The organism is Streptomyces huiliensis (genome assembly GCF_020037025.1).
Lineage (GTDB): Bacteria > Actinomycetota > Actinomycetes > Streptomycetales > Streptomycetaceae > Streptomyces > Streptomyces huiliensis.
The window spans coordinates 1-40,716 of sequence record NZ_JAIQLH010000114.1; the positions used below are offsets into that span (position 1 = coordinate 1).

44 protein-coding genes are annotated in these 40,716 nt (G+C 73.1%); 27 read left to right on the forward strand and 17 right to left on the reverse strand.

Annotated features, from left to right (window positions below):
- A partial coding sequence (locus JNW98_RS20480; RefSeq protein ID WP_223769719.1) for a hypothetical protein occupies nucleotides 1-711 on the reverse strand: 711 nt, incomplete at its 3' end.
- A gap of 268 nt (nucleotides 712-979) precedes the next feature.
- On the opposite strand from JNW98_RS20480, the gene JNW98_RS20485 reads away from it, so the two are divergent.
- Genes JNW98_RS20485 through amaP form a run of 5 tightly spaced genes read left to right on the forward strand, consistent with a single transcriptional unit; the run spans nucleotide 980 to nucleotide 3,338 of the window.
- The gene (locus JNW98_RS20485) at nucleotides 980-1,450 is read left to right on the forward strand and encodes an Asp23/Gls24 family envelope stress response protein (protein ID WP_223769720.1); all 471 of its coding nucleotides are present in this window, start codon (nucleotides 980-982) and stop codon (nucleotides 1,448-1,450) included.
- Between the two features lie 58 nt (nucleotides 1,451-1,508).
- Entirely contained in the window at nucleotides 1,509-1,718 is a 210-nt protein-coding gene (locus JNW98_RS20490; protein WP_223769721.1) for a hypothetical protein, read from the forward strand.
- Nucleotides 1,719-1,739: 21 nt separating this feature from the next.
- Entirely contained in the window at nucleotides 1,740-2,114 is a 375-nt protein-coding gene (locus JNW98_RS20495; RefSeq protein WP_223769722.1) for an Asp23/Gls24 family envelope stress response protein, read from the forward strand.
- Entirely contained in the window at nucleotides 2,111-2,734 is a 624-nt protein-coding gene (locus tag JNW98_RS20500) for a DUF6286 domain-containing protein (protein WP_223769723.1), read from the forward strand. The genes JNW98_RS20495 and JNW98_RS20500 overlap by 4 nt, the downstream gene beginning before the upstream one ends.
- Nucleotides 2,735-2,741: 7 nt before the next feature.
- Entirely contained in the window at nucleotides 2,742-3,338 is a 597-nt protein-coding gene (gene amaP, locus JNW98_RS20505; protein ID WP_223769724.1) for an alkaline shock response membrane anchor protein AmaP, read from the forward strand.
- A gap of 509 nt (nucleotides 3,339-3,847) precedes the next feature.
- Here amaP and JNW98_RS20510 read toward each other — a convergent pair.
- From JNW98_RS20510 to JNW98_RS20520, 3 genes are read right to left on the reverse strand one after another with little or no spacing between them, the layout of a single operon-like run.
- Entirely contained in the window at nucleotides 3,848-4,603 is a 756-nt protein-coding gene (locus JNW98_RS20510; protein WP_223769725.1) for an SDR family oxidoreductase, read from the reverse strand.
- Nucleotides 4,604-4,642: 39 nt separating this feature from the next.
- On the reverse strand, nucleotides 4,643-5,473 hold the full coding sequence (locus JNW98_RS20515) for an SURF1 family cytochrome oxidase biogenesis protein (protein WP_223769726.1): 831 nt from the start codon (nucleotides 5,471-5,473) through the stop codon (nucleotides 4,643-4,645).
- A gap of 35 nt (nucleotides 5,474-5,508) precedes the next feature.
- Nucleotides 5,509-6,546 carry a DEDDh family exonuclease gene (locus JNW98_RS20520; RefSeq protein WP_223769727.1) on the reverse strand — a complete coding sequence of 346 codons (1,038 nt, stop codon included), beginning with the start codon at nucleotides 6,544-6,546 and terminating at the stop codon, nucleotides 5,509-5,511.
- A 185-nt stretch (nucleotides 6,547-6,731) separates the two neighbouring features.
- Between JNW98_RS20520 and JNW98_RS20525 the strand changes: the two genes are divergently transcribed.
- Complete coding sequence (locus JNW98_RS20525) at nucleotides 6,732-7,625, forward strand: sterol desaturase family protein (RefSeq protein WP_223769728.1); 894 nt, start codon at nucleotides 6,732-6,734, stop codon at nucleotides 7,623-7,625.
- Nucleotides 7,622-8,353: a lysoplasmalogenase gene (locus JNW98_RS20530; RefSeq protein ID WP_223769729.1), complete on the forward strand. Its 732-nt coding sequence runs from the start codon at nucleotides 7,622-7,624 to the stop codon at nucleotides 8,351-8,353. Before JNW98_RS20525 ends, JNW98_RS20530 begins: the two co-directional genes overlap by 4 nt.
- On the opposite strand, the gene JNW98_RS20535 is transcribed toward JNW98_RS20530, so the two are convergent.
- Complete coding sequence (locus JNW98_RS20535; RefSeq protein WP_223769730.1) at nucleotides 8,314-9,840, reverse strand: S8 family serine peptidase; 1,527 nt, start codon at nucleotides 9,838-9,840, stop codon at nucleotides 8,314-8,316. The two genes, JNW98_RS20530 and JNW98_RS20535, sit on opposite strands and share 40 nt — an antisense overlap.
- Nucleotides 9,841-10,072: 232 nt before the next feature.
- Nucleotides 10,073-10,201, reverse strand: coding sequence for a hypothetical protein (locus JNW98_RS36225; RefSeq protein ID WP_263421014.1), 129 nt, complete (start codon nucleotides 10,199-10,201; stop codon nucleotides 10,073-10,075).
- A gap of 238 nt (nucleotides 10,202-10,439) precedes the next feature.
- On the opposite strand from JNW98_RS36225, the gene JNW98_RS20540 reads away from it, so the two are divergent.
- The 3 genes from JNW98_RS20540 to moaA all read left to right on the forward strand — a co-directional run bounded on the left by JNW98_RS20540 (nucleotide 10,440) and on the right by moaA (nucleotide 13,626).
- The gene (locus tag JNW98_RS20540) at nucleotides 10,440-10,829 is read left to right on the forward strand and encodes a DUF485 domain-containing protein (protein ID WP_372459288.1); all 390 of its coding nucleotides are present in this window, start codon (nucleotides 10,440-10,442) and stop codon (nucleotides 10,827-10,829) included.
- Nucleotides 10,826-12,463, forward strand: coding sequence for a monocarboxylic acid transporter (locus JNW98_RS20545; RefSeq protein WP_223769731.1), 1,638 nt, complete (start codon nucleotides 10,826-10,828; stop codon nucleotides 12,461-12,463). The genes JNW98_RS20540 and JNW98_RS20545 overlap by 4 nt, the downstream gene beginning before the upstream one ends.
- Nucleotides 12,464-12,618: 155 nt before the next feature.
- On the forward strand, nucleotides 12,619-13,626 hold the full coding sequence (moaA, locus tag JNW98_RS20550; RefSeq protein WP_223769732.1) for a GTP 3',8-cyclase MoaA: 1,008 nt from the start codon (nucleotides 12,619-12,621) through the stop codon (nucleotides 13,624-13,626).
- Between the two features lie 36 nt (nucleotides 13,627-13,662).
- Here moaA and JNW98_RS20555 read toward each other — a convergent pair whose 3' ends face one another.
- On the reverse strand, nucleotides 13,663-13,884 hold the full coding sequence (locus JNW98_RS20555; RefSeq protein WP_223769733.1) for a hypothetical protein: 222 nt from the start codon (nucleotides 13,882-13,884) through the stop codon (nucleotides 13,663-13,665).
- A 243-nt stretch (nucleotides 13,885-14,127) separates the two neighbouring features.
- The gene (locus JNW98_RS20560; protein WP_223769734.1) at nucleotides 14,128-14,490 is read right to left on the reverse strand and encodes a DUF3099 domain-containing protein; all 363 of its coding nucleotides are present in this window, start codon (nucleotides 14,488-14,490) and stop codon (nucleotides 14,128-14,130) included.
- A 237-nt stretch (nucleotides 14,491-14,727) separates the two neighbouring features.
- Here JNW98_RS20560 and JNW98_RS20565 point away from each other — a divergent pair, with 237 nt between their 5' ends.
- A complete protein-coding gene (locus JNW98_RS20565) occupies nucleotides 14,728-15,006 on the forward strand; it encodes a GlsB/YeaQ/YmgE family stress response membrane protein (RefSeq protein WP_223769735.1) in 279 nt (92 codons plus the stop codon).
- A 245-nt stretch (nucleotides 15,007-15,251) separates the two neighbouring features.
- Here JNW98_RS20565 and tyrS read toward each other — a convergent pair whose 3' ends face one another.
- From tyrS to JNW98_RS20580, 3 genes are all read right to left on the reverse strand, one after another.
- On the reverse strand, nucleotides 15,252-16,667 hold the full coding sequence (gene tyrS, locus JNW98_RS20570) for a tyrosine--tRNA ligase (protein WP_223769736.1): 1,416 nt from the start codon (nucleotides 16,665-16,667) through the stop codon (nucleotides 15,252-15,254).
- A 180-nt stretch (nucleotides 16,668-16,847) separates the two neighbouring features.
- On the reverse strand, nucleotides 16,848-18,320 hold the full coding sequence (locus JNW98_RS20575; protein ID WP_223769737.1) for a metallopeptidase TldD-related protein: 1,473 nt from the start codon (nucleotides 18,318-18,320) through the stop codon (nucleotides 16,848-16,850).
- A 52-nt stretch (nucleotides 18,321-18,372) separates the two neighbouring features.
- Entirely contained in the window at nucleotides 18,373-19,893 is a 1,521-nt protein-coding gene (locus JNW98_RS20580; RefSeq protein ID WP_223769738.1) for a TldD/PmbA family protein, read from the reverse strand.
- Nucleotides 19,894-20,095: 202 nt separating this feature from the next.
- Here JNW98_RS20580 and fabG point away from each other — a divergent pair, with 202 nt between their 5' ends.
- The 3 genes from fabG (at nucleotide 20,096) to JNW98_RS20595 (ending at nucleotide 22,175) form a co-directional block, all read left to right on the forward strand.
- Nucleotides 20,096-20,800, forward strand: a complete 705-nt coding sequence (gene fabG, locus JNW98_RS20585) for a 3-oxoacyl-[acyl-carrier-protein] reductase (protein ID WP_223769739.1) — start codon at nucleotides 20,096-20,098, stop codon at nucleotides 20,798-20,800.
- Between the two features lie 5 nt (nucleotides 20,801-20,805).
- Nucleotides 20,806-21,576 carry an enoyl-ACP reductase FabI gene (gene fabI, locus JNW98_RS20590; protein WP_223769740.1) on the forward strand — a complete coding sequence of 257 codons (771 nt, stop codon included), beginning with the start codon at nucleotides 20,806-20,808 and terminating at the stop codon, nucleotides 21,574-21,576.
- Between the two features lie 269 nt (nucleotides 21,577-21,845).
- The gene (locus tag JNW98_RS20595; protein ID WP_223769741.1) at nucleotides 21,846-22,175 is read left to right on the forward strand and encodes a hypothetical protein; all 330 of its coding nucleotides are present in this window, start codon (nucleotides 21,846-21,848) and stop codon (nucleotides 22,173-22,175) included.
- On the opposite strand, the gene JNW98_RS20600 is transcribed toward JNW98_RS20595, so the two are convergent.
- Nucleotides 22,160-22,849, reverse strand: a complete 690-nt coding sequence (locus JNW98_RS20600) for a FadR/GntR family transcriptional regulator (protein WP_223769742.1) — start codon at nucleotides 22,847-22,849, stop codon at nucleotides 22,160-22,162. The genes JNW98_RS20595 and JNW98_RS20600 overlap by 16 nt on opposite strands.
- Nucleotides 22,850-22,886: 37 nt before the next feature.
- Between JNW98_RS20600 and JNW98_RS20605 the strand changes: the two genes are divergently transcribed.
- From JNW98_RS20605 to JNW98_RS20615, 4 genes are all read left to right on the forward strand, one after another.
- Entirely contained in the window at nucleotides 22,887-24,245 is a 1,359-nt protein-coding gene (locus JNW98_RS20605) for a CynX/NimT family MFS transporter (protein ID WP_223769743.1), read from the forward strand.
- A gap of 54 nt (nucleotides 24,246-24,299) precedes the next feature.
- Nucleotides 24,300-24,416, forward strand: coding sequence for an SGM_5486 family transporter-associated protein (locus JNW98_RS36230; RefSeq protein WP_263421015.1), 117 nt, complete (start codon nucleotides 24,300-24,302; stop codon nucleotides 24,414-24,416).
- A 208-nt stretch (nucleotides 24,417-24,624) separates the two neighbouring features.
- Entirely contained in the window at nucleotides 24,625-24,855 is a 231-nt protein-coding gene (locus JNW98_RS20610) for a hypothetical protein (protein ID WP_223769744.1), read from the forward strand.
- 73 nt (nucleotides 24,856-24,928) lie between these two features.
- Nucleotides 24,929-25,447, forward strand: a complete 519-nt coding sequence (locus JNW98_RS20615; RefSeq protein WP_223769745.1) for a SixA phosphatase family protein — start codon at nucleotides 24,929-24,931, stop codon at nucleotides 25,445-25,447.
- Between the two features lie 93 nt (nucleotides 25,448-25,540).
- On the opposite strand, the gene serB is transcribed toward JNW98_RS20615, so the two are convergent.
- Both serB and JNW98_RS20625 read right to left on the reverse strand, forming a co-directional pair.
- Entirely contained in the window at nucleotides 25,541-26,773 is a 1,233-nt protein-coding gene (gene serB / locus JNW98_RS20620) for a phosphoserine phosphatase SerB (RefSeq protein ID WP_223769746.1), read from the reverse strand.
- A gap of 77 nt (nucleotides 26,774-26,850) precedes the next feature.
- Nucleotides 26,851-28,731, reverse strand: coding sequence for a streptophobe family protein (locus tag JNW98_RS20625; RefSeq protein ID WP_223769747.1), 1,881 nt, complete (start codon nucleotides 28,729-28,731; stop codon nucleotides 26,851-26,853).
- Nucleotides 28,732-28,974: 243 nt separating this feature from the next.
- On the opposite strand from JNW98_RS20625, the gene JNW98_RS20630 reads away from it, so the two are divergent.
- A complete protein-coding gene (locus JNW98_RS20630; RefSeq protein WP_443732501.1) occupies nucleotides 28,975-31,656 on the forward strand; it encodes an ABC transporter ATP-binding protein/permease in 2,682 nt (893 codons plus the stop codon).
- A 175-nt stretch (nucleotides 31,657-31,831) separates the two neighbouring features.
- Here JNW98_RS20630 and JNW98_RS20635 read toward each other — a convergent pair whose 3' ends face one another.
- Together JNW98_RS20635 and JNW98_RS20640 are read right to left on the reverse strand one after the other, a co-directional pair.
- A complete protein-coding gene (locus JNW98_RS20635; RefSeq protein ID WP_223769749.1) occupies nucleotides 31,832-32,554 on the reverse strand; it encodes a transglycosylase SLT domain-containing protein in 723 nt (240 codons plus the stop codon).
- A 397-nt stretch (nucleotides 32,555-32,951) separates the two neighbouring features.
- Nucleotides 32,952-33,650, reverse strand: a complete 699-nt coding sequence (locus JNW98_RS20640; RefSeq protein ID WP_223769750.1) for a nitroreductase family protein — start codon at nucleotides 33,648-33,650, stop codon at nucleotides 32,952-32,954.
- Between the two features lie 109 nt (nucleotides 33,651-33,759).
- Here JNW98_RS20640 and JNW98_RS20645 point away from each other — a divergent pair, with 109 nt between their 5' ends.
- The 4 genes from JNW98_RS20645 (at nucleotide 33,760) to JNW98_RS20660 (ending at nucleotide 36,488) form a co-directional block, all read left to right on the forward strand.
- On the forward strand, nucleotides 33,760-34,920 hold the full coding sequence (locus tag JNW98_RS20645) for a GAF domain-containing sensor histidine kinase (protein WP_223769751.1): 1,161 nt from the start codon (nucleotides 33,760-33,762) through the stop codon (nucleotides 34,918-34,920).
- Nucleotides 34,913-35,593 carry a response regulator gene (locus JNW98_RS20650; protein WP_223769752.1) on the forward strand — a complete coding sequence of 227 codons (681 nt, stop codon included), beginning with the start codon at nucleotides 34,913-34,915 and terminating at the stop codon, nucleotides 35,591-35,593. The genes JNW98_RS20645 and JNW98_RS20650 overlap by 8 nt, the downstream gene beginning before the upstream one ends.
- 200 nt (nucleotides 35,594-35,793) lie before the next feature.
- Complete coding sequence (locus tag JNW98_RS20655) at nucleotides 35,794-36,042, forward strand: chaplin (protein WP_223769753.1); 249 nt, start codon at nucleotides 35,794-35,796, stop codon at nucleotides 36,040-36,042.
- 197 nt (nucleotides 36,043-36,239) lie between these two features.
- On the forward strand, nucleotides 36,240-36,488 hold the full coding sequence (locus tag JNW98_RS20660) for a chaplin (protein WP_223769754.1): 249 nt from the start codon (nucleotides 36,240-36,242) through the stop codon (nucleotides 36,486-36,488).
- A gap of 69 nt (nucleotides 36,489-36,557) precedes the next feature.
- Here JNW98_RS20660 and JNW98_RS20665 read toward each other — a convergent pair whose 3' ends face one another.
- Complete coding sequence (locus JNW98_RS20665; protein ID WP_223769755.1) at nucleotides 36,558-37,373, reverse strand: Rv1486c family protein; 816 nt, start codon at nucleotides 37,371-37,373, stop codon at nucleotides 36,558-36,560.
- Nucleotides 37,374-37,463: 90 nt separating this feature from the next.
- On the opposite strand from JNW98_RS20665, the gene JNW98_RS20670 reads away from it, so the two are divergent.
- From JNW98_RS20670 to JNW98_RS20685, 4 genes are all read left to right on the forward strand, one after another.
- A complete protein-coding gene (locus tag JNW98_RS20670) occupies nucleotides 37,464-38,273 on the forward strand; it encodes an ABC transporter ATP-binding protein (RefSeq protein ID WP_223769756.1) in 810 nt (269 codons plus the stop codon).
- A gap of 94 nt (nucleotides 38,274-38,367) precedes the next feature.
- Nucleotides 38,368-38,790, forward strand: a complete 423-nt coding sequence (locus tag JNW98_RS20675) for an NfeD family protein (protein ID WP_223769757.1) — start codon at nucleotides 38,368-38,370, stop codon at nucleotides 38,788-38,790.
- Between the two features lie 226 nt (nucleotides 38,791-39,016).
- A complete protein-coding gene (locus JNW98_RS20680; RefSeq protein WP_223769758.1) occupies nucleotides 39,017-39,961 on the forward strand; it encodes an SPFH domain-containing protein in 945 nt (314 codons plus the stop codon).
- Nucleotides 39,962-40,093: 132 nt separating this feature from the next.
- Nucleotides 40,094-40,716, forward strand: a 623-nt coding sequence (locus JNW98_RS20685; protein WP_223769759.1) for a sulfite exporter TauE/SafE family protein, incomplete at its 3' end; no start/stop codon positions are given.

The following is a 40,716-nucleotide window of genomic DNA, read 5'->3' on the forward strand; positions in this document are numbered from 1 at the left end:
GGCCGCCCGGTGGCCGCCGGCGACGGCGATCTGCACCCGGGCGGCGGGGTCGCGGCCGCCCGCGAGCACCGGGTGTTCGCGGGCCACTCCGGGGGCGGCGAGGGCGGCGGCCCGTACGGGGTCCGTCGGCGCGGTGCCGGAAGCCGGCCCGGCTCCTTCCGGCTCCCGGGGCCGTTCCGGCGGCAGGCGGTGCTGGTCCGTCGGCAGGCCGGGCAGCACGTCCGTCACCCTCAGGTCGATCGCCGCCCACTCCAGCCCCAGCCGTTCCTCGGACACCGCCCACAGCGCGGCGCGCAGCCGGTCGGCCGTCTCGTACAGCGGCTCGTGCGGGACGTCGTGCGCGAACTCGCGGGGGACGGCGCCGGGGGCGAGCGCCGCGGTCAGGTCCGCCGCGCAGCGCAGCGGGCCCGGCGGGAGCGCGCCGGGCGGAACGGGGAACGCGGAGGGCTCCGCGGCACCGGCGGGAGCGCCGGCCGCCGTGACGCGGAGGGTTCCGAGGCGGACGCCGGCCACCCCGCGCGCCGCCCGGCGCAGTACGGCGGCGACCGCCTCCTCGGTGATCCAGGCGCCGTCGGCCGGATCCCCCAGGGGCAGCAGCGCGCCGATCCCGAGCTGCCGGCGGACGGCGCGGGCGAGGGCGTCCGGCGCGCCGCCGAGGTGGTCATGGCTGCCTTCGTCGCCCGGCCGGTCCGGCCCGGTCTGCGTGTCCACGGTCATCCCTGTCGTCCCACCGCCGTCTTCCGTCCCCGGAAGGCACCAGACTGCCGTATTCCGCGCCGCCCGGCGCGCCGGACGGCGCGGAACGGCCGACGGCGGCCGGCCGGGTGCCCGGGATGTCGCGCACGCCGCGAAGATCTCCCCAGCAGGGCCTATGGTGTCAACAGGACCGGTGACACAGGATCGGTGACGTTCGCCCCTCCTTGTGTCGTCCTTTTCTCGTCCCCTCGGAAGCATTCCTTCGGAAGCGAGGCGAACGACCATGACCGACACCGCAGCACGCGGCCGGGCCGAGGGGCCGGGCCCCGACGGCCGCGAGGGCGGAGCCAAGGAGTTCGTGGCCCCCGCCGACCGGGGCCGCACCACCATCGCCGACGGCGTCGTCGAGAAGATCGCCGGAATGGCCGCCCGCGACGTGGTCGGCGTCCACGCCATGGGCGGTGGTCTGGCCAGGACCTTCGGCGCGGTCCGCGACCGGGTCCCCGGCGGCGGCAAGTCCGTCACGCGCGGGGTGAAGGCCGAGGTCGGCGAGGTGCAGACCGCGCTCGACCTGGAGATCGTCGTCGACTACGGCGTCGCCATCGCCGACGTGGCCCGCGCCGTGCGCGAGAACGTGATCGCCGCGGTGGAACGGATGACCGGCCTGGAGGTCGTCGAGGTGAACATCGCGGTGAGCGACGTGAAGCTGCCGGACGAGGAAGACGAGGAGCCGGCGGCGCCCAGGATCCAGTGAGGCACACCGGCCGGCCCCCGGGGCCGGCCCGCCCGTCCGATTGGTGGAGGAGCGCACGATGAGCATGGCCGTGGTCGGCTTGATCGTCGGCATGGCGCTGGGATTCGCCGGGTACTTCGGCGGTTTCGGTGCCTTCCTGCTGGTGGCGGCGCTGGGCGTCGTCGGGTTCGTCGTGGGCCGGTTCCTGGAGGGGGACCTGGAGCTCGGCGACTTCCTCCGGCCGCGCGACCGCGACCGCGACCGCGAGCACGACGGCCGGCGGAGGTAGGCGGTGCCGGGAGGGCGGGCCGTGGAACCGGCCGCACGCGGGGCGACCCGGATCGCCGACCGCGTCGTCGCGAAGATCGCGGCACAGGCCGCGCGCGAGGCGCTCGACGGGGAGCCGGGCGGGCCCGGCGGGGGTACGGGAGCGGGCGGCGGCGCGGACGGCGGGCGCACGCCCCCGTACGCGTCCGTGACCGTCCACGAGGACACGGCGCGGGTCCGCGTCTCGGTCGAACTCGGCTACCCGGCGGACCTCGGGGCGCACTGCCGCGCGGTCCGGCGGCGGATCGCCGAGCGGGTACGGACGCTGGCGGGCATGGAGGTGCCGGAGGTCGTGGTCACGGTGGAGCGGCTGCACTCGCCGCACATGGAGCGCGGCGCGGTGGAGCGGGTCAGATGAGCGAGCCGACGCCCGCCGCCGGGCCGGAACCGGTGGAACCTCCCGAGCCTCCCGAGGGCACGGAACGAGTGGACATCGGCCGCGCCGGGCGGTTCTGGTCCGCCCGCCGGCTGCCCGCGGCCCTGGTCGCCCTCGCCGTCCTGGCCCTGGCGGGGTTCTTCCTCTACGACGTGGCCGCCGTCCGCGCGGGTCACCCGGCCATGGGCTGGCGCCGCCGGCTCGCCCGGGAACTCGCCCACCGGCACCTCGACAACGGCTGGATCGTGACGGGCGCCGCGCTCGCCCTGCTGGCCGGCGTCTGGCTGATCGTCCTGGCGGTGACGCCCGGCCGGCGGGCGGTGCTGCCGATGCGCCGCGAGACCCCCGACCTGCGGGCCGGGCTCGACCGCAGGGCGGCCGCGCTGGTGCTCAGGGACCGGGTGATGGAAGTGCCGGGCGTGCAGTCCGTACGGGTCGACGTCGGGCGGCTCGCCGTCCGGGCCCGGGCCCAGGCGCACTTCCGGGACCTGGACGAGGTCCGTACCGACGTGGACGGCGTCCTGGCCGAGGGCGTACGGGAGTTGGGCCTCGCCCGGCGTCCCGTCCTCTCGGTCCGGGTGCGCCGGCCGGCGAGGCGGTGAGCGTACGGTGCTGAGGACCGTCAACCGGGTGCTGCTGGCCCTGACCGGGATCCTGCTCGTGGCCCTCGGCGCCGCCGTGCTCGTCGGCGCCCTCGACCTGCCGCTGCACTGGGACTTCTCGTTGCCGTCCGCCTGGCCCTTCACCGGCCCGGACGACGTGCTGCTCACCGACGCCGACCGGCGCCGGTGGCGCGACCACGACGGGTGGTGGGCCCTGGTGCTCGGCGGGCTCGCCCTCCTGGTGCTGCTGGCCCTGTGGTGGCTGCTCGCGCAGCTGCGCCGGCGCCGGCTGCGCGAGATCGTGATCGACTGCGGCGACGGGGAAGTGGCCCGGCTGCGCGGCCGGGCGCTGGAGGAGGCGCTGACCGCGGAGGCGGGCGCGCTGGCCGGCGTCGACCACGCCCACGTCGTCCTCACCCGCCACCGGGGCCGCCCCGAGGCCCGGATCACCCTGACCCTCGCCCCCCACGCGGCCCCGGCGACGGCCCTCCGCCGCCTCGACGCCGAGGCCCTCCACCACGCGCGTGCCTCGGCGGGCCTGCCCCGGCTGCGCGCGAAGGTCCGCCTGCGTGCGGTACGGCACCGGGCGGAGCGGGTGGGCTGACGCCCGGCGGACCGTGGCGGGTGCTGCCGGCCGCGGCCGGGGGGACCGGGTGCCGACGGCGGCGGCAGTCCCCGCGTCGGCTCCCGCGCCGGGGCGTCTCGCGTCCCTGCCGCGCCCTGCGGCCGATCGTCCGCGCCGTCGTCGTCGCCCTACCGGCCGAGGGCCCGCTCTTCCGGCCCGTTCGCCGTGTCCTTCGGCCGACGTCCCGCCGCTTGGCGGGTGCCGCCGGTCCGGCTGGGGGCGGGCTCCCCGGCGGGAAGCCGTCGAGGACTCGGCCGCGGGCTCCCGTCCCCGCCGGGAAGGGCGGGGGTTCGGATGCGGCCAGGGTGGGGCCTGCCGTGGTCCGTGGCCGGGGTGTGGGCCGGGTCGTGCGGTGGGTGGAGTGACCGGGTGCCGGCGGCGGCAGCGGTCGTGGCGTCGGCTCCCGGCCGGGGCGCATCGCGCACCGTGGCCCCTGCGGCGCCCGCGCCACCGTGTGTCCCCGCCCCGCGCCGCGCGCCCGCACCCGGTCAGAAGCCGTGCCGGGCCCCGCCGTCGACCGGGATCATGACGCCCGTGAGGTAGGAGGCGGCGGGGGACAGCGCGAAGGCCGCCACCGTGCCGAACTCCTCCGGGGTGCCGTAGCGGCGCAGCGGGATCGCCTGCGCGCGGGCGGTCCTGGTCGCCTCCGGGTCCTCGGTGAGGCCGTCGAGTTCGCGGACCCGGTCGGTGTCGATGCGGCCGGGGAGCAGGCCGACGACGCGGATGCCGCGCGGGCCGAGCTCCGTCGCGAGGGACTTGGCGAAGCCGGCCAGGCCGGGGCGGAGGCCGTTGGAGACGGTGAGGCCGGTGATGGGCTCGTGGACCGAGGAGGAGAGGACGAAGCCGATCACGCCGCCCTCGGACAGTTCGGCGGCGGCGGTCCTGGCGAGGCGTACGGCGCCGAGGAAGACGGACTCGAAGGCCGCCCGCCACTGGTCGTCGTCGTTGTCGGCGAACCCGCCCGCCGGCGGGCCGCCGACGCTGACGAGGACGCCGTCGAAGCGTCCGAAGCGTTCGCGCGCGGTGGCGATCAGCCGGCCGGCCGCGGCCGGGTCCGCGTTGTCGGCGGCCACGCCCACCGCGCCGGGGCCGAGTTCCGCGGCGGCGGCCTCCGCCGCGGCCGCGTCCCGGCCGGAGAGCACCACGCGGGCTCCGTCGGCCACCAGCCGGCGGGCGGTGGCGTGGCCCAGCCCGCGGGTCGCGCCGGTGAGTACGTACACCCGGTCCCTGAGTCCAAGATCCATGCGGCCAGTGTGCCGGGTGGGGGACGGGTTGTCAGGAGGTCAGCCCGAGGTGGGAGGCGCGGCCGTGGCGGCCGCCTTGGGCTGCGGCTCGGGGTCCGGGTCCGCCGCGCCGGCCGCCTTCTTCGCGGCGGCCGCCACCTGGTCGCGGTGCTCGCGGCGGACCAGGATGACCCAGCCGACCGGCACGAACGCCGCGAACAGCCACCACTGGACGGTGTACGCCATGTGGTTGCCGATGCTGCTGTGGTCGGGGTCGTCGATGGTCTGCGGCTGGCCGTCGGGCGCGGGGGAGATGAGCTCCAGGTAGCCGCCCAGCATGGGGCGGTGCAGCTGCTCGCCCTGCCGCCGGCTGTTGATGATCATGATCGTCCGGGGTGGCAGCCCCTTGGTGTCCCGGATGTAGCTGCCCGGGTCCTCGTCCGCCCGCAGCCGGCCGACCAGGTCGATCGTGCCGGACGGCGGCGCGGGCACCTTGGGGAACTCGCGCTGGCCGGCGTCGGCCGGCACCCAGCCGCGGTTGACCAGGATCGCCTTGCCGTCCTCCAGGACGAAGGGCGTGATGACCATGTATCCGGACTTGCCGGAGTTGTCGGTGCGAAGCCGCGCCACCACCTCGCCCTTGGCGTCGTACCGCCCCCGGGCGGTGCCGCGGCGCCAGACGTTGTCGTCCGGCACCTCGCGCCCGGGCGCGGTGAGCTCCGTGACGGGGGCGGGCGGGCGGGTGAGGGTGCGTTCGATGCGGTTGTTGCGCGCCACCCGTTGCTCATGGCGATGGAGCTGCCAGAAGCCCAATTCGATCATCACCGGGATGAGGACGAGCCCCACGAGCGTGAGGATCACCCACTGCCGGGTCAGCAGGAAGCGGTACACCTACGTGACGGTACCTGGTGGCTCCGTCCGACTTGTCACGGGGTGCCGGGCCGCCGCGCGCCGGACGCCGTGCCGGTCGCGCCCGCCGGGACGACGTGCGAGAGCAGCTGGACGAAGGCGGCCTCGTCCACCACGGGCGTCCCGAACTGGCGGGCTTTGACCGCCTTGGAGGTGTAGGCGTCCGGATCGTTGGTGACCAGCAGGCTGGTGAGCCGGGAGAGGCTCGTCGCCACGTGCAGCCCGGCCTCCGTCGTCCGGTCCTCCAAGAGGTCCCGGTCGATGGAGGTGTCACCGGAGAACGCCACCCGCATGCCCTGGATGAGCTGTTTGCCCGGTTCGTACCGCCCGGGGTTGGGGTACGGGCAGGCGGGCCGCCGCCGGCTGGGCCGCCAGCTCGCCGGTCCTCCGCCGTGCCGCCGGTCCGGCTGGTAGCCGACCGTCGCCGAGCGGACGGCCGCGGGCCCGTCCGACCACTCCGTCAGCGGCTGACAGGCCAGCAGCGGCAGTCGCAGCCCCGCCTCGGCCGCCAGGTGCAGGCTCGGCCGGAACGCCTCGGCCAGCACCCGCGCGTCGTCGAGCGCGTGGTGCGCCTGCCGCTGGACCACCCCGTAGTGCGCGGCCAGCGACTCCAGCTTGTGGTTGGGCAGCGGCAGCCGCAGCTCCTTGGAGAGCGCGATCGTGCACAGCCGCTGGCGCACCGGCGCCTCGGCCCGCGCCCGGGCGTACTCGCGCGCGATCATGGACCAGTCGAAGGCCGCGTTGTGCGCGACCAGCACCCGCCCGTCGAGCCGCCGTGCGAACTCCTCCGCGACGTCCTCGAACAGCGGTGCGTCCGCGAGGACTTCTGAGGTGAGCCCGTGGATCCAGACCGGCCCGGGATCGCGCCGCGGGTTCACCAGCGTGTACCAGGTGTCCTCCACCCGGCCTCTGGCGTCCAGTTGGTAGACGGCGGCCGACACTATGCGGTCGTCCCGGGCGAGACCGGTGGTCTCGACGTCGACGACCGCGTATCCGTCGGGATACGCGGCCGGCCACGTGGCGGGCGATGCGGCTGCGGTGCGGTCTTCGAGCATGGTCCCAGAGCTTACGGGCCCCCACTGACAACGGGCCCCGGCCCCCGCCCCCGACGCTCCGGCGACCGGGCGGCGCTCCGGGCCGCGCACCCGGCCCCGCCTCACCGAACCTTGAGTAACCCCGATCAATACCCGACGGTAACAACCCCTAGCGGGACGCCCGTAGGGGTGCTTATGGTGCCGTCATGCCGCACCTTCCGGACGTCGTGTTGTGGTCGGTCCCCGCCTTCGCCGTGCTCACCGCGATCGAAGTGGTGAGCTACCGGATCCATCCGGACGAGGAGGCCGAGGGGTACGCGACCAAGGACGCGGCGACCAGCATCGGCATGGGCGTGGGCAGCGTCGTCTTCGACGCGCTCTGGAAGATCCCGATCGTGGCCGTGTACAGCGCGATCTACGAGCTCACGCCGCTGCGGGTCCCCGTGCTGTGGTGGACGCTGCCGCTGATGCTGCTCGCCCAGGACTTCTTCTACTACTGGTCGCACCGCGGGCACCACGTCGTCAGGATCCTCTGGGCCTGCCACGTGGTGCACCACTCCAGCCGCAAGTTCAACTTCACCACCGCGCTCCGCCAGCCCTGGACGACCTGGACGGTCTGGCCGTTCTACGTCCCCATGGTCGCCGCCGGCGTGCACCCGGCCGCGGTGGCCTTCTGCTCCGGGGTCAACCTCGTCTACCAGTTCTGGGTGCACACCGAGCGGATCGGCAGGCTGCCCCGGCCGTTCGAGTACGTCCTGAACACCCCGTCGCACCACCGCGTCCACCACGCCTCGCAAGGCGGCTACCTGGACCGCAACTTCGGCGGGATCCTCATCGTCTGGGACCGCCTCTTCGGCTCCTTCGTCGCCGAGGCCGAACGGCCGGTCTACGGGCTGACGAAGAACATCCACACCTACAACCCGCTCCGGGTCGCCACCCACGAGTACGCCGCCATCGCCCGTGACCTCCGCGCCGCCCGGAGCTGGCGGGAACGGGCCGGGCGGATCTTCCGCGGCCCGGGCTGGCAGCCGCGCCCGCCGGCGGCGCCACCGCTCCGTACCAAAGCCGAGCAGACGGCGGCACCGGAGAGCGTCGGATGAGGGCCTTCCGCGGACGCTTCCGGCCGTCGCGCGGACCGGCGCTCGCCTTCGCCGCCGCCGCGGGCGTCCACCTGGGGGCGCTCGCCGGCGGCGCCGCGCCCGTCGCCCGCGCCACCAAGCCGGTCCTGATGCCGCTGCTCGCCGAGTACGTGCTCCGGCGCGGCGGCCCCCGGACGCTCGCCCTCGCCCTGCTGTGCGGCTGCGCCGGCGACACCCTGCTCCAGCTCTCCGGGGAACTCCCCTTCCTGCTGGGCATGGGCGCCTTCGCGGCCGGGCACGGCTGCTACCTCGCCCTGTTCGCCCGGCACGGAGACCGGCCCACGAGCCGCCGCCTCGCCGCCGGTTACGCCGCCGCCTGGGCCGGCACGACCGCCCTCCTCTGGCCGGGCCTGCCGGCCGGCCTACGGCCGCCCGTCGCGCTGTACGGGCTGCTGCTGACGGCGACGGCGTACGGCGCCGTCCGGACCCGGCGGCGGGCGGCGGCCGGCGGTGCGCTCTTCCTGCTCTCGGACACCCTCATCGCGGCCGGTCTCGCCGGCCGGCCGCAGCCGCCCGTACCCCAGTTCTGGATCATGCTGACCTACCTGGGCGCGCAGTACCTGCTGGCGGAGGGCGTGCTGAAGGCCGCCGCAGACGACGCAGAGGGGGCCCGGCAGCGGCCGGGCCCCCCGCACGCGTCAGCCGCGCGTCACTTCTTCACGGCCGCCAGGGCGTCGACGATGCCGTAGCCGTAGTGGCTGTTGATGTTCTTGGTGCCGACGCAGGGAGCGTCCGCAGGGGCGTTGACCGGGCAGCCCGGGTTCTTCGCCTGGGCCTTGAGGATCCACTGGATCTCGGCCGCGTTGGACTTGGGGTGCGTCGCCTTCAGCAGCGCCGCCACACCGGCCACGTGCGGGCCGGCCATCGAGGTGCCCTGCAGGTAGGCGTAGTCGCCGCCCGGCATGGTGGACAGGATCCGGCCGTCCTTGGCGGGCGCGTCCGGCACCTGGCGGACGTCGCCGCCGGGGGCCGCGACGTCGATGGCGTTCTGGCCGTAGTTGGAGTAGTACGACTTCAGCGAGTTGACGCCGGTCGCCGACACGGTGACCACGCCGGGCAGCTGGGCCGGGACGTCCAGGCAGGTGGACGGGTCGATGTCACGCGAGCCGGGCTTGGTGTCGTTGGGGCTCGACTTGTCCGTGATCTTCTTCGAGCCGAGGTCGAAGTTGGAGTTGCCCGCGGAGGCGACGTTGACGACGCCCTTGCGGTCGGCGTACGCGGTGGCGCGGCCGACCGCGTCGGCTATCGCCTTCTGGTCCGCGTCGTTCGCGCAGTTGAACATCCACGGGTCGACGTAGTAGCTGTTGTTCGTCACCGCTATGCCGTGGTCGGCGGCGAAGACGAAGGCGCAGACGACGCTCTCCGCGTAGAAGAAGCTGCCGTTCTTGGTGCTCACCTTGATGGCGGAGACCTTGGTGTTCGGGGCGACGCCCGTGACGCCTATCCCGTTGCGCGCCGCGGCTATGGTGCCGGCGACGTGCGTCCCGTGGTAGTCCTCCTTGGGGTTGTACGGCCGCCAGGCGCCCGCGCTGGTGTCTGCCTTGCCGGTGACGCAGCTGGCCGACTGGGAGCGGGAGAAGTTCGGGGCGAGGTCGGGGTGGGTGTCGTCGACGCCCGTGTCGATGACGCCGACGGTGACCTTGCGGCTGCCCGGGTTGATCTTCGAGGCCTTGTCGGCCCCGATGGCGGACATGTCCCACTGGAGGCTCTCCAGCGGCTCCTTGCCCGGCTTGGCGGCCTTGGCGGCGGCCAGCGCGTGGGACTTCGACAGCTTCAGCTTCTCGGGCTTGCCGACGTCCGTCGTGGCGGCCGGGGTGATGGGGGCGGTCCGGGTGGCTCCCGCCGACTCCACGCCGGGCACCGCGCGCAGCGCCTTGGCGAAGTCGGGGTTCTTGGAGTGCGCGACGATGACGCCGATCTTGTCGTACGACTCCACGATGCTGCCGCCGTTGCTGCCGACGGCCTTCTTCACCTGGGCGAGCGTGGCCCGCTCGGTGCCGGTGTTGACCACGTACGACAGCAGCGGGCCGTCCGTCCGCACCTTGGCCTGCGGGGCCTTCGCGGCCGGCGCGGCGGCCGTGGCGGTGCCCGGCAGGAAGCCGATCGACGCCGTCAGGGCCAGGCCGACGGGGAAGGCGAGAGCGGCGTGGCGGCGTCTCGGGCGCAGATGAGCCATGGGAACTCCACATCATCCGGGGAGCCGTCCGGGCACCAGGCGTGCCGGACGGGTACATGACGAGTGAAGCTAGCGCCGATCATGCGCGCTGAGCAATGAATTCCCCAAGAAAAAACGTCACATGCCCGCCGCAAGCCAAGGGAACCCGCCGCAAGCCAGGGGAAGGGGACAGTCCGTCCGCTCTCGCCCGGGTGCCGACACTTCGCCGGAGCCCTGCCCGGACCGCGCCGGCTCAGCCGCCGCCCCCGCGCAGGGCCTCGATGCTCAGCAGGGGCAGCGGCACCCGCGGCCCGTACCAGCGGCCCGCGGTGGGAACGACGGCCGGCCGGGCGGCGGGGGCGGCCGGTACGGGGGACGTCAACCTGATGATTCCGAACGGGCGTCGACCGGGGGACTGCGGCGGAGGCGGCGACTCGGTGCTCACGCCAGGTCAACGAGGCGGCGGGCGGCGGGTATTGCGCCGACCGGCCGCGCTGCGTCGTGCGACGTCCTCCCCCTGTCGCATACTGCGGTGTCCCTCTACGATGCGTGATCCGAATCACAGTCCATCGGATATCGGTCATCAAGCGCACCCCCCAACCCCACCGTCAGGAGAGGCCGTGGACTCAGAAGAGGTCGCGGAGACCCCACCCACCACAGCACACCCGGAGGGCACACCCGCCCATCCCGGCATCCCCGGTCAGCCCGACCGCTTCACCGCCGTCCAGGAGAGCGCGGAGTTCGGCGAACTGCGCCGGGCGCACCGCTCCTTCGCCTTCCCGCTGACCGTCGCCTTCATCGGCTGGTACCTGCTCTACGTCCTGCTGTCCAACTACGCCGGCGACTTCATGGGCACCACCGTGGCCGGGCACGTCAACGTCGCCCTCGTCCTCGGCCTCGCCCAGTTCGTCACCACCTTCCTCATCGCCTGGTGGTACGCGCGGCACGCCGCGGCCCGTATCGACCCCAAGGCGGAAGCCCTCAAGGCCCGTATGGAGGCCGCCGAATGACCGGCGCACCGACCGCCGCGCCCCTGCTCGCCGCCGCGAGCGGCGCGGGGGAGCACCGCACTCTGATCATCACCCTGTTCTCGGTCTTCGTCGCCATCACCCTGGGCATCACCGTCTGGGCCGGCCGGCAGACCAAGGGCGCCGACGACTTCTACGCCGGCGGCCGCTCCTTCACCGGCTTCCAGAACGGCCTCGCGATCTCCGGCGACTACATGTCCGCCGCCTCGTTCCTCGGCATCGCCGGCGCCATCGCCCTCTTCGGCTACGACGGCTTCCTGTACTCCATCGGCTTCCTCGTCGCCTGGCTGGTCGCCCTGCTGCTCGTCGCCGAGCCGCTGCGCAACTCCGGCCGCTTCACCATGGCCGACGTCCTCGCCCACCGGCTGAGGCAGCGGCCGGTGCGCACCGCCGCGGGCACCTCCACCATCGTCGTGTCGATCTTCTACCTGCTGGCCCAGATGGTCGGCGCGGGCGCCCTCGTGGCCCTGCTGCTGGGTGCGAGCGGCGAGGGGTCGCGGCGCTGGATCATCGCCCTGGTCGGGCTGGTCATGGTGCTGTACGTGACGATCGGCGGCATGAAGGGCACCACCTGGGTGCAGATCGTCAAGGCGGTCCTGCTCATCGCGGGCACCCTGCTGATCACCATCCTGGTGTTGAACAAGTTCGACTGGAACCTCTCCCAGCTGCTCGGCGCCGCGGCCGACAAGAGCGGCAAGGGCAAGGCGTTCCTGGAACCCGGACTCCAGTACGGCAAGGACGGCACGTCCAAGCTCAACTTCATCTCGCTGGGCATCGCGCTCGTCCTGGGCACGGCCGGCCTGCCGCACATCCTGATCCGCTTCTACACCGTGCCCACCGCCAAGGCCGCCCGGAAGTCGGTGAACTGGGCCATCGGCATCATCGGCGCGTTCTACCTGATGACCATCGCGCTGGGCTTCGGCGCCGCCGCCCTGGTCGGCTCCAAGACGATCATCGCCTCGAACGAGTCCGGCAACACCGCCGCGCCGCTGCTCGCCGAGGAGGTCGGCGGAGGTGCCGGCTCCACCGGCGGCGCCATCCTGCTCGCGGTCATCTCGGCCGTCGCCTTCGCCACCATCCTCGCGGTGGTCGCGGGCCTCACCCTCGCCTCCTCCGCCTCGTTCGCCCACGACCTGTGGGCCAACGTGATCCGCAAGGGGCGGACGAGCGAGAAGGAGGAGCTGCTCACCGCCAAGATCGCGGCCGTGGTGATCGGCGGCATCTCCATCGCGCTGGGCATCTTCGCCCACCGGCTCAACGCCGCCGCCCTCGTCGCCCTCGCCTTCGCCGTCGCCGCCTCGGCCAACCTGCCGACGATCCTCTACAGCCTGTTCTGGAAGCGCTTCACCACCCGGGGCGCCCTGTGGTCGATCTACGGCGGACTCGTCAGCTCCGTCACCCTGGTGATCTTCTCGCCGGTCGTCTCCGGCAACGAGAAGGCCCTCTTCCCCGGCATGAGCTTCGACTGGTTCCCGCTCGGCAACCCCGGCCTGGTCTCCATCCCGCTCGGCTTCCTGCTCGGCTGGCTGGGCTCGCTGCTCTCCCGCGAGGCCGCCGACCCGAAGAAGTACGCCGAACTGGAGGTCCGCTCGCTCACCGGCTACGGCGCGCACTGATTCGTATCGCGCGCTGATCCGTACGCCCTTGAGCGTCCCCCGAGCACCGGCGGTCCCGGAACTGTCGGTGCTCAGGGGGCATCGCGTACGCTGCGGGGATCGGCACCACAAGCGATCAACGGGAATCACCGGCCATCAGCGGGAGGGGCAGCGCCGTGCTCATCGACACCTACGGCCGCGTCGCCACCGACCTGCGGGTCTCCCTGACCGACCGGTGCAACCTGCGCTGCACCTACTGCATGCCCGAAGAGGGCCTCGCCTGGCTCGCCAAGCCCGAGCTGCTCACCGACGACGAGACCGTCCGCCTGGTGCGGATCGCCGTCACCCTGCTCGGCGTCACCGAAGTCCGCTTCACCGGCGGCGAACCGCTGCTCCGCCGCGGCCTGGTGGACATCGTCGAGCGCTGCGCCGCCCTCCGTGCCGACGGGGCCGACGGGGCCCGCCCCCGGCTGTCGCTCACCACCAACGGCATCGGCCTCGCCCGGAGCGCCGACGCCCTCAAGGCGGCAGGACTGGACCGCGTCAACGTCTCCCTCGACACCCTGCGCCCCGACGCCTTCGCCGCCCTCACCCGGCGCCGGCGCCACCAGGACGTCCTCGACGGCCTCGCCGCCGCCCGCGCCGCCGGCCTCGAACCCGTCAAGGTCAACACCGTGCTGATGCCGGGGCTCAACGAGGACGAGGCCCCCGACCTGCTCGCCTGGGCCGTCGAGAACGGCTACGAACTGCGCTTCATCGAACAGATGCCGCTGGACGCCCAGCACGGCTGGCGCCGCGAGCGGATGATCACCGCGGGCGACATCCTGACGAGCCTGCGCACCCGCTTCGACCTCACCCCCGAGCCCGGCCCCGAGCGCGGCTCCGCGCCCGCCGAGCGCTGGCTCGTCGACGGCGGCCCGGCCCGGGTCGGCGTCATCGGCTCCGTCACCCGCCCGTTCTGCGCGGCCTGCGACCGCACCCGGCTCACCGCCGACGGCCAGGTGCGCACCTGCCTGTTCGCCACCGAGGAGACGGACCTGCGGGGCGCCCTGCGCTCGGGGGCCGGCGACGAGGAGATCGCCGCGCTGTGGCGGCGGGCCATGCGCGGCAAGAAGGCGGGCTCGGGCCTCGACGACCCGGCGTTCCTCCAGCCGCGCCGCCCGATGTCCGCGATCGGCGGCTGACGCTTTCAGGAGCCGGTGCCCATCAGGAGCCGGTGCTCAGCCCTCCCGGGCCTCCCACTCCTCGAACCGCACCACGTCCTTGAGGAACCCGCGCAGCCCCAGGAAGTTCGCCAGGTGCTCACGGTGCTCGTCGCAGGCCAGCCAGGTCTTGCGGCGCTCGGGGGTGTGCAGCTTGGGGTTGTTCCACGCCAGCACCCACACCGCGGGAGCGCGGCAGCCCTTGGCGGAGCAGATCGGAGCGGTCTCAGGGAAGTTCACGCGTCAACTCTACGGAACCCCGGGGAACGCCCAGGCCGCTGACCTCGGCACGTCCCGCGGGCGTCCGGACACGACGATGCCGGGCAGCCACGGGGGAAGCCGCCCGGCATCGATCATTCGCTCCGACGGGGGATGCGGAGCGCCTACGAAGTATGTCACGGAGAGCCCCCTGAAGGGCACCGAAAGACATGATTGATTTGAGCTTTTCCTGAGCTTGCCCTTATCGGGCACGGGCGCCAAGCCTCAGTCCTGGCCGCCCTGTTGACCCACGCGACCGCTCCCATCAGCGGACTCCTCGGCTCCGGCGGGTCCGTGCGGCAGCGCCGGCCGCGTCGGCGCGGGGATGAACGTCCCGGGGAGCGAAGGGGCGTTCTCCCGGCCCGCGTTGGCGATGACGACCGCGATGTACGGCAGCAGTGCGCCCAGCACCAGCGTGCCGATCGCGACGTAACGCTCCACGTTCCAGAGCACCACGGTCAGGATGACGGAGAGCGTCCGGATCCCCATCGAGATCACGTAGCGGCGCTGCCGCCCACGCACGTCCTCGTTCAGTCCCTGGCGGGCCCCGGTGATCCGGAAGGTCTCCGTCTGCCCGCGCTTCCGCATCACATCCACCACCCGATTCGCCTCACTGCCTCCGGTGCGAACCGTTCCTCGTACCGGTGTGTACTCAACGTTACGCCGCGGCCTCCGCCGGGACGAGGGCGGGGCGGCTCCGGATTCGCCGCCGGGACGGCGCTCGACGTGCGGGGGACGGCGTGCGGAAGGCTTCGACGTGCGCCGGACGGGCGGCGGGCCGACACTGGCGTGAGCACGCTCCGCAGCGTCGCACGAGGAGGCGGCATGAACTGGTTGTGGGCCATCATCGTCGGTCTCGTTCTCGGCCTGATCGCCAAGGCGATCCTGCCGGGCAAGCAAGCGATCCCCATCTGGTTGACGATCATCTGCGGCATGATCGGCTCCCTGCTGGGCAACTGGGCGGCCACCGGGCTGGGCGTCCACCACACCAGCGGCATCGACTGGATCCGGCACCTGCTCCAGCTGGTCGGCGCCGTCATCGTCGTCGCCATCGGAGACCGGCTCTGGGCCGGGACGCGGGGCAGGCGGGGAGCGCGGACCTAGGGGGTGTCTGACGGATCTCCGCGGCGTCGCGGCGTCCGGCACGCACTCTCGCCGCACCGGCCGAAAGCCCACGTACGCCCAGTACGAGGGCTTCCGGCCGGCACGCCGAGAGCACGCACCGGACGCCGCTCCTTCCCCGCGGAGATCCGTCAGACACCCCCTAGGGCTCCGCGCGACGCCACCGCCCCCGGGAACGGGTGCGGGCGGACCGGAGGACCGGCCCGCCCGCACCCGTTCGGCGGTGACTACAGCCCGCGGAGCTCCGCGATCCGCCGGCCCGTCTTCAGGTAGACGGACCCCGTCGCCGAAAGACCGGCACCCGACAGCAGCTCGGGCACCACCTCGGCCAGCGGACGGATCGCGTCCGCCTCGGCCAGCACGATCGCCTGCTGCCCGCCGTCGGTCTCGACGACCAGCCGCAGACCGTTCTGCTTGGCGACCCGGCGCGCGGCCGAGGCGCTCGGCTGGAAGCCCAGCACCTTGCTGAGCACCGCCGTGACCGGCTCGGCGCCGTGCTCGGCCACCTCGACCACCGGCAGGTCGCCGACGTCGGTGAAGGTCTTCTTCGAGAACTGCGCGACGAAACCGGCGCGCGCGGCCATCGCCGCCTCGACCCCGTACAGGGCCGCGACGACCTCACCGGCCAGGACCTTCTTCAGGTCCATCGGGTGCAGCGAACGCTCCCCGACCCGGCCGAGCGCGAGCGCGATCTCCGCGTCCGTCCACTCGGTCCACGCCTTCAGGTACGGCTCCATCAGCCGGTCCGGCACCGACATGATCTTGCCGAAGACGTCGTCGGCGGTCGCGGTCAGACCCACGTAGTTGCCCTTGGACTTGGACATCTTCGCGCCGGTGCCGTCGGTGCCCTCGATCAGCGGCATCGTCACCACCAGCTGCGGACGCTGCCCGCGCAGCTCCATCAGCTTGCGGCCCATCTGCAGGTTGAGCAGCTGGTCGGCGCCGCCCAGCTCCACGTCGCAGTCCAGCGCCACCGAGTCCAGGCCCTGCGCGATCGGGTACAGCAGCTCCGACATGGTCAGGCCCGAGCCCGCGGCGAGGCGGTTGCGGAAGTCCTCGCGCTGCAGCAGCGTCGAGACCGGCACCTGGTTGAGCAGGCCCAGCAGCTCCGGGAACGTGTACGGGGCCAGCCACTCGCTGTTCTGGACGAAGCGGACCTTCTCGAAGTCGAAGAAGGGCCGCACCTGCTCGCGGTAGCCCGCGAGGTTCTTCTCGATGTCGTCGTCGGTCAGCGGCGGGCGCTCGGCCGTCCGGCCCGTCGGGTCGCCGATCTTGGCGGTGAAGTCGCCGATCAGCAGCGAGACGTCGTGGCCCATCCGCTGGAAGCGGTTGAGGACGATCATCGGCACGGTGTGGCCGAGGTGCACGTCGGCCGCGGTCGGGTCGATGCCCAGCTTGATGTGCAGGCCCTTGCCGGCGGCCCGGCGCTCGTCGATCCGCTCGGCCAGCTTGTCGGTGCCGGGCAGCACCTCCACCGCACGGCCGGCGATCAGCTCCGCCTGCTCCCGCGCCGAGAGGTCCGACAGGTCCAGATAACGCCGCGCCTTGGTCTCGGTGAGCAGCTGCTCCACGGTCGAGTCGAGGGAGAGGTCCTGCGCGAGGAGCTCACTGGCGCGGGCGACGGATTCGCCGAGGCGTGTCATGGCGTTCCTGAGATCTGTAGCGGACGGTTGGTCCCCGGCACCCGGCGGGCACAGGGGGCGGAACAGGTTGGGTCGTGCGCCAGTCTATTCGGCCGCACGCGCGACGACCCCGTCCCTACCGCCCCTCCGTCCCCGCTCACACTCCCTTTCCTCCCTGCTCACACTCCTTTGCCTCCCCGCTCACACCCCCCTGCTCACCGAGCTCATGTGGAAGTCGGGCACCCGCAGCGCCGGCATCGCCGCGCGCGGGCAGTCCTTGGCCAGGTCGCGCGGCACCGTGCGCTCGGTGCGGCCCGCCTCCACCGCCCGGGACAGCAGGTCCACCGGCGACTCGTTGAACCGGAAGTTGTTCGCCTCGCCGACGACCTCACCGTCCCGCACCAGCAGGACGCCGTCCCGCGTCAGCCCGGTGACCAGCAGCGACGCCGGGTCCACCTCGCGGATGTACCAGAGCGAGGTGAGCAGCAGCTCGGGCCCGTCGTGCCCGCTCGCGGCCACCATCTCCTCCAGCGACCGGGTCCCGCCCGCCTCCAGGATCAGGTTGTCCGTGTACGGCGCGACGGGCAGGCCCGTCAGCTCGGCGGTGTGCCGGCCGGCGGTCAGCCGCTCCAGCACCCCGTCGCGGATCCAGTCCGTCGCCCCCAGCGGCAGCCCGCTGTCGAAGACCGACAGCCGGGTGTCCGCCCCGTCCGTCAGCACGAACGGCGCGCACTCCAGGCCCGGGGCGGACGGGTCGCTGCGCAGCGTCAGCGGCAGCCCGGACAGCTTCTCGCCCACCCGCGTCCGACCGCTCACCCGCGTCGGCCCGCCCGGCCCGCCACCGTCTCGTCCGTCACCGCCGCTTCCGCCCCCGCCACCCGGCCGCCCGAACACCGTCCGGCCCTCCGCCGCGTCCCGGGCGTCCGCCCGCAGCTGCTGGTAGCACAACAGATCCGCCACGGCCGTCGGCGGCAGCAGCGTCGGGTACCGCCCGGCGGGCAGCTCACTGCGGCCCCGGGCCGCCCAGGCCAGCCGCCGGGCCAGCTCCGCGTCCAGCAGGCGCGGATCGACGTCCGCGAACGCGTCGGTGGCCCGCGACAACCACGCCGAACGGGGATCGCGCACGTCCTTGGCGTTCAGCTCCACCCGGCCCATGGGCTGGTCGTGCCGCAGCCGCAGCCCCGTCGAGGTGCCCAGATAGGAGGTGACCGTCTGGTGCCGGGCGTAGCCGTACAGCTCGCGGCCCTCGGCCCGGGCGCGGGCGAAGGACTCGCCGAGGGCCGGGGCGAACGCGTCGAAGACGGCGGCGGACGTCTCGGCCGGCGGGTCCTCGAACGCGGGGGAGTGCGGCACGCCCGTCACCAGCGGCCGCGCGTCGTCGGCGGGCCCCGCCCCGCGCGCGGCCTCCTCGGCGGCCCGCACCAGCGGCTCCACGTCGTCGGCCGTCACCGCCGAGCCCGACACCACACCCGCGGCCGTACCCTGCCCGCCCGCCACGGTCGCGATCACGGTCACCGCGCGCCCGCGCGCGGTGCCGTTGGTGGTCAGCGCGTTGCGCGCCCAGCGCAGATCGGCCGACGAGCGCTCGGCGACGACCACCGCGCAGCCGTCCGCGCGGGAGAGCGAGAGGGCCCGCTCCACGAGCTCCTGCGGCCTGTTCCGACGTGCTGTCACGTGTGGGCTCCCCTCGTCGTCGACCCGGTTCCGTACGATCCGCCGCCGCGCCTCACCGGCCCGCCTCCCGCACCGTGTTGAGCACGTTCACCCCGCGGAAGAGCGCCGACGGGCAGCCGTGCGACACCGCCGCGACCTGCCCCGGCTGCGCCTTGCCGCAGTTGAACGCCCCACCCAGCACATACGTCTCCGGGCCGCCCACCGCGCTCATCGACCCCCAGAAGTCCGTGGTGGTCGCCTGGTACGCCACGTCGCGCAGCTGCCCGGCGAGCCGCCCCCGCTCGATCCGGAAGAAGCGCTGCCCGGTGAACTGGAAGTTGTACCGCTGCTGGTCGATCGACCAGGACCGGTTGCCGACGACGTAGATCCCGCGGTCCACGCCCGCGATCAGCTCCTCGGTCGACGGCCCGTCCGGCGCGGGCCGCAGCGAGACGTTGGCCATCCGCTGGACCGGGATGTGCGACGGCGAGTCGGCGTACGCGCAGCCGTTGGACCGGCCGAGGCCGTGCAGCCGGGCGATCCGGCGGTCGAGCTGCCAGCCGACCAGGATCCCGTCCCTGACGATGTCCCACGACTGGGCGGCCACCCCCTCGTCGTCGTAGCCGACGGTCGCCAGGCCGTGCTCGGCCGTCCGGTCGCCGGTGACGTTCATCAGCGGCGAGCCGTAGACGAGCGTCCCCAGCAGGTCCGGGGTGGCGAACGAGGTGCCCGCGTACGCCGCCTCGTAGCCGAGCGCCCGGTCCAGCTCGGTGGCGTGGCCGATGGACTCGTGGATGGTCAGCCAGAGGTTGGACGGGTCGATGACCAGGTCGTACGCGCCGGGCCGCACGCTCGGCGCGCGGACCTTCGCCGCCAGCAGCTCCGGCAGCTCGGCCAGCTCCGCGTCCCAGTCCCAGCCCGTGCCCGTCAGGTACTCCCAGCCGCGGGCCGTCGGCGGGGCGAGGGTGCGCATCGACTCCACGCCGCCTGCCGGGTCCACGGCCACCGCCGTCAGCTGCGGGTGCGTCCGGACGCGCTGCTGGGTGGTGACCGTGCCCGCCGTGTCCGCGTAGAACTTGTTCTCGTGGATGGCCACCAGGGACGCGTCGGCGTGCGCGACCCCGTCGGCGGCCAGCAGCCGGGCGCTGTAGTCGGCCAGCAGGGCGGTCCGCTCGGCGGCCGGTACGCCGAACGGGTCCCGTTCGTACGGCGACACCCAGGTCCGGTCCGCGTACACCGGCTCGTCCGCCAGCTCCACGCGGTCGCCGGAGCCGGCCGCTGCGGTCACCTTCCCCGCCAGCCGGGCCATGGCCACGGCCTGGCCGGCCACCCGGGCGGCGGCGTCCATCGACAGCTCCGTCCCGGCGGCGAAGCCCCAGGCGCCGCCGTGCACCACGCGGACGGCGTACCCCTGGTCCGTGGTGTCCGCCGAGCCCGCGAGCCGGGCGTCGCGCAGCCGCCAGGAGGCGTTGCGCACCCGCTCCAGGCGGAAGTCGGCGTGGTCGGCGCCCAGCGCGCGGGCGCGGGCCAGGGCGGCGTCGGCGAGGGGGCGCAGGGGGAGTGCGAGGAAAGACGCGTCGATGGCGTGCGGCACGGAACCTCCCGGGGTCGTCGCCGAGCATCATGCCCACCCGCCGGTGCCCTTCCGCGGGAGATCCGGGAGATTCTGTAGAGATCCGACAGCGACCGGCCACGCCGCCTGTCAGTGCCCGATTGTCGCCCCGGCGACCTCTACCGATACGTTCATGTAGTCCAGCTCCGTCCCTGTACGGATTCGTCAACGGAAGGGTGATCCTTTGAGCCGCTCGGTTCTCGTCACCGGAGGAAACCGGGGCATCGGCCTCGCCATCGCGCGCGCGTTCGCCGACGCGGGCGACAAGGTCGCCGTCACCTACCGCTCGGGCGAGCCCCCGGCCGACTTCTTGGCCGTCAAGTGCGACATCACGGACCCGGAGCAGGTCGAGCAGGCGTTCAAGGAGATCGAGGAGAAGCAGGGCGCGGTCGAGGTGCTGGTGGCCAACGCCGGCGTCACCCGCGACCAGCTGCTGCTCCGCATGTCCGAGGAGGACTTCACCTCGGTGGTGGAGACCAACCTCACCGGGACGTTCCGCGTCGTCAAGCGCGCCTCCCGGCCCATGCTCCGCGCCCGCAAGGGCCGCGTCGTGCTGATCTCCTCCGTGGTGGGCCTGCTGGGCTCGGCCGGGCAGGCGAACTACGCGGCGTCCAAGGCCGGCCTCGTCGGCTTCGCCCGTTCTGTCGCCCGCGAGCTGGGTTCCCGGAACATCACCGTCAACGTCGTCGCCCCCGGTTTCGTGGACACCGACATGACGCGCGTGCTCAGCGACGAGCAGCGCGCGGGGATCGTGGCCAACGTTCCGCTGGGCCGCTACGCGCAGCCCGAGGAGATCGCCGCCTCGGTCCGCTTCCTCGCCTCCGAAGAGGCCGCATACATCACCGGAGCCGTCATTCCTGTCGACGGCGGATTGGGCATGGGTCACTGAACGCCATGAGTGGAATCCTCGCAGGCAAGCGCATCCTGGTCACGGGTGTCCTCACCGAGCAGTCGATCGCCTTCCAGGCCGCGAAGGTGGCCCAGAACGAGGGCGCCGAGGTCGTCCTGACCGGCTTCGGCCGGCTCTCCCTGGTCGAGCGCATCGCCAAGCGGCTCCCGAAGCCGGCGCCGGTGATCGAGCTGGACGTCAGCAACCAGGAGCACCTGGACGGCCTGGCCGCCAAGGTACGCGAGCACATCGGCGACGACGTGCCCCTCGACGGCATCGTGCACTCGATCGCCTTCGGCCCCCAGGGCGCCTTCAACTTCCTCGACGCCACGTGGGAGGACGTCTCCACGGCCGTCCAGGTCTCGGCGTACTCCTACAAGTCGCTGGCCATGGCCCTGCTGCCGCTGATGCGCGAGGGCTCCTCCATCGTCGGCCTCACCTTCGACGCCCAGATCGCCTGGCCGAAGTACGACTGGATGGGCGTCGCCAAGGCCGCCCTCGAGGGCACCAACCGCTACCTCGCCCGCGACCTGGGCCCCAAGGGCATCCGCTGCAACCTGGTCTCGGCCGGCCCGATCAAGTCCATGGCCGCCAAGTCCATCCCGGGCTTCGAGGAGCTCGCGGACGTCTGGAACCACCGCGCCCCCATCGGCTGGGACCTGGCCGACCCGGAGCCTGCGGGCCGCGGCGTCGTGGGCATGCTGTCGGACTTCTTCCCGCGGACGACGGGGGAGATCGTGCACGTCGACGGCGGCGTGCACATGATGGGTGCCTGACGCTTCGGGCACACACAAGGGCCGCGGACCGGGAAACCGGCCCGCGGCCCTTTTGCCAGCCCGTCCGGCGGGTGAGGACGCGCGCCGCCGGCGCGCTCGGGGGGTGCGGGGGCTCGCCCCCGCAGAAACGGTGAAAGGGCGGGACTGGGGCACCCCCGACCGGGGCGCGCAGCGCCCCGAGTCGAGAACCGGGCCGCTCACCCCCACACTGGGAGAACCGGGCCGCCCGGGACCCCCCCAGGGAACGGCCGTGGGAGGAGGAGCCGGCCGTGATACGCATACGCATCGCCACGACGAAAGCAGCCGCCCTGCTCCTGACGGCAACAACCCTGGCGGCCCCCGCCGCCGCCGGCACACCACCCGCCCCCCACCAAGAAGCCGAGTGCCACACCAGAATCCGCGGCTCCCACGCCACAGCGGACTGCTACAACGGCAACGCCACCCCCGACCGAGTCCAGCTGCACCTCCGCTGCGCCCACTGGTGGGACCCGGCCATGGACACCGCCCCGGCAGCCGTCGACCCGACCCGGCACGTCACCCTCTCCCAGCGCTGCTGGCTACGCATACGGGAGGCGTGGGTGAGTCACACACCCGGTTGACCGCCGTGCCCGCCCCGCGACACGTAGGGATGCTCACCGGCCTCCGCGGCGGCCGCCGCCGCGTCCCCGGCCCGGATGGCGTCGACCAGCCGGCCGTGGTCGGTCAGCGTCTGGGGCCGCGGCCCGGCGCCGACGTCCGCGCGGAGGAACTCCCGGACGACGAAGCCGAGATCGGCGTAGAGCGCGGCGAGCACGTCGTTGTGCGCGGCGGCGACGACGGCGGTGTGGAACGTCGCGTCGGCCTCGACGAACCGCTCGAGATCCCCCGACCGCCAGGCTTCCGCCCGCCGCTCGAGCAGCAGCTCCAACTGGTCGAGATCCGCCGGAGTCCGCCGCTCCGCGGCCAGAGCGGCAGCCTTGGTCTCCAGGGCGCTGCGCAGCTCGGCGACGTGCCGGGGCTCGGCCCGGGCGAAGCGCCGGCTCATCACCCCGGCCAGCTCGCTGGTGGCGACGACGTAGGTGCCGGAGCCCTGCCGGATCGCGAGCAGCCCGTTGTGCGCGAGGGCGCGCACGGCCTCCCGGACGGTGTTGCGGGCGACGCCGAGCCGTTCGACGAGCTCCGGTTCGGTGGGGATGCGGGAGCCGACCGGCCACTCGCCGGAGGTGATCTGGGTCCGCAGCTGGGCGATGACCTGATCGACGAGGGGGGCCTTGTGAGGCGAGGTCAGCGGCATGGCACTCCATTCATCCCATGATTCTATGATTGGCTGTATGACGGGTGCACCGGGCAAGGAGCCCACGACGGCCACAACCTCCGACGGAACGTCCCACCGCATCGTGACAGGGACCGCACGCCGGTCCCCTTCCCCTTGGCCGCGGCGGCTCCTCGCCCTCGGCCTGGTGCTGGCGGCCGTCAACCTCCGGCCCACCATCACCAGTCTCGGCTCCCTGATGGAGGAGGTTCGCGACGGACTCGGCATGAGCGGCACCGTCGCCGGACTGCTCACCTCCATCCCCTCCCTCTGCTTCGCCCTCCTCGGCCCCGCCGCCCCTCGGCTGGCCCGCCGCCGGGGCCCGGCGGCCGTCGTCTGCGCCGGGCTCGTCACCGTCGCCGTCGGCCTGGCGCTGCGTCCGTTCGCGGGCGGGGTCGTGGGGTTCCTGCTGCTCAGCGCGGTGGCGCTGGCCGGGATCGCGGTGGGCAACGTGCTGATGCCGGTCGTGGTCAAGCGCTGGTTCCCGGACCGCGTCGGCCCGATGACCGGCCTGTACTCGATGGCCCTCACCGGCGGCGCGGCCGTCACCGCGGCCGGCACGGTGCCGCTGGCGGACGCGATGGGCGGCGGCTGGCGGCCGGGCCTCGCCGTGTGGGCGCTGCTCGCCCTGGCCGCCGCGCTCGCCTGGGCGGCCATCGCCCGCCGGCCGGGGGAACGGCCGGGAGGCACCGCGCAGGCGGACGAGAGCACCGGACGAGACGACGCCGGACGAGACGGCAGAGCCGCCACAGACACCACCACCGACACCGCCGCCACCACCACCGCAACCCCGCGCATCACCAGCAGCCCCACCGCCTGGGCCATGGCCGTCTTCTTCGGTCTCCAGGCCACCGGCGCGTACATCACCATGGGCTGGATGCCCCAGATCTTCCGTGACGCGGGCGTCTCGGCCTCGACCGCCGGGCTGCTGGCGGCGGTGACGATGCTGATGGGCGTTCCGTTCTCCTTCCTGCTGCCCCGCCTCGCGGCCCGGATGCGGACCCAGGGTCCCCTGGTGGTGGCCCTGGTGGTGTGCGGTCTGGTGGGGTACGCGGGGCTGTGGCTCGCCCCGGTGGGCGGCTCCTGGGCCTGGGCGGTGCTGCTCGGCATCGCCAACAGCTCCTTCCCGCTGGCCCTGACGATGATCGGGATGCGCGCGCGGACCGGCGGCGGCGTCGTCCGGCTGTCCGCGTTCGCGCAGAGCGTCGGATACCTGATCTCCATTCCCGGCCCGCTGCTGGTCGGCCGGCTGTACCAGCAGACGGGCGGCTGGGGCCTGCCGATCGCGCTGCTTGCCGCGCTGATGGTGCCGCAGGCCGTCGCGGGGGTGCTGGCCGGCCGGAACAGGAGCGTGGAGGACGAGTTCCGGGCCCGCTGAGCCGAGCGCCGACCCCGGTGTCCAGCCGGGGGCGGGGGCTGCGACACTGGTCCCATGCCCGTCCTCGAACCCAACCCCCAGAACGGTCAGAAGAAGCTTCTGACCATCCTCGGCGCGATGCTCGGCATCACCGTCGTCATCGGCATCATCGCCACCTTCGCCGCCGGCTGACGGTCGGTTGGTCGCAGCCCCGGCCCACCCGGCTGCCCACCCGGCCCACCCGCGAACGACGTCCTCGGGGGTGGGGTTAACCCCCGTCCCCTAGGGGGTGTACCTCCGGGAAGAGTGGGTGGCTTTCCGGATGGGATCTCAGGGGTCCCGCTCCGTAGATTCGTAGTGCACCGCGACGCGGCGGTGCACCGGACCCACGGAGGGGATCATGCTCGCCGGCAGGCACACCCGTACCCGAGGCACCACGCGGACCAGCCTTCCGTGGTGGGCCGCGGCCCTGCCCGCCCTGGCCTTCACCGCGCTCTTCGTCCTGCTGGCCGTTCCCGTCCCGGAGGCGTCCGCGGCCCCGGCGGCGGACGGCGACCGGGTGGCCGGGCCGAGCCCCGTCGCCCAGGTCGTCCGCGTCGCCCGGGACACCCTGGACCGCTGGATACCCTGAAGCGTTACCCCGAGGAGGGCAAGCCTCCCAACACCCCGAGCCTCGCGGCTGGTTTCATGCGAAGCTGGACGGCATGAGCGCCGACATGACCCGCAGGATCGTCCTCTTCCGCCACGCCAAGGCCGAATGGTCCGACGTCGACGACCACGAGCGACCGCTCGCCGACCGCGGGCGCAAGGACGCTCCCGTCGCGGGCCGCTGGCTCGCCGGCTCGGGTGTCGTCCCCGACCTGGCCCTGTGCTCGACAGCGGCCCGCACCCGCGAGACCTGGAAGCTCGCCGTCCCCGAGCTTCCCCAGCGCCCCCGGACGGTGTACGAGGAGCGGCTCTACGAGGCCTCGCTCGGTGAGCTGATCGCCCTGCTCAACGAGGTGTCCGACGAGGTGGGCGACGTGATCGTCGTGGGCCACAACCCGGGCATGCACGCCCTGGCGGACGCCCTGTCGGGCGAGGCCGAGGGAGACCTGCTGGCCCGGATGAACCGTTCGGGGTACCCCACCTCGGCCATCGCGGTGATCACCTTCACCGGTTCCTGGAAGAGCGTCGAACACGGGGTCGGCCGGCTGGTCGCCTTCTGGGCGCCGCACGCCTGACGAGCACCTGGCAAGCGACTGCCAAGCGACTGGCAAGCAACCGGCAAGCACCTGGCGCGCGCCGGGGGAGCGGACGGGTGACGCCGCGCGGCGTCACTCGTGCGTGTTCGCCGCCTCGACCTCTTCACGGGTGACGCCCAGCAGATACAGCACGGTGTCCAGGAACGGCACGTTCACCGCCGTATGGGCCGCCTCGCGCACCACCGGCTTGGCGTTGAACGCCACGCCGAGACCGGCCGCGTTGAGCATGTCGAGGTCGTTGGCGCCGTCGCCGATCGCCACCGTCTGGGCGAGCGGCACCCCGGCCTCGGCGGCGAACCGGCGCAGCAGCCGCGCCTTGCCCGCCCGGTCGACGATCTCGCCGGTGACCCGGCCGGTCAGGCTGCCGTCCACGATCTCCAGGGTGTTGGCCGAGGCGAAGTCGAGCCCCAGCCGCTCCCGCAGGTCGTCCGTGACCTGGGTGAACCCGCCGGACACCACGCCCACCTGGAAGCCCAGCCGCTTCAGGGTGCGGATCAGCGTCCGGGCGCCCGGCGTGAGCCGGACCTCCGCGCGCACCTTGTCCACCACCGACTCGGGCAGCCCCTTCAGGAGCGCCACCCGCGCGTGCAACGACTGTTCGAAGTCCAGCTCGCCCCGCATCGCCCGGGCGGTCACCTCGGCCACCTCGGCCTCGCAGCCCGCGTGGGCCGCGAACAGCTCGATGACCTCGTCCTGGATGAGCGTCGAGTCGACGTCCATCACCACGAGGCGCTGTGCCCGCCGCTGCAGACCGGCCGCCACGACGGCCACGTCCACCCCGAGCTTCGCGGCCTCTATCGCCAGCGCGGTGCGCAGCTCCTCCGTCCCGGCGCCCGAGACCGCGAACTCCACCGCCGTCACGGGATACTTGGCGAGGCGGAAGATACGGTCGATGTTGCCGCCGGTGCCGGTGATGCGGGCCGCGATGGCGGCCGCGGACTCCGCGGTGAGCGGGTGCCCCAGCACCGTGACGTGGGAACGGCCCGTGCCGCGCGGCCTGTTGTCGCCCCGGCCCGAGATGATCTCCGTCTGGAGATGCATGGACTCGGCCCAGCTGTGCACCGTCGCCCGCAGCGCGCCTTCGGCGGCGGCGCCTCCGGCGGGCGCGGTGACCAGCGCGCACAGGGTGATCCGGCCCCGGGTGACGACCTGTTCGATGTCCACGACGTCGACCGCGTAGGCGGCGAGCGTGTCGAAGAGGCCGGCGGTGATGCCCGGCCGGTCCTTTCCGAAGATCTTGACGAGGAGAGTGGGCACGTCGTCACCGGCGGCGGGGGTGACGGGCGGGGGCAACGGTGCGCTCATGGTCCCTCTACCGTATCCGGTGCGCCGGAGGCGGTCGCAGGGGGAGGCGGACAGCGGGGTGACTGTTCACCGCGCGGCTACCGCCGCGGCGGCCGCCCGTCCGGCCCCGGCCACCCCCGGGGTGCGGGAGGCGGAGGAGGCGGCGGGGGCGGGGTCCCGTACGGACGGCGGGGACGCTCCGGCGGCGGCCCGGCGGGCCGGGGCGCGCCCCGCGAGCCGGAAGAGGGCCCGGAAGAGGAGCCGGAAGGACCGGCGGAAGAGCCCGGTACGGGACCGGCCGAGGTGGTCGCCGAGGGGTCGACCCGGGAGCCCGCCCCGGATCCCGGCGGCGGACCCGGACGGGGTCCGGGCCGCGGGCGCAGATAGGGATTGGTCTCGTCCCGCGCCGGACGGTAGCCGGGCGACGGCCGATGCGGCCCGGGCACGTCCTCCGCCGCCCCGCCGGCCGGGCTCCCCGACACACCGGGGCGCTCGTGCCCGTACCCCTGCCCCCGCCCTTCCCCGGAACCGCCCCGCCCGTGCCCGTAAGCGGAACCATCGCCCCCGGAACCGCCCCGCCCACGCCCGCCTCCCGGACGCTCCCCCCGCGCGTACCCCGCCGCCCCCCGCCCCGCGGCCCCCGTGGCGCAGGCGAGCAGCCCGCCCGCCGTCCCGGCCGCCAGGCCCCACGCCGCGCCCAGCACCGCCGCGAGGAACCCGTTCCCCCGCAGGTCGAGCCCGGCGCCCACGGCGTCGACGCCCAGCACCGACAGCCCGGCGTCCACCCGCACCCGCGTCGCCAGCGCCAGCAGCGGCAGCGCCACGGCCGTCACCGCGCCCAGCGCGAGGCCGCACCCGCCCGCGTACGCAACCGCGCTCCGCGCCCCCCGCGGCGTCCGGACCGTGGTGACGACCCCGGCCAGCAGCAGGGCCACCGCGCAGGCGACCGCCAGCAGCCACACCCGCCCGTCGTACTCGGCCAGCCGGGCCACCGTGACCGGCCGGTCGGTGCCCGCGGCCAGCAGGTCGTCCAGCGGATCCGGCAGCACCTTCGTCAGCGTTCCCTCGGCCCGGCCGTGCCAGGGGACGAAGAGGCCGAGGGGCAGCCCGAGCCACACCCCGTTCGGTGCCCCGAGCAGCGCGCCGCCGGCCACCCGCCGGGGATGGTCGTCACCGGCCGCCGCGACCAGCGCCGCGGCCCAGCCCGCGGCGACGGCCAGCACGAGGACCGCGCACAGCGCCGACGCCGCCGGCCGCACGGTCCGGTGCAGGGCGCCGGCGCCGCGCGGCAGCGGAGCCCGGCGCGCGACGAGCACCGCGACCAGCAGCACCGCCGCCACCCAGACCGCGCCGCCGAGCAGGGAGGGCCCGGTCCGTACCGAGAAGCCGACGTCCGCCTTGGCGCGGGCGAGCCCGGCCAGCCGGTCGGCGAGGCCGCCGCCGATGTCCCCGATGTCGCCGACGCCGGGAATCTCCAGTTTCGGAAGCTTGGGACCGCTGTCCACCGCGTCGCCGAGCCCGAGTCCTTCCCCCTGGAAGGTGAGGGTGGAGGAGCCGGCCCAGGCCAGCCCGCCGAGCAGCAGCAGGAACACCGCGGCCACCGCCCCCGCGCGGACGGCGAGTTCGCGGCCGCCGACCACCGGCCCCGCCGCCCGCAGCGACCGGGCGAACGACCAGCCGAGCACGAGGGCGCCCACCAGGCTCACCCCCAGCGGCGTCAGCTCGATGGCGGTGTGCGCGTCGGCGCCCCGGATGCCGAACGCCTCCAGCGCCCCCGACGGCGATACGGATCCGCCGACCGCGAGCACGGTCACCGCGGCCGTCATCGGCCCCAGCTCCCCGGCCGCGTCCGCGCCCAGGAGGTGCAGCCCCAGGGCCGCCACCCCCGCCATGGCCAGGAACGCCCAGCCCACCCCCGCCACCGCGAAGACGATCATGCGGACGCCCGGCGCCGGACGCCGTTCCCTGGTGATGGTCATCACGGCCCCCCGGTCCGTCCCCGCCCCGGCCCCCGGCCCCGGGAGTGAGTGACTCCCGGGCGGCCGTGGGTGATTACCACTCTCCGGTGGTGTTTCCGGCCCGTCAACGGCGCCCGGAAAGCGGGGGGCGCCAGTCCCCGACTTTCGATCGGGGACTGTGCCTGAAATAGTTCCTCCCGATGTTCGCCATCCCTAGACTCCCTGTGCAGGGGGTACATCGGGGGACAAGTAGTGGGGCATGGAGTGCCTGAACTCGTACTGGAATTGAATGGACAGACCTGGACGCTCGACCCGTCCCGGTCGTACACCCTCGGACGCGATCCGCAGGGCGACATGGTGCTGGAGGACGCCAGGGTCTCGTGGCGCCATGCCATCGTCCGCTGGAACGGGCGCAGTTGGGTGCTCGAGGACCAGGGCAGCACCAACGGCACCTATGCCCAGGGGCAGCGGGTCCACCAGGTGGAGATCGGCCCCGGCTCGGTCGTCCACCTGGGCAACGCGACCGACGGCCCGCGGCTGAGCGCCGCCGGTGCCGGTGCCGCGCCCGCCGGTGACCTGTACAGCGCGCAGACCGCGTTGGCGGCCCAGCCGGGCCACGCGGCGCCGGCGCCGCAGCAGCAGGCCCCGGGCATGTGGCAGCAGCCCCCGCAGGGCGGACCCCAGCAGTACCAGCAGCAGCCGCAGTACCAACAGCCCCACGGCGGCTGGCAGCAGCCGCAGGCCGCCCAGGCGCCCTGGCAACAAGCGCAGCAGGCCCAGCAAGCACAGCAGCCGGGACAGGCGGGGCACGCCCAGCAGGCACAGCACGCCCCGCACGCGCAGCAGCCGCCGCAGCAGGCCCAGCCGCACATCCCGCACCAGGCGTCCTCGCCGGAGCGGGGCCGGCCGTCGCAGGGCGGGGCCGCCGGCGCGTCACCCGTCCACGGCGACCGCAGCCCGACCACGTTCCACCAGCTCGCCCAGGGCCGCGTGATGCGCATCGGTCGTGCCCTGGAGAACGAGCTGGTCGTCGCCGACCTCCAGGTCTCCCGGTACCACGCCGAGTTCCGGGCCACCCCCGACGGCCGGTTCGAGATCGTCGACCTGGGCAGCCACAACGGCACCTACGTCAACGGTCAGCCGGTCCGCCAGCAGGTCATCGGCCCCCAGGACATCGTCGGCGTCGGTCACTCCACGTTCCGGCTCGTCGGCGACCGGCTGGAGGAGTTCGTCGACACCGGCGACGTCTCCTTCTCGGCCCGCCACCTGACCGTCACCGTGGACGGCGGCAAGCAGATCCTCAAGGACGTCTCCTTCGGCGTCCCCGAGAAGTCGCTGATCGCCGTCATCGGCCCGTCGGGCTCCGGCAAGTCCACCCTGCTCAAGGCGCTGACCGGTTACCGGCCGGCCAACCAGGGTGACGTCCTCTACGACAACCGGAACCTGTACAAGCAGTTCGCCGAGCTGCGGCAGCGCATCGGTCTGGTCCCGCAGGACGACATCCTGCACAAGGAGCTCACCGTCCGGAAGGCGCTCCGGTACGCGGCCAAGCTCCGCTTCCCCGGCGACACCGCGCCCGCCGAGCGCGAGGCCCGCATCGACGAGGTCCTCCGCGAGCTCAAGCTCGACGTCCACAAGGACAAGAAGGTCACCTCCCTCTCCGGCGGCCAGCGCAAGCGCGTCTCCGTCGCCCTGGAGCTGCTGACCAAGCCGTCGCTGATCTTCCTGGACGAGCCCACCTCGGGCCTCGACCCGGGCATGGACCGCGACGTGATGCAGCTGCTGCGCGGCCTCGCCGACGACGGCCGTACGGTCCTGGTGGTCACCCACTCCGTTGCCGAGCTGGCCCTCTGCGACAAGCTGCTGGTCATGGCGCCCGGCGGCTCCGTCGCCTACTTCGGCCCGCCGGAGGAGGCGCTCAACTTCTTCGGCTACGAGACCTGGGCGGACGTCTTCTCGGCGTTCGAGAACTACCGCGACTACGACTGGGCGGGCCGCTGGAAGGGCTCGCAGCACTACCAGATGTACGCCGCGGACATCGACGCAGTCGCCCCGCAGTCGGTGCACGTCCAGCCGCAGATGGTCCGGCCGCCCAAGGCCCAGAGCTGGGGCTCCCAGCTCTGGACGCTGATGCGCCGCTACATCTCGGTCATCGCCTCCGACCGTGGCTTCATGGGCCTGATGCTCATCCTGCCCGCCGTCCTCGGCGGCGTGAGCTGTGTGATCCCGTCCGACTACGGGCTCTCGGCGCCGCCCAAGGGTCACAACCAGGACGCCGGCACGATCATGCTGATCCTCGCGGTCGGCATGTGCTTCTCCGGAGCCGCCAACTCCGTCCGTGAGCTCATCAAGGAACGGGTGATCTACGAACGGGAACGGGCGGTCGGCCTCTCCCGGTCCGCCTACCTGATGTCCAAGGTCATCGTGCTGGGCGCGATCACCGCGCTGCAGGGCGTGATCATCTGCGCCATCGGCTTCTCCGTCCGGAAGCTGCCCACCGAGGGCCTGATCCTCAAGGCGCTCCCGGCCGCCGAGCTCTGCCTGGTGATCATCGCGCTGGGCTTCACGTCCATGATGATCGGCCTGGTGATCTCCTCCCTGGTGAAGACCGCGGAGAAGACCATGCCGCTGCTGGTCATGTTCGCGATCGTCCAGGTCGTCTTCACCGGCATCATGTTCAAGGTCTACGACGCCCCGGGCGTCGAGCAGGTCGCCTGGCTGATGCCCTCCCGCTGGGCCATCGGCGCCGCGGGTGCCACGCTCGACCTCTCCCACCTCATGGCGCCCTTCGACAAGAACAACCCGACCAACCTCGACCCGCTCTGGGCACACACGGTCGGCCAGTGGGGCATCGACCTGTTCGTCCTCCTGGCACTCGGCGTCGCCTGCGGCTTCGTGGTCGCCCGACTGCTCCGCCGGCACGAGCCCGAGGTCATGCGGAAGTAACGCGAAAGGCCGTCAGAAACAGCGGCGAATACAGCTGCGAATCGGCGGCGAAAACAGAAAACCCCGTCGGGAATTGCGACGGCAAAAGGGCGGTGACACCCGGGAAACCGGATGTCACCGCCCTTTTCGCAGGACGCGCAGGACGCGCAGGACGCGCAGGACGTCGCCCGTCGGCTCAGTAGGCCGAGTTGACGTTGTCCATCGAGCCGTAGACCGCGGCCGCGTAGTTGCAGGCGGCGGTGATGTTGGCGACCGGGTCGTAGATGTCCCAGGAGGTGCCGTCGACGTGGTACGCCTTGAAGGTCGGGTCGATCACCTGGAGCAGACCCTTGGACGGGGTGCCGGCGACGGCGTTCGAGTCCCAGTTGTTGATGGCCATCGGGTTGCCCGTCGACTCCCGCATGATGTTGCGGTAGATGCCGTCGTAGCTGCCCGGGATGCCCTTGGCCTTCATGATGTCCAGGGCCTCGCGGATCCAGCCGTCGAGGTTGTTCGCGTAGGTCTTCGGGGCCGGAGCGGCGGGCTTGGCGGGCGCGGCGGGCGCGGCCTTGACCGGCTGGCGCGCGGCGGACCGGCTCGCGGCCTCCTTCTCGGCGCGCTCCTTCTCGGCCTTGGCCTTCGCCTCGGCGGCGGCCTTCTTCTTGGCCTCGGCCTCGGCGCGGGCCCGGCCGGCGGCGGTGTCCGACTGCTTCACCAGCTCGTCGCGCTGGGACTCGGTGTCGAACGCCTTGGCGTTCCACGCGACGGGCTTCACGCCGATCGCCTGCTGCTCACCCTCGGCGGAGCCGCTCGGGACGACGGCGAACGCCAGCGCCGCCACGCCGGCCGCGGCGATGCCCGCGGCGGAGAACTTGTGGACCTTGGTGAGACGGCTATAGCCGGAGACGGTGGAGCGCATGACTGTGCTGAACCTCTTCCAATCGCGTGGGTCGCAGTGGCCCGGATCGGCGCGGATGAAGCGCCGTGTCTCGATCTACGGCGCCCTGCGACGGGGCAATTGTTAGCGGCTGCAAAATGCGCTGGCAAAGGTGTGACGTACTATCCGGCTTCGTTGCCGGACGCTCCGGTGCGGGGTGCCCGACGGCACCCCGCACCCGCTCAGCCCGCCTTTTACGACGGTTTTACACATCCACTACCGCATGTCGTAGGTGATGTGCGCCCTATGCGCGGCGTCACACCGAGCAGCGTCCGCTCACACTCGGTGTAACCGCCTCCACACGGTGTGTACGGCGTTTTCGGAAGCCGTTCCCGAGACCCTCCTGCCCAGCCGGTCGGAGCCCAACCGGAACCCGCGGTCAGAGCTCGACCAGGACCTGGTCGAGGCTCTTCCGCACCAGGTCGGGCACCTGGCAGTCGTCCGCCGGATAGCCCACCGGGACCACCGCGAACGCCTTCTCGTTCACCGGCCGCCCCAGTACCTCCCCCAGGAACCGCATCGGACTCGGCGTGTGCACCAGCGCCGCCAGCCCCGACAGGTGCAGCGCCGACAGCAGCATCCCGACGGCGATGCCCACCGACTCGTCCACGTAGTAGTGCTTGCGCCGCTCCCCGTCCGGCCCCAGCCAGTACCGCTGCTGGAAGACCACGATCAGCGCCGGCGCGTCCGTCAGGTGCGGCTTCACCTCGTCCGTGCCCAGCGGCCGCAGCGCCGCCAGCCACTCCTCGCCGAGCCGCCCGGCGTACGAGACGCGCTCCTCCTCCTCGGCCGCCGCCCGGATCCGCGCCCGTATCTCCGGATCCTTGACCAGGACGAACGTCCACGGCTGCTGGTGCGCCCCGGACGGCGCCGTGGCCGCGCACGCGATCGCGTCGCGCACCACGCGGTCCGGCACCGGGTCGGCGGAGAACCGGCGCACGGTCCTGCGGTCCGCCATCCGCTCCCGCAGCTCCGCGGCGCGGGCGAGCGACTCCTCGGCGGGCATCCGCGCGGGCCGGTACGGGACCGGCCGGTAGGGATCGCCATGGGTGGGTGTCCACTGCACAGAGGTCGACATGGTCCGAGTCTGGCGCCGGCAGGGCCCTCCGGCCTAGGGCGCGGGGCCTAACGACCGGCCCACCGGCGGCCGATCCGCCGGCCGATCACCGCTGGGTACGGTGGGCCGCATGAGCCAAGGCCCCCGCTCCGGCCTGCCCGCCGTGAGCACCGCGATCCTCGCGATGAGCAGACACCTGGAAGTCCGCGACGTCCTCAAGACCATCGTCGTCTCCGCCCGCGAGCTGCTCGGCGCCCGGTACGCCGCCCTCGGGGTGCCGGACGACCACGGCGGCTTCGCCCAGTTCGTCGTCGACGGCGTCAGCGAGGAGGAGTGGAAGGCCATCGGCCCGCTGCCCCGCCAGCACGGCATCCTCGCCGCGATGCTCCAGGAGAAGGCGCCGCAGCGGCTGCCCGACGTCCGGCAGGACCCGCGCTTCGGCGGCTGGCCCGACGCCCACCCCGACATGTCCGACTTCATCGGCATGCCGATCGCCGACGGCGACGAGAACCTCGGCGTCCTCTTCCTCGCCAACAAGGTCGACAAGGAGGGGAAGCGGAAGTGCCCCCCGGGCGGCTGCGCCTTCACCGACGAGGACGAGGAGCTCCTCTCCGTCCTCGCCCAGCACGCCGCCATCGCCCTGACCAACGCCCGGCTCTACGAGCGCAGCCGCGAGCTGACCATCGCCGGGGAGCGCGCCCGCCTCGCCCACGAGCTGCACGACGCCGTGGCGCAGAAGCTGTTCTCCCTGCGCCTCACCGCCCAGGCCGCCACCGCCCTGGTGGACCGCGACCCGGCCCGCGCCAAGGACGAGCTCCAGCAGGTCGCCCGGCTCGCCGCCGAGGCCACCGACGAGCTGCGCGCCGCCGTCGTCGAGCTGCGCCCGGCCGGCCTCGACGAGGACGGGCTCGTCGCCACCCTGCGCACCCAGGTCAAGGTGCTCGACCGGGCGCACGCCGCGCACGTCTCCTTCGCCTCGCACGGCATGCGGGCCCTCCCGGCCGCCCAGGAGGAGGCGCTGCTGCGGGTCGCCCAGGAGGCGCTGCACAACGCGCTGCGCCACTCCGGCGCCGCGCACGTCGACGTCACCCTGGCCCGGCGCGGGCAGGGCGCCGTGCTGCGGGTGGCCGACGACGGAAGCGGATTCGACCCCTCCGCGGTCCGGCGGGCCGGCCGGCATCTCGGCCTGGTCTCCATGCGCGACCGGGCCAACGGGGTCGGCGGCAGGCTCAACGTGGACTCGGAGCCCGGCGAGGGCACCGCGATCGAGATGGAGGTGCCCGGTGGCTGAAGAGGCCAGGCAGGGGAAACAGGGAGCGGCGAGCGGCCGGACGATCCGGGTGCTGCTGGTCGACGACCACCAGGTGGTCCGCAAGGGGCTGCGCACCTTCCTGGAGGTCCAGGACGACATCGAGGTCGTCGGGGAGGCCGGCGACGGCGCCGAGGGCGTGGCGCGGGCCGAGGAGCTGTGCCCCGACGTGATCCTCATGGACGTGAAGATGCCCGGCACGGACGGCATCGAGGCGCTGCGCAGGCTGCGCGCCCTGGAGAGCCCGGCCCGGGTGCTGGTGGTCACCAGCTTCACCGAGCAGCGCACGGTGATCCCGGCCCTGAAGGCCGGCGCGGCGGGCTACGTGTACAAGGACGTGGACCCGGACGCGCTCGCCGGGGCCATCCGGTCGGTGCACGCGGGGCACGTCCTCCTCCAGTCCGAGGTGGCGGGGGCGCTGCTGGCGCAGGACGACACGGGCGGCTCGCAGGGCCGGGGCAACGCGCTGACCGAGCGGGAGCGGGAGGTCCTCGCCCTGATCGCCGACGGCCGGTCCAACCGGGAGATCGCGCGGGCGCTCGTGCTGTCGGAGAAGACGGTCAAGACGCACGTCTCCAACATCCTGATGAAGCTCGACCTCGCCGACCGCACGCAGGCGGCGCTGTGGGCGGTCCGGCACGGCATCGGCGACTGACCGGGCCGTCCGGGGCGGGCCGCCGCAGGCTCCGCGCCGTCCGGGACCGCCGTCAGCGGGAACGTCTCCTTCCGATCACCGATTCATGCGGTCGTGTGATTGTCGGGATACCCCAGAAACCCGATCGGCGGCGGCCCGTTCTTGATGACGTAGCCGCGGCGGATGGCCGCGGCAGCGTTTTCAGGAAGGTCAGAGGAAAAGTGAAGAACATGAAGAAGGCCGCTGCCGTCACGATCGCGGCCGGCGGTCTCGCCCTCGCCGGTGCCGGCATCGCGTCGGCCCACGGGGGAGCCCCGGCTGCCGCCGCCATCGCCAAGAACAGCCCCGGCGTCGTCTCCGGCAACGTCGTCCAGGTGCCGGTCACCATCCCGGTGAACCTGTGCAGCAACACGGTCAACGTGATCGGCTCGATGAACCCGACCCACGGCAACGTGTGCGTCAACGAGTAGCCAACGCGTAACGGACGGCGCCGCGTCGGCGCTTCCGGACGGTCGGCCCCGCCCCGGCGGGGTCGGCTTTGGAGGGCGATCAATCGTCCGAATGAGGGCAAACTCCGCGAACGGCGTGCCGTCGGCGGAGTGGTGACGTTCATCAGGGCGCGACTCCGTCACCGGGGCCGCGAGGTCACCAGCAAAGGAAGACACCCATGAACAGTGCCAAAAAGGCCGCCTTCGTTCTGGCCGCGGCAGGCGTAGCCGTCGGCGCTTCCGTCGGCACCGCCACCGCGCACGACGGTGCCACCGCCACCGGAGTCGCCAAGGGCTCGCCCGGTGTCATCTCGGGCAACAACATCCAGATCCCCCTGGACGTCCCGATCAACATCTGCGGCAACACGGTCGACATCCTGCTCGGGCTCCTGAACCCGACGTTCGGGAACGTCTGCGTCGTCAAGTGACGCTCCGGAAGGCCCCGCGGACCACACGGCTCGCGGGGCCTCCCGCTGTCCGGGCCAGGGCCGCCCCGGCTACGGCCGGTCCCGCTCCCGCCGCTCCACCGGCGCGTTGTACGCCGCCACCTGCGCCCGCCGGGCCGTCCGCTCCACCGGCCGCAGGGCCGCCGCCCGGGCCGCGATCTCCGACGCGCTCATCGCACCGCCGTGCTCGTGGCTCCCGGCGTCCCCCGTCCCGTACGCCAGGGCGATCAGCGCGCCCACCCGCCGCGCCAGTTCCAGCACCCGTGCGGCGCGCGGCGGATATCCGGGGGCCAGGATCGCGCGGTCCCGTTCGGCCCGCGCCCGGTAGGCCTCCAGCGCGGCCCGGGCCACCGGGCCCGATCCCGCCACGTCGAGCCGCGTCAGCACCTCGGTCGCCTCGCGCAGCGCCTCGGCCAGCTCCCGCTCCGCCTCGCCGAGCGACGGCACGTCGGCGGGCGGCGCGTCGCGCACCGGCGAGCAGCGCCAGACGACCTCCACGTGCCGGTCGGCGGCGTCCGGCCCGGACCCGGCCGCCCGCACCTCGGGCACCAGCCCCAGGCCCGCCTCCGGGGCGAGGACGGCCTCCTCCGCCTCCATGGCGAGCGCGTTGAACTCCGGCGGCCCGCTCAGGCCCAGCGGATGACCCGGCGCGGGCAGCGCCAGCCGCAGCCCCGTGGCCCCCAGCGCGCGCAGCCGACCCAGTGCCAGGGTCAGGCCCACCGGGCCGGATTCGCCCGGCAGACCGGTCACCCGGTGGACCGCGTCACTCCCCGTGATGTGATGGGCGGCGTCATCAGGTGAGACATAACCGGCAAGAAGGGCATTTCCCCAGGCAGTGAGGCGCCCCGATCGATGTTCGTCGAGCATGGGCCCCAGCCTAGGGACCGGCGGTGACGGCCGGTGGCGTAGGTTTTCCCTGGGGGCTGCGCCGACAGGCGCCAGCGACGACGAACTGCAATGGGAGACAACGCGCTCATGAGCGATGTGCTGGAACTGGTGGACGTATCCGTGGTCCGCGAGGGCCGGGCTCTGGTGGACCAGGTCTCCTGGTCGGTTAAGGAGGGGGAGCGCTGGGTCATCCTCGGCCCCAACGGCGCGGGCAAGACGACCCTCCTCAATGTCGCCTCCAGCTACCTGTTCCCGACCAAGGGCACCGCCCGCATCCTCGGCGAGAAGCTCGGCGCCGTGGACGTCTTCGAGCTGCGCCCGCGCATCGGCATCGCCGGCAACGGCCTCGCCGACAAGCTGCCGCGCAGCCAGACCGTCCTGCAGACGGTGCTCACCGCCGCCTACGGCATGACGGCCACCTGGCACGAGGACTACGAGTCCGTGGACGAGCAGCGCGCCCGCGCCTTCCTCGACGTGCTCGGCATGACCGAGTACCTGGACCGCAAGTTCGGCACCCTCTCCGAGGGCGAGCGCAAGCGCACCCTGATCGCCCGCGCGATGATGATCGACCCCGAGCTGCTGATGCTCGACGAGCCCGCCGCGGGCCTCGACCTCGGCGGGCGCGAGGACCTGGTGCGCCGCCTCGGCCGGCTCGCCCGCGACCCGCTCGCGCCCTCCATGATCATGGTCACCCACCACGTCGAGGAGATCGCCCCCGGCTTCACCCACGTCCTGATGATCCGTCAGGGCAAGGTGCTCGCCGCCGGCCCCATCGAGCTCGAACTCACCTCCCGCAACCTCTCGAAGTGCTTCGGCCTCCCGCTGGTCGTCGAGAGCCGCGGCGACCGCTGGACCGCCCACGGCCTGCCGCTCTCCTGAACCCCGCCGGCCGCCCGGCCGGAACGCCGGTCCCCCCTCCCGGGGGACCGAGGAGCCCTGTCGGTGACCCCGTCCACGCGCCTACCATGACCATGTGAACACATGGGCGTGGTGGCTCGTGGCCGCCGTCGGTCTGGGCATCCCCCTGGTCGTCACCGCGATGCCGGAGTTCGGCATGCTGGCGATCGGGGCCGTCGCCGCTTCCGTCACCGACGCCCTCGGGGGCGGCACGGTGCTGCAGTTCGTCGTCTTCGCCATAGTCTCCGTCGCCCTGATCGCCGTGGTCCGGCCGATCGCCAACCGGCAGCGCGCCGGACGCCCCACCCTCGCCTCGGGCGTGGACGCCCTCAAGGGGCGCCAAGCCGTCGTCCTGGAACGGGTGGACGGCCAGGGCGGACGCATCAAGCTGGCGGGCGAGATCTGGTCGGCCCGCTCCCTGGACGGCGACCGGACCTTCGAAGTGGGGCAGCAGGTGGACGTCGTCGACATCGACGGCGCGACGGCGGTGGTGATGTGAGACGGCCGACCGGCGAGTCCGCGGAGCGCGCCCCCAGGGCAACGGCCGTACGGGCGGGGGCCGTACGGCGGGCGGCGGCCGTCCGCGGTGGAGGGGGAGCGGTGATGTGACGGATCCCGGCCCGGCGCCTGCACGGCACCGCCGGTTCTGACAGACTCCCTCAACACCCGGATCCCGTCCGAGCGACGGCCGGCCGACCCACGAGAAAGGCACGAGGAGCCACGACATGGCGATCATCATCGTCCTGATCATCCTGGTGGTGCTCGTCTTCATCGCCCTCATGAAGACGGTGCAGGTCATCCCACAGGCCAGCGCCGCCATCGTCGAGCGCTTCGGCCGCTACACCCGCACGCTCAACGCCGGCCTCAACATCGTCGTCCCGTTCATCGACTCGATCCGCAACCGCATCGACCTCCGCGAACAGGTCGTCCCCTTCCCGCCGCAGCCCGTCATCACCCAGGACAACCTCGTCGTCAACATCGACACCGTCATCTACTACCAGGTGACCGACGCGCGCGCCGCGACCTACGAGGTGTCCAGCTTCATCCAGGCCATCGAGCAGCTCACCGTCACCACCCTCCGCAACATCATCGGCGGCATGGACCTGGAACGGACCCTCACCTCCCGCGAGGAGATCAACGCGGCGCTGCGCGGCGTCCTCGACGAGGCGACCGGCAAGTGGGGCATCCGCGTCAACCGCGTCGAGCTCAAGGCCATCGAACCGCCCACCTCCATCCAGGACTCGATGGAGAAGCAGATGCGCGCCGACCGGGACAAGCGCGCCGCCATCCTCACCGCCGAGGGCATCCGCCAGTCCCAGATCCTCACCGCCGAGGGCGAGAAGCAGTCCGCGATCCTCCGCGCCGAGGGCGAGGCCAAGGCCGCCGCGCTCCGCGCCGAGGGCGAGGCCCAGGCGATCCGCACGGTCTTCGAGTCCATCCACGCCGGCGACCCCGACGAGAAGCTGCTCTCCTACCAGTACCTCCAGATGCTCCCGAAGATCGCCGAAGGCGACGCCAACAAGCTCTGGATCGTGCCCAGCGAGATCGGCGACGCCCTCAAGGGCCTCAGCGGAGCCGTCGGCAACTTCGGCCCCATGGGCGGCGGCGGTGGCGGCAAGTCCGCCGGCACCAAGGAGAGCCCGCGCCGCGAACGGCCGCCGATCGACTGACGGACGGGACCGCGAGGCCCCAACTCCTCCGCACTGTGATCGATTTACCGACCGGCCGGTCTGGTGCATGATCGGTACGGCCCCCCGACCCCTCACGGCGGGGAGGCGTCTACCGATCCTAAGGAGATGGCCTTGTCCATCTGGGAAGCACTCGCGGTCCTCGCGGCCGGCATAGGAGCCGGCACCATCAACGTCATCGTCGGCTCCGGAACCCTCTTCACCTTCCCGGTGCTCCTCGCCACCGGACTGCCGCCGGTCACCGCCAACGTCTCCAACACCCTCGGCCTCGTCACCGGCAACATCAGCGGCGCCGTCGGCTACCGCCGCGAACTCCGCGACCAGCGCGGCCGGATCGCCCGCTTCGGCCTCGTCGCCCTCGCCGGCGGCCTCACCGGCGCGGCCCTGCTCCTCACCCTGCCGTCGAAGGCCTTCGACGCGATCGTCCCCGCCCTCATCGCCGTCGCGCTGGTCCTCGTCGTCCTCCAGCCCCGCCTCGCCCGCGCCCTCGCCCGCCGCCGCGAACGCACCGGCACCCGGCCGCACGCCGACGGCGGCGTCGCCCTCCTCCTCGGCCTGCTCCTCGCCAGCGCCTACGGCGGCTACTTCGGCGCGGCCCAGGGCGTCCTGTACCTCTCCCTGATGGGCCTGCTCCTCGACGACGACCTGCAGCGCGTCAACGCCCTCAAGAACGTCCTCGGCGTCGTCGTCAACGGCGTCGCCGCCCTCTTCTTCCTCTTCGTCGCCGACATCGACTG

Bases quoted from the DNA above. Each gene is read 5' to 3' on its own strand.
- JNW98_RS20530 (WP_223769729.1), top strand. From the start codon at position 7,622: ATGAGGGCCTTCCGCGGACGCTTCCGGCCGTCGCGCGGACCGGCGCTC.
- JNW98_RS20510 (WP_223769725.1), bottom strand. From the start codon at position 4,603: ATGGATCTTGGACTCAGGGACCGGGTGTACGTACTCACCGGCGCGACC.
- JNW98_RS20615 (WP_223769745.1), top strand. From the start codon at position 24,929: ATGAGCGCCGACATGACCCGCAGGATCGTCCTCTTCCGCCACGCCAAG.
- JNW98_RS20600 (WP_223769742.1), bottom strand. From the start codon at position 22,849: ATGCCGCTGACCTCGCCTCACAAGGCCCCCCTCGTCGATCAGGTCATC.
- JNW98_RS20660 (WP_223769754.1), top strand. From the start codon at position 36,240: ATGAACAGTGCCAAAAAGGCCGCCTTCGTTCTGGCCGCGGCAGGCGTA.
- JNW98_RS20665 (WP_223769755.1), bottom strand. From the start codon at position 37,373: ATGCTCGACGAACATCGATCGGGGCGCCTCACTGCCTGGGGAAATGCC.
- JNW98_RS20635 (WP_223769749.1), bottom strand. From the start codon at position 32,554: ATGCGCTCCACCGTCTCCGGCTATAGCCGTCTCACCAAGGTCCACAAG.
- tyrS (WP_223769736.1), bottom strand. From the start codon at position 16,667: ATGACACGCCTCGGCGAATCCGTCGCCCGCGCCAGTGAGCTCCTCGCG.
- fabI (WP_223769740.1), top strand. From the start codon at position 20,806: ATGAGTGGAATCCTCGCAGGCAAGCGCATCCTGGTCACGGGTGTCCTC.
- JNW98_RS20545 (WP_223769731.1), top strand. From the start codon at position 10,826: ATGACCGGCGCACCGACCGCCGCGCCCCTGCTCGCCGCCGCGAGCGGC.
- JNW98_RS20520 (WP_223769727.1), bottom strand. From the start codon at position 6,546: ATGCTCGAAGACCGCACCGCAGCCGCATCGCCCGCCACGTGGCCGGCC.
- JNW98_RS20500 (WP_223769723.1), top strand. From the start codon at position 2,111: ATGAGCGAGCCGACGCCCGCCGCCGGGCCGGAACCGGTGGAACCTCCC.
- JNW98_RS20565 (WP_223769735.1), top strand. From the start codon at position 14,728: ATGAACTGGTTGTGGGCCATCATCGTCGGTCTCGTTCTCGGCCTGATC.
- JNW98_RS20485 (WP_223769720.1), top strand. From the start codon at position 980: ATGACCGACACCGCAGCACGCGGCCGGGCCGAGGGGCCGGGCCCCGAC.
- JNW98_RS20605 (WP_223769743.1), top strand. From the start codon at position 22,887: ATGACGGGTGCACCGGGCAAGGAGCCCACGACGGCCACAACCTCCGAC.
- JNW98_RS20610 (WP_223769744.1), top strand. From the start codon at position 24,625: ATGCTCGCCGGCAGGCACACCCGTACCCGAGGCACCACGCGGACCAGC.
- JNW98_RS20640 (WP_223769750.1), bottom strand. From the start codon at position 33,650: ATGTCGACCTCTGTGCAGTGGACACCCACCCATGGCGATCCCTACCGG.
- JNW98_RS20645 (WP_223769751.1), top strand. From the start codon at position 33,760: ATGAGCCAAGGCCCCCGCTCCGGCCTGCCCGCCGTGAGCACCGCGATC.
- serB (WP_223769746.1), bottom strand. From the start codon at position 26,773: ATGAGCGCACCGTTGCCCCCGCCCGTCACCCCCGCCGCCGGTGACGAC.
- JNW98_RS20680 (WP_223769758.1), top strand. From the start codon at position 39,017: ATGGCGATCATCATCGTCCTGATCATCCTGGTGGTGCTCGTCTTCATC.
- JNW98_RS20670 (WP_223769756.1), top strand. From the start codon at position 37,464: ATGGGAGACAACGCGCTCATGAGCGATGTGCTGGAACTGGTGGACGTA.
- JNW98_RS20535 (WP_223769730.1), bottom strand. From the start codon at position 9,840: ATGGCTCATCTGCGCCCGAGACGCCGCCACGCCGCTCTCGCCTTCCCC.
- JNW98_RS20560 (WP_223769734.1), bottom strand. From the start codon at position 14,490: ATGCGGAAGCGCGGGCAGACGGAGACCTTCCGGATCACCGGGGCCCGC.
- JNW98_RS36230 (WP_263421015.1), top strand. From the start codon at position 24,300: ATGCCCGTCCTCGAACCCAACCCCCAGAACGGTCAGAAGAAGCTTCTG.
- JNW98_RS20490 (WP_223769721.1), top strand. From the start codon at position 1,509: ATGAGCATGGCCGTGGTCGGCTTGATCGTCGGCATGGCGCTGGGATTC.
- JNW98_RS20525 (WP_223769728.1), top strand. From the start codon at position 6,732: ATGCCGCACCTTCCGGACGTCGTGTTGTGGTCGGTCCCCGCCTTCGCC.
- JNW98_RS20625 (WP_223769747.1), bottom strand. From the start codon at position 28,731: ATGACCATCACCAGGGAACGGCGTCCGGCGCCGGGCGTCCGCATGATC.